Source organism: Arthrobacter sp. ISL-5 (assembly GCF_018613835.1).
In the GTDB taxonomy this organism is placed as follows: domain Bacteria; phylum Actinomycetota; class Actinomycetes; order Actinomycetales; family Micrococcaceae; genus Arthrobacter.
In genome coordinates, this window is the sequence record NZ_JAGGPM010000026.1 from 1 (window position 1) to 57,671 (window position 57,671).

The 57,671-nt window shown below is 61.2% G+C and carries 53 protein-coding genes and 3 pseudogenes (1 of these 56 running past the window's edge); 38 read left to right on the forward strand and 18 right to left on the reverse strand.

What is annotated here, in order from left to right; translation table 11 throughout:
- Nucleotides 1-250: 250 nt before the first annotated feature.
- Entirely contained in the window at nt 251-844 is a 594-nt protein-coding gene (locus J7I89_RS14075; RefSeq protein ID WP_214971432.1) for a recombinase family protein, read from the forward strand.
- 157 nt (nt 845-1,001) lie between these two features.
- Here J7I89_RS14075 and J7I89_RS25940 read toward each other — a convergent pair whose 3' ends face one another.
- Complete coding sequence (locus tag J7I89_RS25940) at nt 1,002-1,499, reverse strand: helix-turn-helix domain-containing protein (RefSeq protein ID WP_214971435.1); 498 nt, start codon at nt 1,497-1,499, stop codon at nt 1,002-1,004.
- Nucleotides 1,500-1,713: 214 nt separating this feature from the next.
- Between J7I89_RS25940 and J7I89_RS14085 the strand changes: the two genes are divergently transcribed.
- The 4 genes from J7I89_RS14085 (at nt 1,714) to J7I89_RS14100 (ending at nt 7,021) form a co-directional block, all read left to right on the forward strand.
- On the forward strand, nt 1,714-3,102 hold the full coding sequence (locus J7I89_RS14085; protein ID WP_214971438.1) for an IS1380 family transposase: 1,389 nt from the start codon (nt 1,714-1,716) through the stop codon (nt 3,100-3,102).
- Between the two features lie 522 nt (nt 3,103-3,624).
- Nucleotides 3,625-5,355, forward strand: coding sequence for a CocE/NonD family hydrolase (locus J7I89_RS14090; protein ID WP_214971441.1), 1,731 nt, complete (start codon nt 3,625-3,627; stop codon nt 5,353-5,355).
- Nucleotides 5,356-5,434: 79 nt separating this feature from the next.
- Entirely contained in the window at nt 5,435-6,850 is a 1,416-nt protein-coding gene (locus tag J7I89_RS14095) for an APC family permease (RefSeq protein ID WP_214971444.1), read from the forward strand.
- A gap of 24 nt (nt 6,851-6,874) precedes the next feature.
- Complete coding sequence (locus J7I89_RS14100; RefSeq protein WP_214971608.1) at nt 6,875-7,021, forward strand: hypothetical protein; 147 nt, start codon at nt 6,875-6,877, stop codon at nt 7,019-7,021.
- Between the two features lie 145 nt (nt 7,022-7,166).
- Here the strand turns inward: J7I89_RS14100 and J7I89_RS14105 are convergent, their stop codons facing one another.
- Both J7I89_RS14105 and J7I89_RS14110 read right to left on the reverse strand, forming a co-directional pair.
- A complete protein-coding gene (locus J7I89_RS14105) occupies nt 7,167-7,763 on the reverse strand; it encodes a recombinase family protein (RefSeq protein WP_214971448.1) in 597 nt (198 codons plus the stop codon).
- Between the two features lie 124 nt (nt 7,764-7,887).
- Nucleotides 7,888-9,000 carry an MFS transporter gene (locus J7I89_RS14110; RefSeq protein ID WP_214971450.1) on the reverse strand — a complete coding sequence of 371 codons (1,113 nt, stop codon included), beginning with the start codon at nt 8,998-9,000 and terminating at the stop codon, nt 7,888-7,890.
- Nucleotides 9,001-9,139: 139 nt separating this feature from the next.
- Between J7I89_RS14110 and J7I89_RS14115 the strand changes: the two genes are divergently transcribed.
- From J7I89_RS14115 to J7I89_RS14125, 3 genes are read left to right on the forward strand one after another with little or no spacing between them, the layout of a single operon-like run.
- Nucleotides 9,140-10,129 (forward strand): LacI family DNA-binding transcriptional regulator, encoded by a 990-nt coding sequence (locus J7I89_RS14115; RefSeq protein WP_214971452.1) that lies wholly within the window; start codon nt 9,140-9,142, stop codon nt 10,127-10,129.
- 35 nt (nt 10,130-10,164) lie between these two features.
- On the forward strand, nt 10,165-10,521 hold the full coding sequence (locus J7I89_RS14120) for a multidrug efflux SMR transporter (protein ID WP_214971455.1): 357 nt from the start codon (nt 10,165-10,167) through the stop codon (nt 10,519-10,521).
- Nucleotides 10,521-10,838: a multidrug efflux SMR transporter gene (locus J7I89_RS14125; RefSeq protein WP_214971458.1), complete on the forward strand. Its 318-nt coding sequence runs from the start codon at nt 10,521-10,523 to the stop codon at nt 10,836-10,838. The genes J7I89_RS14120 and J7I89_RS14125 overlap by 1 nt, the downstream gene beginning before the upstream one ends.
- A 648-nt stretch (nt 10,839-11,486) precedes the next feature.
- Here J7I89_RS14125 and J7I89_RS14130 read toward each other — a convergent pair.
- Nucleotides 11,487-12,077 (reverse strand): TetR family transcriptional regulator, encoded by a 591-nt coding sequence (locus J7I89_RS14130; RefSeq protein ID WP_214971461.1) that lies wholly within the window; start codon nt 12,075-12,077, stop codon nt 11,487-11,489.
- A gap of 83 nt (nt 12,078-12,160) precedes the next feature.
- Between J7I89_RS14130 and J7I89_RS14135 the strand changes: the two genes are divergently transcribed.
- The 3 genes from J7I89_RS14135 (at nt 12,161) to J7I89_RS14145 (ending at nt 14,722) form a co-directional block, all read left to right on the forward strand.
- Complete coding sequence (locus J7I89_RS14135; protein WP_214971464.1) at nt 12,161-13,087, forward strand: aldo/keto reductase; 927 nt, start codon at nt 12,161-12,163, stop codon at nt 13,085-13,087.
- Nucleotides 13,088-13,294: 207 nt separating this feature from the next.
- Entirely contained in the window at nt 13,295-14,257 is a 963-nt protein-coding gene (locus J7I89_RS14140) for an aldo/keto reductase (protein WP_214971467.1), read from the forward strand.
- Between the two features lie 105 nt (nt 14,258-14,362).
- On the forward strand, nt 14,363-14,722 hold the full coding sequence (locus J7I89_RS14145; protein ID WP_214971470.1) for a cyclophilin-like fold protein: 360 nt from the start codon (nt 14,363-14,365) through the stop codon (nt 14,720-14,722).
- A gap of 80 nt (nt 14,723-14,802) precedes the next feature.
- On the opposite strand, the gene J7I89_RS14150 is transcribed toward J7I89_RS14145, so the two are convergent.
- Together J7I89_RS14150 and J7I89_RS14155 are read right to left on the reverse strand one after the other, a co-directional pair.
- Nucleotides 14,803-15,798 (reverse strand): zinc-binding dehydrogenase, encoded by a 996-nt coding sequence (locus J7I89_RS14150; protein WP_214971473.1) that lies wholly within the window; start codon nt 15,796-15,798, stop codon nt 14,803-14,805.
- A complete protein-coding gene (locus tag J7I89_RS14155) occupies nt 15,791-16,417 on the reverse strand; it encodes a TetR/AcrR family transcriptional regulator (protein ID WP_214971476.1) in 627 nt (208 codons plus the stop codon). Before J7I89_RS14155 ends, J7I89_RS14150 begins: the two co-directional genes overlap by 8 nt.
- 66 nt (nt 16,418-16,483) lie before the next feature.
- Between J7I89_RS14155 and J7I89_RS14160 the strand changes: the two genes are divergently transcribed.
- From J7I89_RS14160 to J7I89_RS14175, 4 genes are read left to right on the forward strand one after another with little or no spacing between them, the layout of a single operon-like run.
- A complete protein-coding gene (locus J7I89_RS14160; RefSeq protein WP_214971478.1) occupies nt 16,484-16,870 on the forward strand; it encodes an MmcQ/YjbR family DNA-binding protein in 387 nt (128 codons plus the stop codon).
- Complete coding sequence (locus J7I89_RS14165; RefSeq protein WP_214971481.1) at nt 16,867-17,226, forward strand: MmcQ/YjbR family DNA-binding protein; 360 nt, start codon at nt 16,867-16,869, stop codon at nt 17,224-17,226. Before J7I89_RS14160 ends, J7I89_RS14165 begins: the two co-directional genes overlap by 4 nt.
- A complete protein-coding gene (locus J7I89_RS14170; RefSeq protein WP_308159917.1) occupies nt 17,223-18,551 on the forward strand; it encodes a replication-associated recombination protein A in 1,329 nt (442 codons plus the stop codon). The genes J7I89_RS14165 and J7I89_RS14170 overlap by 4 nt, the downstream gene beginning before the upstream one ends.
- A gap of 29 nt (nt 18,552-18,580) precedes the next feature.
- A complete protein-coding gene (locus J7I89_RS14175) occupies nt 18,581-20,020 on the forward strand; it encodes a carboxylesterase family protein (protein WP_214971484.1) in 1,440 nt (479 codons plus the stop codon).
- A gap of 360 nt (nt 20,021-20,380) precedes the next feature.
- On the opposite strand, the gene J7I89_RS14180 is transcribed toward J7I89_RS14175, so the two are convergent.
- Nucleotides 20,381-22,429, reverse strand: coding sequence for a Tn3 family transposase (locus J7I89_RS14180; RefSeq protein ID WP_214971487.1), 2,049 nt, complete (start codon nt 22,427-22,429; stop codon nt 20,381-20,383).
- Nucleotides 22,430-22,898: 469 nt separating this feature from the next.
- Nucleotides 22,899-24,086: an acetyl-CoA C-acyltransferase gene (locus J7I89_RS14185; RefSeq protein WP_214971490.1), complete on the reverse strand. Its 1,188-nt coding sequence runs from the start codon at nt 24,084-24,086 to the stop codon at nt 22,899-22,901.
- Nucleotides 24,087-24,235: 149 nt separating this feature from the next.
- Between J7I89_RS14185 and J7I89_RS14190 the strand changes: the two genes are divergently transcribed.
- The 6 genes and pseudogenes from J7I89_RS14190 to J7I89_RS25950 form a co-directional block, all read left to right on the forward strand.
- On the forward strand, nt 24,236-25,861 hold the full coding sequence (locus tag J7I89_RS14190) for an AMP-binding protein (protein WP_214971492.1): 1,626 nt from the start codon (nt 24,236-24,238) through the stop codon (nt 25,859-25,861).
- Nucleotides 25,858-26,646, forward strand: a complete 789-nt coding sequence (locus tag J7I89_RS14195) for an enoyl-CoA hydratase/isomerase family protein (RefSeq protein ID WP_214971494.1) — start codon at nt 25,858-25,860, stop codon at nt 26,644-26,646. The genes J7I89_RS14190 and J7I89_RS14195 overlap by 4 nt, the downstream gene beginning before the upstream one ends.
- A complete protein-coding gene (locus J7I89_RS14200; protein ID WP_214971496.1) occupies nt 26,643-27,425 on the forward strand; it encodes an SDR family NAD(P)-dependent oxidoreductase in 783 nt (260 codons plus the stop codon). Before J7I89_RS14195 ends, J7I89_RS14200 begins: the two co-directional genes overlap by 4 nt.
- A gap of 325 nt (nt 27,426-27,750) precedes the next feature.
- A pseudogene (locus J7I89_RS25945) lies at nt 27,751-28,005 on the forward strand (CocE/NonD family hydrolase); the annotation flags it as partial.
- Nucleotides 28,002-28,568: a CocE/NonD family hydrolase gene (locus J7I89_RS14210; RefSeq protein WP_251045336.1), complete on the forward strand. Its 567-nt coding sequence runs from the start codon at nt 28,002-28,004 to the stop codon at nt 28,566-28,568. The pseudogene J7I89_RS25945 and the gene J7I89_RS14210, both read left to right, overlap by 4 nt.
- Before the next feature lie 40 nt (nt 28,569-28,608).
- Nucleotides 28,609-28,770 (forward strand): annotated as a pseudogene (locus J7I89_RS25950) (hypothetical protein); the annotation flags it as partial.
- 63 nt (nt 28,771-28,833) lie between these two features.
- Here J7I89_RS25950 and J7I89_RS14215 read toward each other — a convergent pair.
- The 6 genes and pseudogenes from J7I89_RS14215 to J7I89_RS14240 all read right to left on the reverse strand — a co-directional run bounded on the left by J7I89_RS14215 (nt 28,834) and on the right by J7I89_RS14240 (nt 35,280).
- Nucleotides 28,834-29,463, reverse strand: coding sequence for a TetR/AcrR family transcriptional regulator (locus tag J7I89_RS14215; RefSeq protein ID WP_214971500.1), 630 nt, complete (start codon nt 29,461-29,463; stop codon nt 28,834-28,836).
- A gap of 308 nt (nt 29,464-29,771) precedes the next feature.
- Nucleotides 29,772-30,013: pseudogene (locus J7I89_RS14220) on the reverse strand (tryptophan synthase subunit alpha); the annotation flags it as partial.
- Between the two features lie 637 nt (nt 30,014-30,650).
- Nucleotides 30,651-31,217: a recombinase family protein gene (locus tag J7I89_RS14225; protein WP_214971502.1), complete on the reverse strand. Its 567-nt coding sequence runs from the start codon at nt 31,215-31,217 to the stop codon at nt 30,651-30,653.
- A gap of 286 nt (nt 31,218-31,503) precedes the next feature.
- Nucleotides 31,504-32,340, reverse strand: a complete 837-nt coding sequence (locus J7I89_RS14230) for a hypothetical protein (RefSeq protein WP_214971505.1) — start codon at nt 32,338-32,340, stop codon at nt 31,504-31,506.
- Nucleotides 32,341-33,001: 661 nt separating this feature from the next.
- Entirely contained in the window at nt 33,002-33,475 is a 474-nt protein-coding gene (locus J7I89_RS14235) for a MaoC/PaaZ C-terminal domain-containing protein (protein ID WP_214971508.1), read from the reverse strand.
- 119 nt (nt 33,476-33,594) lie between these two features.
- The gene (locus J7I89_RS14240; RefSeq protein WP_214971511.1) at nt 33,595-35,280 is read right to left on the reverse strand and encodes a CdaR family transcriptional regulator; all 1,686 of its coding nucleotides are present in this window, start codon (nt 35,278-35,280) and stop codon (nt 33,595-33,597) included.
- Nucleotides 35,281-35,453: 173 nt separating this feature from the next.
- Here J7I89_RS14240 and J7I89_RS14245 point away from each other — a divergent pair, with 173 nt between their 5' ends.
- The 9 genes from J7I89_RS14245 (at nt 35,454) to J7I89_RS14285 (ending at nt 45,635) form a co-directional block, all read left to right on the forward strand.
- A complete protein-coding gene (locus J7I89_RS14245) occupies nt 35,454-36,296 on the forward strand; it encodes a citryl-CoA lyase (RefSeq protein WP_214971514.1) in 843 nt (280 codons plus the stop codon).
- Nucleotides 36,297-36,338: 42 nt separating this feature from the next.
- On the forward strand, nt 36,339-37,532 hold the full coding sequence (locus tag J7I89_RS14250; protein ID WP_214971517.1) for an FAD-binding oxidoreductase: 1,194 nt from the start codon (nt 36,339-36,341) through the stop codon (nt 37,530-37,532).
- Between the two features lie 266 nt (nt 37,533-37,798).
- Nucleotides 37,799-38,701 (forward strand): nitrilase-related carbon-nitrogen hydrolase, encoded by a 903-nt coding sequence (locus tag J7I89_RS14255; RefSeq protein WP_214971520.1) that lies wholly within the window; start codon nt 37,799-37,801, stop codon nt 38,699-38,701.
- Entirely contained in the window at nt 38,698-39,117 is a 420-nt protein-coding gene (locus J7I89_RS14260) for a thioesterase family protein (RefSeq protein ID WP_214971523.1), read from the forward strand. The genes J7I89_RS14255 and J7I89_RS14260 overlap by 4 nt, the downstream gene beginning before the upstream one ends.
- A gap of 103 nt (nt 39,118-39,220) precedes the next feature.
- Complete coding sequence (locus tag J7I89_RS14265; RefSeq protein ID WP_214971525.1) at nt 39,221-39,991, forward strand: electron transfer flavoprotein subunit beta/FixA family protein; 771 nt, start codon at nt 39,221-39,223, stop codon at nt 39,989-39,991.
- 35 nt (nt 39,992-40,026) lie between these two features.
- A complete protein-coding gene (locus J7I89_RS14270; RefSeq protein ID WP_214971528.1) occupies nt 40,027-41,007 on the forward strand; it encodes an electron transfer flavoprotein subunit alpha/FixB family protein in 981 nt (326 codons plus the stop codon).
- 17 nt (nt 41,008-41,024) lie between these two features.
- Nucleotides 41,025-42,284 (forward strand): cytochrome b/b6 domain-containing protein, encoded by a 1,260-nt coding sequence (locus J7I89_RS14275; protein WP_251045340.1) that lies wholly within the window; start codon nt 41,025-41,027, stop codon nt 42,282-42,284.
- A 51-nt stretch (nt 42,285-42,335) separates the two neighbouring features.
- Nucleotides 42,336-43,775 carry an aldehyde dehydrogenase family protein gene (locus tag J7I89_RS14280; protein WP_214971531.1) on the forward strand — a complete coding sequence of 480 codons (1,440 nt, stop codon included), beginning with the start codon at nt 42,336-42,338 and terminating at the stop codon, nt 43,773-43,775.
- Between the two features lie 624 nt (nt 43,776-44,399).
- Nucleotides 44,400-45,635: an MFS transporter gene (locus J7I89_RS14285; RefSeq protein WP_285290222.1), complete on the forward strand. Its 1,236-nt coding sequence runs from the start codon at nt 44,400-44,402 to the stop codon at nt 45,633-45,635.
- A gap of 44 nt (nt 45,636-45,679) precedes the next feature.
- On the opposite strand, the gene J7I89_RS14290 is transcribed toward J7I89_RS14285, so the two are convergent.
- Nucleotides 45,680-45,991 (reverse strand): hypothetical protein, encoded by a 312-nt coding sequence (locus J7I89_RS14290; protein WP_214971537.1) that lies wholly within the window; start codon nt 45,989-45,991, stop codon nt 45,680-45,682.
- On the opposite strand from J7I89_RS14290, the gene J7I89_RS14295 reads away from it, so the two are divergent.
- From J7I89_RS14295 to J7I89_RS14305, 3 genes are all read left to right on the forward strand, one after another.
- Nucleotides 45,984-46,322 (forward strand): hypothetical protein, encoded by a 339-nt coding sequence (locus tag J7I89_RS14295; RefSeq protein ID WP_214971541.1) that lies wholly within the window; start codon nt 45,984-45,986, stop codon nt 46,320-46,322. The genes J7I89_RS14290 and J7I89_RS14295 overlap by 8 nt on opposite strands.
- Nucleotides 46,323-46,538: 216 nt before the next feature.
- Nucleotides 46,539-46,757, forward strand: coding sequence for a hypothetical protein (locus J7I89_RS14300; RefSeq protein ID WP_214971543.1), 219 nt, complete (start codon nt 46,539-46,541; stop codon nt 46,755-46,757).
- A 50-nt stretch (nt 46,758-46,807) separates the two neighbouring features.
- Nucleotides 46,808-47,161 carry a hypothetical protein gene (locus J7I89_RS14305; RefSeq protein ID WP_214971545.1) on the forward strand — a complete coding sequence of 118 codons (354 nt, stop codon included), beginning with the start codon at nt 46,808-46,810 and terminating at the stop codon, nt 47,159-47,161.
- 48 nt (nt 47,162-47,209) lie between these two features.
- On the opposite strand, the gene J7I89_RS14310 is transcribed toward J7I89_RS14305, so the two are convergent.
- Both J7I89_RS14310 and J7I89_RS14315 read right to left on the reverse strand, forming a co-directional pair.
- Entirely contained in the window at nt 47,210-48,280 is a 1,071-nt protein-coding gene (locus tag J7I89_RS14310; RefSeq protein ID WP_214971546.1) for an IS110 family transposase, read from the reverse strand.
- A 435-nt stretch (nt 48,281-48,715) separates the two neighbouring features.
- Entirely contained in the window at nt 48,716-50,038 is a 1,323-nt protein-coding gene (locus J7I89_RS14315) for an ISL3 family transposase (protein ID WP_214971548.1), read from the reverse strand.
- Between the two features lie 544 nt (nt 50,039-50,582).
- Here J7I89_RS14315 and J7I89_RS14320 point away from each other — a divergent pair.
- From J7I89_RS14320 to J7I89_RS14335, 4 genes are all read left to right on the forward strand, one after another.
- Nucleotides 50,583-51,374, forward strand: coding sequence for an SDR family NAD(P)-dependent oxidoreductase (locus J7I89_RS14320; protein ID WP_214971549.1), 792 nt, complete (start codon nt 50,583-50,585; stop codon nt 51,372-51,374).
- A gap of 58 nt (nt 51,375-51,432) precedes the next feature.
- Entirely contained in the window at nt 51,433-52,188 is a 756-nt protein-coding gene (locus J7I89_RS14325; RefSeq protein ID WP_214971551.1) for an enoyl-CoA hydratase-related protein, read from the forward strand.
- A gap of 168 nt (nt 52,189-52,356) precedes the next feature.
- Nucleotides 52,357-53,895: a class I adenylate-forming enzyme family protein gene (locus tag J7I89_RS14330; RefSeq protein WP_214971554.1), complete on the forward strand. Its 1,539-nt coding sequence runs from the start codon at nt 52,357-52,359 to the stop codon at nt 53,893-53,895.
- Between the two features lie 139 nt (nt 53,896-54,034).
- Complete coding sequence (locus tag J7I89_RS14335; protein WP_214971556.1) at nt 54,035-54,199, forward strand: hypothetical protein; 165 nt, start codon at nt 54,035-54,037, stop codon at nt 54,197-54,199.
- Nucleotides 54,200-54,208: 9 nt separating this feature from the next.
- Here the strand turns inward: J7I89_RS14335 and J7I89_RS14340 are convergent, their stop codons facing one another.
- Complete coding sequence (locus tag J7I89_RS14340; RefSeq protein ID WP_214971603.1) at nt 54,209-55,609, reverse strand: IS1380 family transposase; 1,401 nt, start codon at nt 55,607-55,609, stop codon at nt 54,209-54,211.
- Nucleotides 55,610-56,491: 882 nt separating this feature from the next.
- On the opposite strand from J7I89_RS14340, the gene J7I89_RS14345 reads away from it, so the two are divergent.
- Nucleotides 56,492-57,671, forward strand: partial view of an APC family permease gene (locus J7I89_RS14345; RefSeq protein WP_214971559.1) — the 5' portion only. It continues 269 nt past the right edge of the window; 1,180 of the gene's 1,449 nt are visible here — the first part of the coding sequence; its start codon is at nt 56,492-56,494; its stop codon lies beyond the right edge, outside the window.

Consider the following 57,671-nt stretch of genomic DNA (forward strand, 5'->3'; position numbering starts at 1 on the left):
TAGGCACGCGGATCCGTGTTGGCCCGTCACGAACATTGGAACAGGATCCGGCGCTAACGGCCCTGGCTCATGTTCGAGGTTCAGGACCAATGCTCGGAAAACGCACGCTTAGACCCCGCTTAGACCGGTGTCGGGAAAGGATCATCTACCGACACCCCGACCCTGCCGGCGACACGCCGCGAAATCCATGTCGAAAACCCGCGCCGGAAATCAATGTCGGCAAACCCTGCGGTACGGGTATTATCGACACATGTTGATCGGATACACACGCGTCTCCACCGCCGACCAAAACCCCGACCACCAAACGGACGCCCTCGCACGCGCCGGCGTCGACCCGGCCAACATTTACCTCGACCACGCCAGCGGCGCCAAAGCCAGCAGGCCCGAGCTCGACAAGGCCCTCGCCTCCGCCAACCGGGCCGGTGACCAGCTCGTCATCACCCGCCTCGACAGACTCGGCCGGTCGGTACTCCACCTCGTCACCCTCGGCGCAGATCTCCGGGAACGTGGTGTGGGATTACGTGTCCTCGAGCAAGGCATCGACACCACGACCGCGGAAGGGCGGGCAATGTTCGGGATGCTCTCCGTCCTCGCCGAACTCCAACGAGAACTCATCATCGCCAACACCCGCGACGGCCTCGCGGCCGCCCGCGCCCGGGGACGAACTGGAGGAAGACGCCCCAAACTCACCCCCGACCAGGCCAACCACGCCCAACAGCTCTACGACGCCGGGGACCACACCGTTCAGCGCATCGCCGATCTGCTTCAGGTCCCGCGCTCCACGATCTACGGCCACCTCAACAAAACAAGCATCGGACGACGCCCCACCGCCGGCACCTCCTGACCAGGCAGAACAGCAGCTCCGACCAGCCTTAGCAGCTTCCTTATTGCACGATTTCGTCCCACTACTGCCCAGGCCCCGTTATCCGGCCCCAACAGGCTTAGCGTGACTTTTCCGAGCATTGGTCCTCAAGCCCCAATCTAGTCCGGCTGCCCCTGACTCACCGCTGAAGCTGACTGCGGCACTGGCGGCGTCGCTTTCCACCGCCGCATGGCCTGGTCAACGGTGATGGGCTGCGCGCTCCGGACCGAATCCCGCCCCTGTAGGAGGGTGTTTCCTGCCAAAGTGCACACTGCAAACGTCTAACGCGTTTCCAAGCAAAAACATCCAGGCCGGCGGCAGGCTTGGTCATCCAAGGTCGGTAGCGTTTCGAGGCCTTAGTGGCCGGATCGCGCAAAAACCGTACGGATCGGTAGGGGTGTTCATCGAAGCCGGGCATCCGCGGTGCCAGGGCATCTACATCGGGCAGTGTCAGTGCCGCGGAGTCCAAAGCTCGCTGCACCAGCCACCACGAAACGCCGAACGAGGAGGCGGCCTCGGCTGCGGCTCTTCCGGATCCGATTACGGCAGTCACCAGGGCGTCACGGAGCCGGCGGGTGGACCGTGCCCGGGGCGGTGCCTTGGCGGTTTCCTGGGGGTGAATGTTCGGCGCGGGCACAGATACTCATCGCAGATGTACCGCGCGTTCAGTGCGGCGGGCACGAACGGTGAACGCGGCTGGACAGGCATAGAAGACCCAGTTGACTCTAAGCCTTGATCCACCGGTGCTGATCGGGGCGCTGTCGGCGGTTTAAACCGAGAATGCCTGTCTTTTCGCGGAAAATGGGGTTTGTCTAGAACACCTTTTCACCGAAAAGAGAGGCATCTCGTAGATGGAACTTTCCCATACCGGGGCCTCCTTGTCAGTTTCCTTCGACGAGCCCAACCTTGTGTCGGCCGCAGGCCTGGTCCCGGTCATGGGACTGGCCCTCGCGGCCGGACTCGGTGACCTCGCCGATGAATGGCTGAGCGTGCCGACCGACAAGGGCGCGAACGCCGGCCGTAAAGTGGCGTCGCTGGTTGCCGGGATGGTTGCCGGCGCGGATTCCATCGATGACATGGCCCTGCTGCGTCACGGTGGCATGGGCAGGCTCTTCAAGGCCTGCTACGCACCGTCGACGTTGGGCTCGTTCCTGCGTTCCTTCACCTTCGGGCACGTCCGCCAGTTGGACGCTGTCGCGTCCCGGTTCCTGAGGAACCTGGCGGCAAAGACCCCGCTGATCGGCGGCAGGGCCGGGGAATACACGCTCGTTGACGTGGACGACACGATCATCGAGGTCCACGGGTACAAAAAGCAGGGCTCGGGTTACGGCTACTCCGGGGTGCGGGGCCTGAACGCGTTGCTGGCCACCGTCAGCACGAAGGACACCGCCCCGGTCATCCTCGCCCAGCGGCTGCGGAAGGGCTCGGCCGGTTCGCCCCGAGGCGCGGCACGGCTGGTCGCCGATACCCTGGCCACCCTCAAACGGATCCATGGCGGGGCCGCCGGGGAGGTGCTGCTGCGCGCGGACTCCGCGTTCTACGGATACGCCACCGTCAATGCAGCTGCCAAGGCCGGCGCCGCGGTTTCCATCACGGCCCGCATGGACCCGGCCATCAGGAAAGCGATCGCGGGAATCGGGGAAGACACATGGCAGCCGATCCAGTACACCGACGCGGTCTTCGACGAAGCGTCGGACCGGTGGATCTCCGCCGCCGAAGTCGCCGAAACACCGTTCTCCGCGTTCAGCTCCCGCAAACAAGGCGAACGCGTCCCCGGGCGCCTGGTCGTCCGCAGGATCCCGGACCTGAACCCGCACGCCGGTGCCGGACAACCGACCATCTTCACTACCTACCGGTTCCACGCGTTCTTCACCACCGGAACCCTGGACACCGTGTCCGCCGACAAAACCCACCGCGGGCACGCGATCATCGAGCAGATCAACGCAGACCTGAAAAGCAGTGCTCTGGCTCATCTACCCTCAGGTGTCTTCACGGCCAACGCGGCCTGGCTGGCCCTGGCCGCCATGGCATTCAACCTCACCCGCGCCGCCCCAACAGCGGCAGGGAACGGGCTGGCGAAGGCCAGAACCGCAACGGTCCGCAGGAAACTGATCAGCGTCCCGGCCCGGATCGCCTCCTCCGCCCGGAAACTGCGCCTCCACCTGCCCGCGGACTGGCCCTGGGAAAACGCATGGACGGACCTGTCCAACCGGATCTTCACTCAACCGGCAAAGACCTGACCAGCCGCCCCTGACCGAAACAACCAAGGACCACAGTGGAACATCACCGGCAGCGGGGCCGGGCAACTGGGCATGCCCCGAACCCGACCCACCCGAACAAACCCAATCCCGGAGTCCTCAACGAGCCCGTCGGTGGATCAAGGCTAAGAGACTGCCTTCACTCCGGCGGCCCCTTAAGCCGTTGAGACGACCGCAGAGACAGCCGCCGCTCCCGTGGCTCGCTTTTTCGACAGTCTCCGGATATCAAGTCTTCAGCCTGCAGCGGGGATCCGTTGGTAGCTGGCAGAACCAGATCTAAGTCGCCCTAGTCAAATCAGTAACCCTCCCATATGATACTGAGACAGACACGATCGTACTCTGAAAAGTACTAAAGGGCGCACCTGCCCATCCCGCGACCGCTTTCATACGCGCCCACCGGCCTAAGCGTAGGCAGATCGCAAGACGAATTCACGCGTAAAGAGACATGGCAAGGCCGCTATCTGGTCGGCTCAGTGACTTTTGCAGATAACGAGGAGAGGCCAAATGAAGCATGTTTATGAACAGAACGTGAGCCTTGATATGCGGGACGGGGTGTCGCTGGTGGCTGACATTTGGCGCCCCTTAGAGGGCAAGGCGCCTGCGCTCCTTGTCCGGACACCCTATGGCAAACGAGCGGGATGGAGTTACGGCGGCCCTGGTTTGACACATCCGAGCCTCCTGGCCCTGGTGAACGCTGGCTACGCCATCGTGCTTCAGGATGTGCGTGGCACATACGCCTCTGAGGGCAAGTTTGAGCCCAAGGTGAACGAGATCTCCGACGGCCAAGACACCGTGGCATGGATCATAAGGCAGCAATGGTCGGACGGCAACGTGGGTATGTATGGTGCGTCCTACCTTGGTATGACTCAGTGGGCTTTGGCAATCAAGGAGACACCGGGCCTTAAAGCCATTGCTCCGATTACGGCAGCTGCAGATTGGTACTCGGAGCTTTGGTACTCAACGGGAGGCGCATTGTCGTTGAGCTTGGTCACCTCGTGGAACGCGGAAATGTACGCTGCCGAGGAGCGACGTGAGCTGGTCAGCGGAAAACCTGCGGATTCCAGTACCCTGCTGCGGCTAGAAAAGGCGCTATTGGACCCGCTCTCACTCAACCATGACACGCCAATAGCCGATTTACCGGTGATCGGCACGGGACGGTGGGTTGACGACTGGTTGGCTCACCCCGATCTCGACGATTACTGGGCGGCTCAGGACTGGTCGCCCCTGCTCGGCTCGGTGGCTGTTCCGGTCTTAGCCACTGGCGGCTGGTACGATCTCAAGATTCACGGGACGGTTGCTGACTTCGTGCGGGTCCGCACGCAAGGTTCGACGGAGATTGCACGCGAGGGCTCCCGTCTAATAATCGGACCATGGGAGCACGACAGTTTCACGGGGCAGTTCGCAGATCGGCACTTTGGGGTCTTTGGTTTCGGTGATCTGACCGAAGCGCACATCGCTTTCTTCGACCAGACTCTCCGTAACCTGGCACCTGGCACCCCCGCCCCCCGGGTTCGGATCTTCGTTATGGGGATTGACCAGTGGCGAGACGAACAGGACTGGCCTCTACCTGACACGTGCTACACCGACTATCACCTGCACAGCGGCGGGTCGGCCAACACCCGGACCGGCGATGGCACGCTCAGCGCTGAGCCGTCCTCGACGAAGGCCTACGACGAATTCCGATACGACCCCCGCGATCCGGTGCCCACCGCCGGAGGCGCCCTTCTACCGAGCGTGGGGGGAATGATTGGGCCTGTGGATCAGCGAGTGGTAGACAGCCGCGGCGACGTTCTCTGCTACACAGGTCCCGTCCTCGACGAGCCGATTGAGGTCACAGGGCATGTCGAGCTCAAGATCTTCGTCTCCTCCAGTGCGGTGGACACCGACATCACGGCCAAGCTCGTGGACGTCTTCCCGGACGGACGTGCCATTAACCTTTGCGATGGGATCCTTAGACTGCGCTATCGCAACGACCTATCTCGTCCAAAAACACTGTCCCCTGGTGAAATTTACGAGGTGACCGTACCGATGTCGGTGACCTCCAATGTGTTCCTGCCCGGTCACCGCATCCGACTGGACATCTCCAGCAGCAATTTTCCTCGCTACGACCGCAACACGAACACCGGCGGCTTCATCGGGCAGGAATCCGTCGATGAAGCGGTAGTTGCCACTAACCGAATCCTGCATGGACCAGAGCACCCCAGCCGGCTCGTCCTGCCCGTCATCCGACGCTAAGCAGACGCGGATACTCAATCAATTCAGTTACCAGGGAACACCCCTGAGGCACCATCCTGAAACTACAGTCTGGAACATAATGTCTAATCTTGAACTGCCCTCATCCGGAACGACTGACCGCCCAGCGCTGGCGGAATCTGTCCTTAGCTTTCGGAAGGCTCTCGGCCTGGGCGTTGCCTACCTAGCCGTTGGGCCGAACCTGATTTTCGCACCCACAGTATTCGGGTTGGCAGCCGGGTCAGGATCTTCGCTGGCCCTTTTGCTGACAGTGCCGCTAATCGGTTGCCTTGTCTTCGCCATCAGCTATTTTGCACGGCGCTTCGTCGTGACCGGCTCCTTAATGTCCTACATGGGCGATGCGATCGGAATCAAGTCCAGGGATCTGACCGGCATCAGTCTGCTTCTAGGGTATGTGCTCGCTATCCCAGCGACGGCAATAATTCTGCTGACCTTCGTCCAGGGCTTGATCGCTGACCTCGGACTCGGGTTGCTAACTGATACCACTTCCCAGCTACTTGTATGTCTTGGCTTGGTAGCCGTCGCCGCAGCTGTTTCCGCAGTAGGGGTCAACTTCTCGGTCAAATTTGCCGTTGCTTTGTCTTTTATAGGCGTGCCATTAGCGGCACTTCTAATCGCCGGGGTCATTGCCAATGGAGGGTTGAACATCAACGACCAAATAGCCATGAACGGAGTTGACCTCACGGGGATTATCAACGGTGTCGTCCTAGTTGTTGTGGCGTTCGCGGGATTCGAAGGAATCACTGCTCTAGCGAAAGAAACACGCGATCCGGAGCGCAACGTGCCACGACTACTCATCGTAATGATGGCGATCGCGCTGGGTGCCATGTTTGTCTCGCTGGTTACACTCACGCCTGTATTTATGAGCCATCTTGATGATTTCAACTCGGGTAAGTCATTTGTGTCCATTCTGTGCGACGCTGCCGGGATGCAGTGGCTAGCCTTGCCGCTTGATCTAACGATGACCGCCGCATACATGGCTTCGCTCGTGGCCGTGTGCAATGACTCTTCCCGCGTGGTTGCCACTGCAGGAGTTGATGGCATCTTGCCCCGCGCCTTGAGCAAGATCAATGCGCGAACGAAGACCCCCCTCCGGGCTCTCGTGGCTGTCGTGCTTGTTGGCGCACTGGTTCTCATCCTTGCAGAAGCAGCGCTCGGGGCAGGCCCCATCGATCTGCTGGTGAACATTCTCCCGTCCATCGGCTACCTATGGCTTCTCCCATACGCCGCCATTTGCATTGCCCTCGTCATTTATGCGATCCGTAGCACGAACCTCGGAGGCGCAACAGTCGGAATTATTGGCGCTGCATCAATTGTTTTCGTGACCATCTGGAGCGCCACACATGCTCAAGGAATCGTCGCTCAAGTCAGTCCGTACGTCGTTTACGGCGCCGTCTTCATTCTTTTCTTTTTGAAGATGATTCGCGATCGGACTTTACGAGTAGGCTCTTCTCCCAAGACAAAAGTCGCTGCCTGACGCTTACTCGGCGAAAACGGCTGGGTGTCCGGGGTCGCTGTGATCGGGGTGGATCAGCATGTCTGGCGGCACACCCGGCGCGGGGACAAGTACATCACCGTGATCATTGACCCCGGCCCGGTCCGTGACAGGACCGGGCCGGGGTCATTGCTGGACATGGGGGTTGAGTAGTATCCGTGCAGCCATTGGCGCTAAGCGCTTTGTGAGTGTCAGGCCCGTACAATGCTGGTGTCTCGTGCGAGAGCGGCGAGTGGTATCTGGACTTCGACGTGAAGTCGGAGACTCCGCCACCGTTCGTCGCCGTCCATGACACTTGCTACAGGGCGGCGCTCTCGCGACCGGCGAGGGCTTGTTGGTGACGGTAAAGAGTGGCACGACTCCATCCGACGAGCCGCGCTGCGTCTTCGGCTGTGCGGCCCTTCGGGCGGGCGTCGGCGGCGATGGCGAGCTTGTCGGTGATCACCGCCGGATCGGACAGCGGACGGCCAAAGCGAGTGCCGTTCTGCCGAGCGGTCGCGATGCCGGCGTTCACGCGCTCTACGATCAGTTCGCGTTCGTACTCGGCGAGGGTGGCGAGCATGTTCAGCATCAGCCGGCCCGTCGATGTGGTCGGATCGATGCCATCAGAGATGGAGCGGACATGAATGCCCCGCTCGCGCAGCAGGTTCACCGTGTTCAGCACATCGATTAGAGAGCGGCCGAGGCGGTCGACCCGCCAGACGACGACGGTGTCACCGGGTTCTGCGTGCTCGAGTAACTTCCTCATACCTCGACGCTCAACCGCAGTCTTACTCCCGGATGTGACATCGGCGAACACGTCGCGTTTTTGAACGCCGGCTGAAACGAGCGCATCGAGCTGCAGTTGCGCATTTTGACTCGATGTGCTCACGCGGGTGTATCCAAGAAGTCTCACTCGCCCATTGTGACTCACAAACCCCTCACCGTCACCAATCTGAGACAGTATCTGGGGAGACGCATTTCCGAGACACTAGTGCCCTCAGAACCACGCGGACCGAAGACAGCGACGGCGCCAGCAATCAGCCGTCTCGAAAAGCTACTGCGAAGGCGATATAGATGCCGAAAAGGATGCCGGCGGCAAGACCAGCTCCCAGCGTCTGCCCAATGATGAACATCGTGGCGTCCTGTGCGAGAACGATCACGCCCATCCCGGTGGCCATAAGGACAGCAGCAAGGACAAAGAGTGGTTTGCGCCGCCCGGTCTTGTCGCTGACCCAGCCTGCCAAGGGGGCAACGAATAGCGCGACGAGGCCGCTGAGCAGGAAGGTGACGAAGAGAGTCCCTGGCAGGTCAGCCTCGGCAATCTTGATCTGGTCCTGCAGGTAGTACACCGCGTATGTTGCCATGACCCCCAGGCCAAGATTGATCAGGAAGAACGCGAGCAGGAACCAGGCAAAGTCCGGGGATTTGCGCGGGTTGATGTAGAAGCTGCCTGCGAACTCCTTGAGGGTGAAGGGGGCGCGTTCGCCTGCGGCTGGCTTGTCGTCCTTCATCAGGGCAACCAGGGCGAGCCCGAAGACGATGGCGATGGCTACCGGGAGCCCGATTTGCGCGAGGATGCTCGTGGGAAACGCCTGGATGAAAAAGATTCCCACCACGGTGGACGCGGCGGAGGCCGTGCCGGAGAGTGCCCCGACGAGGCCGTGCTGGGATTCGGGGATCCGGTCCGCAACGATGGCGAGCGTCGCTGCGATTGCGGCGTTGATAAAGGCCTGCATGAGAACCCATCCGAGGATCAACATCGGTATTGAGTCGCTCAGGCCGATAACCGCCGCGCCGACGGTCGTACCGGCGAGGCCGACTACGATCCACGGGCGGCGGCGGCCGAACCTGCTCCTGGTGCGGTCACTGAGCCGGCCGAAGAAGGGATTGGCGAGTACCGCAACCAGCGTCCCAATGCCGGCGACCAGGGAGTACGTCGTGGTCTTGTTTACGGGATCGAGCTCGGCGATGCGTAGTGCCACCGTAATAGTAGCCGGGAGGTTGATCGCCATCCAGATGCCGAACATCGCCAGCGCATATACGCCGATGAACAGTGCCCCGACGCGGGGAAGTGCTTCGGGAGCGGCGGATGCCGCGCCCTCAAAGGTTGTGGCGAGCGGGGATTCCGACTCGGGAGGGGTTGCAGTCACAGGGAAGACGTCCTTGGCTTGTCTAACTAAAACGTTACCGGTAGCGTTACCGGTACTGGTGTTGCTAAGGTAAACCCGCAGTCCCCTGAATGTCAACGCTCGCTGTAGGAGGTGCAGGATGACACGTCGAGTAACGCTCATGGATGTCTCAAAACAGGCTGGAGTCGGCGTGGCAACTGTGTCACGGGCCCTGGCGGCGGAACCGCACCGGGATGTCAGCCCCGCGACCCGCGAACGAATCCGCAGGATCGCCGACGATCTTGGCTATCGGCCCTCACTCGCGGCCAGGGCGTTACGGACCGGCGAATACCGGGCTCTGAGTGTCATCGTTCCGGACTTCGAATGGGGCTGGTGGGAGCCGGTAGTCCGTAGCGCGTACAACGCCGCCGAAGAGCATGGCTACCACCTCCTCGTGCATCCGGTTGGCGAACGCAGGGGCGGAGCTGCCGGTACTATCTCGGCTCTTAGCAACGTGCCCACTGATGGAGTGATAGTTCTCGGATTCAGCGCGAGCCGGGAAGTGCAAAACGCCGCTGCTGCGCTTCGTCTACCGGTCGTATCCGTAGACGACACGGAGGCTAATCCGATACTCCCGACCGTATCGGTAGACAATCGAGCAGGTGGTCGGATGGCAACCGAACACCTGCTCTCCCAAGGCCGGCAAAGGCTCGCATATGTCGGAAACACGTGGGCGGGTAACTTCGTTGATCAGCGAATTCAAGGATTTAGAGACGCTCACGACTCCGCGGGTATCGAAGTCAATGACCGGCTAATCCTCAGGTGTGAGAACCCGTGGGACGATCCACCGTTCACCTTCAAGGAGCTCGACGAACTCCTCGCAGACGGCGTGCGCATCGACGGGATGTTCTGCGAGTACGACCGGATGGCAGGTCCTGCATTACGGTCACTGCGCAGGGCAGGATTGACCGTGCCGGGCGATGTTGCCGTGGTCGGCTACGACGACGAGGAATGGGCTAAGCTAACAGATCCTCCGCTGACCACCATCCGGCAGCCCTACGAAGAACTCGGTGCTCTCGCGGTATCACTCGCGATTCAAGCCCAGACCCGGCCCGTGGCCGCAGAGCGGCGAACGGTCGTCCCCACTCTTCGTAAACGTCAGTCTGCATAGATCTCCCAGCACCTCTTCACCGAAGGAACCATCCAATGAACAAGACCACCAAAGGGTGGCTGCTTCTGGCTGCCGCCATCCTGGCAGAAGTGACTGGATCACTGTCCCTCAAGGGTGCGCTCGAACACCCTACCCTGTACGTCGTAGTAGCCGCTGGCTACCTCGGCGCATTCGCCCTGCTCGCCGTCGTGCTCCGTGCCGGCATTGGGCTCGGTGTCGCCTACGGCATCTGGGGAGCAAGCGGCGTAGCGCTTACCGCGATCGGCTCGCTCGCCATCTTCGGTGAGCCGCTCACCTTCCTCATGGGTATCGGCATCGTCGTCATCATCGCCGGGGTCCTATGCGTCGAACTCGGAGCTCAAGCCGCACACAAAAAAGCCGAGTCCGCGTAATGGCCTACCTGTTCCTCACCGGCGCAATCATCTTCGAAGTCGCCGGCACCGTTAGCCTTCGCCTCGCTGTCGACAAAAAACGCTGGTATGGCGGCGTAGCCGTCGGCTACCTCGTCGCCTTCATGATGCTCACCCTCACCCTCGCCAACGGTCTTCCCCTGGGCGTTTCCTACGGTATCTGGGCAGCAGCAGGCGTTGCCCTCACAGCCATCATCTCCAAATTCCTGTTCGAAGAACCCCTCACCTGGCTAATGGGCCTTGGAATAATCCTCGTAATCGGCGGCGTCCTGCTCGTCGAACTCGGCACAGCTCATTAACAAGACCCCCGCAGAAGCCAGCCGGTAGCAGCCAGACCGGGACAGATCACTGATGAACCTACGCCCGATGAAGGATTGCTAGCGGGGCACCACGGGTGACATATAACGCTGCGAAAACGCCGCCACTTATCGCTGTTATCCACACCCCCGGCCGCCGTGCGGTGCTGCTGAGGACGGGTCGTGCCTTGCCCGGTCCGGTGTCTCGAAAAGCTGTTGTATTTCAAGACGTGGTCGAGGTCGACGGCGATGACCACGCTGTGGGGCATTTTTATTCTGGATTGTGGCCTCAAGGAGGTGTTTTGTCCACCAGCGCTGCGGGTCTGAGTAGCCGGAAGGCGCCTTCGGGCAGTTCCCCGTTCAAGACAGCGTCGCCACGGTGGACCAGTTCGGCGGAGGGGACGTCGAGGCAGGTCAGAGCGCACAAAGGTGATTGCTCGCGCGGCCCTTCCTAGTCCATCCATTCAAAGGGCTGACAGGGCAGCCCAGGCGCCCCTCTTCGAGCGGAGTGCCTGATACGGGGAGTCGAGAATCCCCGCGACAAGGCGCCCAGCAGCTTCCCTCGGCTATTTCAGTGCATCGGAGGCGGTCAGGTCGTGTCGGCATGGCGTCGAAGCGGCATACCCCTACCGGGAGTTGCAGGGTTGGAGATTAGGGCCCGAGCGCCCCAAAGGTGGCGCTGAGGATCTCCTGCAGGCCCTGCATCTCGTCGGTCTCGGCCCAGGTTGCCAGGGCGACATCGAAGGCGCAGAGGCTGGCCTGGACGATTACCTTCGCTCGTAGGAGAGCGTGGTTACCGTGGAGCCGCTGGGCGACAATAGGGGTCAGGATTTCAGCCCACTGCAGGTGCTTCTCGAAGTTGCGCGCGCGGAGTGAGGGTGTGCTCGAGAGTAGCCGGATCGCGATCTTGTCACGGTCGGTCTGCTCGCGGGTGCTGAGCATCGTGGCGTACGCGGCATACAGCGACTCGATGGCGCGCTCGTCAGTCGTTCGGGCTGCGAACGCTTCGGCCACGCGCTCCCCGTAGTCGGCGAGGGTACCGATGACCATGTCCTCTTTCGCGGGGAAGTACCGGTGCACACTCCTCGCGGACACACCGGCAGCTGCTGCGACCTGCTCGACGGTCACGCCCTCGAAACCGCGTTCGGCGAAAAGGTCGACCGCCACATCGGAAAGTCGTTGCCTGACCACGTCGCGAGTGACGGCGCGGAGTCCTCCACGTGGGGTGTCTTGATGGCTCATGGAGACATTCTACATCTGACAGATATGTCGGACTCTGACAGATGTGGCATAATATGACTATCTGCCTCGGGAAAGGTTTTCACATGAAGAGACGCACCCTCGGCCAGCAAGGGCTGGCCACCTCTGCCATCGGCTACGGCGCGATGGATACTGCCCTCGGGAACGGCGCGGACTACGACGCCGCGTCGATCTCTGCGATACGCAGCGCTCACGAAGCCGGCGTCACACATTTCGATACCGCCGAGCTCTACGGTTGGGGCAAGAGTGAGCGGGTGCTCGGCGAAGCCCTCGCCCCGATCCGCGACGAGGTGACGATCGCAACGAAATTCGGATTCACGCCGGCATTCACCCCGAACTCGCGCCTGGACCACGTGCGGGACGTGGTGGACAACAGCCTCCGACGCCTCGGCGTCGATACCATCGACGTGCTCTACCAGCACATCCACGACCCGGCAGTTCCCATCGAGGACGTCGTGGGACTGATGGCGGAGTTCGTGGACGCCGGGAAGGTGAAGTACCTGGGCCTGTCCAACACCAGTGCCGAGAACATCCGGAAGGCCCACGCCGTCCACCCGATCAGCGTCGTGCAGACCTCTTACTCGATCTTCGACCGCCAGTCCGAGACGCTGTTCGAAGTGCTTGAGGAGCTCGGGATCGGCCTGATCGCCTACCGCCCCCTGGCTAGAGGATTTCTCACCGGCGCCGTAAAGCCCCTCGAGGGCTACCCGGCCGGTGACTTCCGCCGCAACAACCCCTGGTGGGCACCCGGCAACTTCGAAGCGAACCTCGCGATCGCCGAGGAGCTGCAGGTTCTCGCGGACAGGCGGGGAGTGACGTTGTCGCAACTGTCCCTCGCTTGGCTGCTCGCCCGCAAGCCCTACATTGTCCCCATCCCCGGCTCCCGAGGCCCGGTGCGAGTGACCGAAAACTCGGCGGCCTCCGAGTTCATCCTGACACCCGACGACCTCGCCCAGATCGAGCGGATCGCACCCCGCGGAGCCCACGTCTAACGCTGAACCTCATGGGTCACGACAGCAGAACCCGGCGCCACGAACACCCGCCTGGCACGGCTTTTCCCAAACAGCTTCCCACTATCTGCCGGACCCGAGCACCGGGAATATTCTGTCAGACTCTGACGTTCCAGACTTAGACTGCCAATACGGCGCCCCAATGACCTGATCGCGCTACGCATCACTACAGAGAAGAAAAGACACACCATGAAGACACGCACACTCGGCCAGCAAGGCCTCACGACCTCCGCCCTCGGCTACGGATCGATGGGAATCTCCTCGTTCTACGGACCAGGGGAGGAGCACGAGGGCATCGCTGCGATCCAGAAAGCGTACGAGCTCGGCGTCACGTTCTTCGACACAGCCGAGATGTATGGCTGGGGCGAGAACGAGAAGATCGTCGGCCGAGCCGTCAAGAGCTTCCGCGACGACGTGGTCATCGCCACCAAGTTCGGATTCACGCCCGAATTCGGTCTCGACAGCCGCCCCGAGCACATCCGTGAGGTCGTCGAGAATAGCCTCCGCTACCTCGGCATGGATCACATCGATGTCCTCTACCAGCACCGTCCCGACCCCAACGTCCCCATCGAGGAGGTCGCCGGGACCGTGAAGGAACTTATCGACGCCGGCAAGGTGAAGTATTTCGGCCTCAGCGAAGCCGGCCCCGACACGATGCGCCGCGCGCACGCGGTGCAGCCGGTCTCGGTCCTGCAGACCGAGTACTCCCTCTTCGATCGCGAAGTCGAGGTCCTGTTCCCGGTCCTTGACGAGCTCGGTATCGGCTTCGTGCCCTACTCCCCTTTGGGGCGCGGGTTCCTCACCGGCACGGCGAAGCCGGGAGCCGAGTACGACCAGAGCGATATGCGCCATAGTGCAGCCCGTTGGCAGCCCGGCAACTTCGAGAAGAACCTCGACGCCACCCGCCAGCTGAGCGAACTGGCCGCCTCCAAGGGCGCGACAGTCGCGCAGCTCGCGCTTGCCTGGCTGCTTGCGCAGGGCGAGCACATCGTCCCGATCCCGGGCACCCGCAGCGCCACTCGCGTCCGGGAGAACGTCGGCGCCGCCGACCTTATTCTCACTTCGGCGGATCTCGACCGCGTGAAGGAGATCCTCCCCACCGGTGGTTTCGGCTCCCGGTTCCCCGCCGGTATGAGCGCCGAATGGCAGTAACCATCTGACGAGGCGCAGAAGGCACAGGCACGCTCCGTTCGCCGCGAATCCTCAGCTGAGAATAATTGGCCGACATCAACGAACACCTGACAAAGGAGTGCCACCGTGAACATCCGCATCACTCTTCCCAACGGCGAAGCGACGGGCGAGATCATTGATTCGCCCGCTGGTCGAGAACTCTCCAGCGCGCTCCCGCTCACGCTCACTATGGGAGACCTCTTCGAGCGCGAGAAGATGGGCCCCTTGCCCAGGGCCCTCGCGAACGTCGCCGGCACCGTCGAGGCGTACACCGTCGGCCAGATCGCCTACTGGGCCCCGAGCCAGGACATCGTCTTCTTCTACGCCGACACCGGGGATCTCTCAATCCCCGGGCCGGGCATCGTTCACCTGGGCACCATCACCACTGGCCTGGACCTGATCGCCGCCGCCGGTGATCCCTTCACCATGACCATCGAGAAGGCCTGACCAGAACCTGCTCCGGGACGAAAGCGATCCCGTACCCTTCCGCCATTTGATGGAAGAGTGCGGGATCGGTGTTCATCTACTCAGGTGGCGGCGAGAACGACGACATTCTTCCCAGGTCGCCGTTCGCCCTCGAAGGCGCGATGGGCGGTTGCCACCTCGTCGAGTCCCGAATACACGCCCGCGATGACGATCTTCAAGGTCCCGGCCTCGATCGCCGCGAGGTAGCGGGCGAGTGCGTCTGTGGGGAGGTCCGAGGCGCGGCCTGCGTAGCTGGTGAGGTGGACACCGTTGGGAATCTCGAACGGGGAGAACTGCGCAATAGTCCACTCGTCGGCGAGAGAGCCGATAAAACACACTGTCCCGCCGGCGCGGATGAGGGCGAGCATTGCAGGCAGAGAGTGTGCGCTGACGAACTCGAGAACCCCATCGACTCCCGTCGGAGCAATTTCGGCCACCGTTTCCGAAAGTCGCTCGTCGTCGATCAGGGCGTAGTCGGCGCCGACGCGTTTCAACAAATCGATGCTAGCCGGAGCGCGGGTGGTCGCGATGACCGTTGCACCGAGCTGGTGGGCGATCGCGATCGCGGTGAGCCCTACGGTGGAGGTGCCACCGTGGATGAGGATGCGCTGTCCGGCCGCCAGCCGCAGCCCGGTGGTGATCGCCCCGTGCGCGGTTTGCAGCATCTCTGGGAGCGCGCCGACGACATCCCATCCCAGGTCCGTGTCGAACGGGATCACGTTCGCTGCGTCGACGACGGTGTACTCGGCGTAGCTGCCGTCGATGGTTCGGCCGAGACCACCCATTAGGGAGGCGACTTTCTGCCCGGGAGCGAGGTGGACGCCGTCGCCGACGGCGTCCACGACACCGACGGCTTCGATGCCCAAGATCCGGGGCAAGGAGAAGTCGGGACCGGATTCACCCTTGCGGCTCGTCACCTCGGACTCGTTGACCCCGAACGCCATCACGTGAATACGCACCCATCCCGGGCGCACTTCGGGGATCGGTACGTCACTGACGATGAGGCCGTCGATGTCGACGGGGCCCGTGAGCCGGATTGCGCGCATCGTCTCAGGCATGGTTCTGCTCCTTTTCGTGGAATGGGTGACCCGGTGCGGGGAGGTTGACGAGGGCTTCGAAGGCTTGGCGCACGGTGAGTTCATCGAGTGCAGTGTCCGGATGCGCCAGGCGGTGGCTCCACCAGCCCCAGAGCAGGGCATTGATGGCAAGCGCCGTGCTATTCGGGAGGACGCGGTGGAGCATCACAAGGGAGTCGTCTTCAACTGCTTGAAGGACGTCGGCGACCTTCGGGTTTCGTGCGCCGTAGTGGCGTATCTCCGCATACAGGCGGATATCGTCGAGAGTCGGGCTCGTCGCACCGATCGTCGCGTCGACAAGCGCGTCAACGACGTCGTCCCGGGTTTGTGCCTCACGGAGTGGGTCCGCGTAGCGGGGTTCGAGATCGCTGCGGGTCGTGTCGAGCGCACTAAGGATGAGCCCCTCGAGGGTGGGGAAGTAGTACGTCATGGATCCCAGCGGCACTCCGGCGTGCGCGGCGATTCCCCGATACGAGGCCGCCTCCATGCCACCGGCCCTGATCACGTCCAGCGTCGCTTGCAGGATCCGGGCGCGACGTCCGGGGTCGTTCGGTTTCCCTCGGCGCATGTTCTTCTCCCATGTCTGAGCTAGTGCGTACACTTGTACCTAGCTTAGTGCGTACGCAAGTACATACCGGTTTTCAATCTAGTCCAGGAGGGGCGCCGTATGGATGGCGAAAAACTGCAGGAGCATGCTCGGGCACGATCCCAGGAGCTCCCCGGCGCGAATCTGGAGCACCCGTTCGGGCCCGACTGGGAGGTCTTCAAGGTGCGGGACAAGGTTTTCATGCTGCTCACCGAGGTGACCGGGGAGCCGATCGTCATCTTGAAAACGGACCCAGCGGACGGGATGGCGCTTCGCGAGCAGCACGCCGATATCACCCCCGGATACCACATGAACAAGAAGCACTGGATCACACTGCACCCCTCCGGCGACCTGCAGAAACAGATGATCGACGACCTGGTCACAGAGTCGTACCTGCTCGTCGTTGAGAATCTGCCGCTCGCGAAGCGGCCGGTCGACCCTGCCACGTTCGGACGGGATACGCGGTGACGCTCTCCGGTGACATGCTGCAACAGATCGCCCGTCGTGCCGCGGCCGCCCTGGAGGACGTCAGCAATGGCCGGCCGTTCACTCCGCACTTGGATGTGTGGAAGGTGCGTGACAAGGTGTTCCTCATTATCACCGAGGACGAGCCGGATCAGCAGATCATCACGGTCAAGATCGACCCGCATCACGGTGACGCGCTCCGCCGGGACCACGACTCGATCACCGTCGGGCATTACCTGCACAAACAGCACTGGATCTCCGTCGGACCCGGACCCGGCGTCACAAGGCGGTTCGTTGAGAACCTGGTGCAGGACTCCTACGACCTCGCCTCGAGCCGCCAAACCGGGGAGCGATCGTGAGCGAGCAACCGCCGTCGCTGTTCGAGATGGACGATTCCTCACGGCCCCTCGCCGATCGACTGCGCCCGCGCACCCTGGCCGACGTCGTGGGCCAGGACCATCTCCTTGCCGCAGATGCGCCAATCGGGCGCATGGTCGGCGCGCAACGACTCGTGTCGATGATCCTGTGGGGCCCTCCCGGCTGCGGGAAGACGACCATCGCGCGACTCCTCGCAGAGCAAACCAACCTGGCGTTCGAACCGCTCTCGGCCACGTTCTCCGGTGTCGCGGACCTCAGGAAGGTGTTCCAGACAGCCCAGCGCCGGCGGGAGATCGGGCAGGGAACACTGCTCTTCGTCGACGAGATTCACCGCTTCAACCGCGCCCAACAGGACTCGTTCCTGCCCTACGTCGAAGACGGCACGATTGTCCTCGTCGGCGCAACCACCGAGAACCCAAGCTTCGAACTCAACGGCGCACTGCTGTCCCGATGCCAGGTATTCGTCCTCAAACGCCTCGACGATGTAGCGCTCAGCACCCTCATGAATCGCGCCGAAGACATCCTCGGCGCACCGTTGCCACTGGACGAGAATGCCCGGCAGGCACTCATCGCGATGGCAGACGGAGACGGAAGGTACCTGCTGAACATGATCGAGCAGGTACAGCACCTAGCCGAACCCGTTGACTCAGCCACACTCGCTGCCGCGGTGCAGAAACGCGCACCGTTATACGACAAATCGCAAGAGGGCCACTACAACCTCATCTCCGCGCTCCACAAATCGATGCGCGGCTCTGACCCGGACGCAGCCCTGTACTGGCTGGCGCGCATGCTCGACGGCGGAGAGGACCCGCTGTTCATCGCCCGCCGGATCACCCGATTCGCCACCGAGGACATCGGCATGGCCGATCCGAACGCCATCCAGCAAGCCCTCGCGGCCTGGGACGTGTACGAACGACTCGGCTCCCCGGAAGGGGAACTCGCGATCGCGCAAGCCGTGCTCTATCTCGCGACGGCCCCGAAGTCCATCGGCGTGTACCGAGGCTTCAACAAAGCCCACGCTGCGGCGAAACGCACCGGGTCGCTGATGCCGCCTGCGCACATCCTCAATGCCCCCACCCGGTTAATGAAGGACCTCGGCTACGGCAAGGGCTATCAGTACGACCCCGACACAGACACCGGGTTCTCCGGCGCCGACTACTTCCCCGACGGCATGCCCCGGCAGACCTTCTACGAACCCACCGCCAACGGGTATGAACGCGCCATCACCGAACGCCTCCAGCTCTGGGCGCAACAACGCTCCGCCAGCCCAGGCGCTTCTACCGGCAACAACTCCACAACCCCCTAAACCGACTGAGCTCTGGAAAGGACTCACCCATGACCGACACCACCGGCACCTTTACAAATGAACACGCAGTTCGCTCGTGGCTTGGCATTCCCTACGCCACCGCCGAACGCTTCCGCCGCCCCAGCCTGCTTCCCTTCAACCCCGACCTGCCCTACGACCAGAAAGGGCCTGCACCGCTTCAAGCCGGGGACACCAGTTGGCTCGAAGCCGACAACGGCTTCAGCGAGGACTGCCTGAACCTCAACGTCTGGGCGCCCGAAGACTCAGGCGACAAGCCGCTTCCCGTGATCGTCTACATCTTCGGCGGCGGATGGATGCTTGGCGCGAACACGCAGACCACCTCGAACGCGTCCGGCCTCGCCGCAACGGGACGAGCGGTCGGAGTTTCCATCAACTATCGGCTCGGAGCGTTCGGATGGCTGTCCCTTTCCCACTACGGCGGCGCACTCGCAGAGGCCACCAACCTCGGCCTGCAGGACATCATCGCCGCGCTGCAGTGGGTCCGCGAGAACATCGCCCGATTCGGCGGCGACCCCGACAACGTCACCGTCACCGGCCACAGCGCCGGCGCATACTCCACCCTCAGCCTCCTCGCCGCACCCTCCGCCGACGGCCTCTACCACCACCTCGCCGCATTCTCCGGCATGCCAGCACGCCAGGTGCCGGCATGGGGAGCAGAAGAACGCGCCCAGGCGGTCCTCACCGGACTCGGATTGCAGGACGACCCCGAGCAGCTGCTGAACGTCGACGCGAAGCTGCTGGCCGAGGCGATGGCTGCGACGCAGTCCGCAGACCCTGGGGCCGCGCACGGCGTGGACAACGATCTCGTCGCCATCGTCGACGATCGGACCCAGCCCAACGGCGTCCTCGCCGACCTTCCCATGCGAGTTCTCCAGTCCGGTCAGCACCGTGACGTGGACATCCTCTTCAGCAGCACCACCCATGAGCTCGACTGGTGGGTACTTCACAAGACCGAGGACTTCGACCCCGGCAGCATCGACGCCCTGGTCGCCGAGTTCGCCAACAGCAACCGCATCCCACGCAGCCGCGCCCGAAAGATCATCGCCGCCTACGACGTCGACGGGCGCACCCCCGTCCAGGTCCGTGGAGCCTTGCTCACCGACTTCTCCTTCACCCTGCCCCAGGCCCGCGGAGCACTCGCCCACGCCGCGGCCGGCGGAAACGCACACCTGATCGCCGTCGGCCCCGTCGAGGGAGCCCCCGCCGTCCATGGCACGGAGATGTACGGGATCGTCGGTCAGGCCCGACTTGGCGCCAGTGACGAGCAAATCGTCCGTGATACTTTCGTTCGCGACGCCCTCCTCGCCCTCGCATCAGGCAACAACGATGAATTGTGGGAACCCGTAACTACGTACCCCACCACGAAGGGCATCGGCAATATGCCCTACGACGCCACCACCCACGCCACCAACGTGCTCGAGACCTTCAGAGGAATCGACCGCCCGTAGCCGACCTGTACCTGCGCCGCGGATGCTTCTGGGATCCGCGCCAGAGGATCGATGCTGCCGAACTGGCCGACAGCGCGCGACACCGGTTCAGGGCATCTGCTCCGAAGCCCCTTTATAGCACCGGGAGAACACCGCCACCGAGCGCTGTCATCCACAACGAGGGGCGTTTCGGGAACCATTTGGGGATGCGGCGCCGGGGTCTATCGCAGACGTTCGTTTATGTTAGACACCATTTCCTTCTAATGAGCAGAACAGAAGGAAACGGTCGTTAGAAGGTCTCGGCATCTGCCGTCGGGTCCCTGAACGGTCGGAGTGTTTTGGGAGTGTTGGTGGTTGAGAAACTGTATCGGCCCAGTTCGTTCACATGGGCGTGCCCGAGGGGAGAAAGCCTGGAGTGTCTTCATCGCGGACCAACCGCCCCTGCGCCCGGAGCTCGGTGACGGCGGCGTCGAGGTACCGGGTGTTCCAAAGGGTGATCGCATTCACGACAAGCCCGAGGGCACCGAGTTGGTCTTCTTGGCCTTCCCGGTATTTTTGGTAGATCTGGCCACGCCTGCCATGGAAGACCTTGCGGGCCAGCCGATGCCTGGATTCCTGGACGGTGGTTTGCGCGTTGATGGTACGGCGGTGGGTGTCGTCCACCGGGTCGATCATGGCCAGCAGGTGCAGGGTCTTTGCGATCCGCCCGTATTCTGTGAAGGCCTGGCCCAGCGGCGTGGGCCTTCCGTCACGGCCGAGCATTTTGAGCACGTCATAGGCCCGTACCTGATGGGTGACCAAAGATCCGATGACGCGCAGCATGTCCGGCCAATGAGTTTCGATCTTGGCCAGATTGACCTTGTGCCGAGCGATAGCGTTCAGGGGTCCATAGTCCGTGGCCGGCTCGTTTGGCCAGTGAGCCCTCCAGTACCTCGTATCCCCGATGTCGGAGATGCGCGGCGAGAATCGGTAGCCGAGCATCCTGAACAAGCCAAAGACCATGTCTGAGTAGGACGCTTCGTCGGTAGCAATGATTTCGGGTTTGGGGCCGCCGTCCAGGTTCAGCAACACATCAAGGATGTGAAGGCTGTCCCGCGGGGTGCCTGTGACGATTTGCGCCCCGATCCCTGCGACCTGGTTGTTGACGGCGTTCAGCCAGGTGATGCCGCGCTTATAGCCGAAGTATTTCGGCGACGGGCCTGAGCTTATCGTCCTGACCGGGACAACGAAACGAAGCCCGTCGACGGAGGCCAAAAGCCCGCCACCCCAATGCTGGGCGATCGGCACTTTGCTTTGCGCCTCTATGAGGGCAGCGTTCGCCGCCGCGTGCGTTTCGGCCCGGACATAGTTTTGATCGACGTGGGAAAGCCTGCCACGAGTCAAGGCCTCCTGAGTCGGGTCCGTGACCGGAACCAGGCCCACGTTGCATCCTTCAGCGATCAAAAGCGCCGCTATCGAGGTGGCCAGATCCTTCACTCGTGTCCCGGCGCCGGAGACGTGGACGTAAGCGTCCAGGAAGCCTGTCCAGGAATGAACTTCCAAGAGAAGATCCGGCAAGTCGACATGAGGGATCATCGCGGAGGTAACCGATCGCAGCTCGGCCAGGCTTGCCGGGATGTCCGCGGAGTCAAGCCGTTCAACGGAAAGACGCATCCTGCCCTCGGTGCCGGGGACAATTCTGATCGATGATTCCGGCCCGGCTTCTTCCAGCCGATCTGCTGTTTGACGCCAGGATGAATCGAGGACGTCGACGAGTGCACGAAGATGGATCCTTACCTGGGTGTCCAGGCCCAGGCTGCCCAGAATCTTCGGTCGGGCATCCTCCCACGCGGCGCCTTCAAGCAGTCTCGCCCTCGGATCACCCCAACGATGGGAACAGGTAGCGAACACGTCCCGCACCCTCAAGGCTTTGTACAGCTGTTCCAGCACGCACAGCACGTAAGCGTCACGATCAACCGTGCCGACCGGCAGGTCCGGGTTGGCGTAGATGGCTCTGCGCCATACCGGCGGAATAAGAGATTCATCTACCTCCGTGGGAAGCAGCGGTTTGATTCGTGTTCTGCGGCCCGCCAACTCTGGTAGCTGGTTGACCGCGGCCAAAACGGCGGAACCTGCTGGTGATGCGCCAAGAGATCTCGTTCCGGCCAGCAAGGCCAAGAACGGTCGCACCGTGCGGTATTTCTCAGCTAGGGCGACACGCATCGCCGTCTCGGCGCTGCCATCATCGTCAGGGACCAGCTCGGTTACGGTCTCCAGGGCGCCAAGAATCTGTTCCTTTGACGCAAGCCTTTCCAACGACCCCCATATGGCAGTCACGTCCAACCCGATCCCGCCAGAGATTGCAGCATCGAGGGCAGCTAGTAATTCCTGATTGACTAAGGCCAGAATCCGGGAGGCTCGTTCCAAGCGAGGAAGCGAGGCCAGCCGCATGGTCTGGTGAACCTGGCAACCCAGAACACCCCTCTACCACCAGGCGGACCCCGCCCGTATCGGGTCATCGTTCGGACTGCTCCGAACCTTCATGTATCTCGGCGCCATGCTCGCCCCCTCCGTCAGTGGCATGTTCTACGGAAACAGGGCACCCACGCCCGGCCTGCACGAACTCGCCGTGTTCGTGCTCGTCGCGGCCGCCATACTGCTCCTCATCACCGCCTTGGACCGGACACTCGCAAAGCAGTCTCATGAACGGTCGTTTGCGAGCAGAAGGATTCGACACGTTGTAAGGCATCTTGCCGATGGCCGTCGCTGTGTGTGTGACGGTCACTGGGTGCAAGTCCGTGCGCCGGGCGGCAGGTCAGTCATTTTGGCTTGGGAGGTTTTCCCAAATTCAAGGCTCTTGCAAACTTGTTCCGGCAGCCGTAAGTTTGCCCGCCGGCAGAGCTTCTTGTGGGGTTGACGGTCAGGGTGCTGCGAGGATGATGGCTTCTCCTTGCGCCCCGCCGCCGCACAATGCGATGCCTGCGGTTCCGGTTCCGCGCCGGAAGAGTTCGTGTGCTACGTGCACGGTGAGTCTGTTTCCTGAGGCCCCGAGCGGATGGCCGAGTGCGATGCCGCCGCCGTGGATGTTTACTACTTCGTCATGAACGTTTATTCGTCTCTGCGACTGTACGATGACAGCGCCGAAGGCCTCATTGATCTCGATGAGATCGAGATCGGCCGGGCTGATCCCCTGCTTCCGGCAGGCTAGTTCGAGCGCCCGTGCAGGCTGCGCGTGGAGTGAATTGTCAGGACCAGCGACTTGCCCTGACTGACCCACCACGGCCATTATCACCCAGTTTTCCGCTTCCGCGCGGGCGCGGGTGGTCAGAATTACAGCGGCCGCGCCGTCGGAGATAGGGGAAGAGTTACCTGCGGTGATGGTGCCATCGTTGGCGAACGCGGGCCGCAGACCCGCCAGAGTCGCCATGGTCGAATCGGCTCTCACGCCTTCGTCCTGGGTGAGCACGAGGGGCGCGCCTTGGCGAGCGGGCACACTGACGGGCACTATCTCACTGTCGAAGAGGCCGGCGGCCTGTGCTGCAGCGGCGCGTAGGTGGGAGCGGAGCGCGACGGCGTCCTGCTGTTCCCGCGTCACGTCAAAGCGGGGGTTGGCCTTTTCTGTGGAGAGGCCCATGCTCGATCCGTCGTAGGCATCGCGCAGGCCGTCGAATTCGAGGTGGTCGAGCGCGTGGGCAGTCCCGTATTTCCACCCCCCGCGGGTACCCGGCAGGAGATGCGGCGCCCGCGTCATCGACTCCATGCCGGCGGCGACGACGACGTCGGCATCCCCTGCCATGATCATCCTTTTGGCATCGATCACGGCCGTCAGGCCGGACAGGCACACCTTGTTCACCGAGGTAGCGGGCACATCCCAGGAGATCCCCGCGCCGAGCGCCGCCTGCTTCGCCGGGTTCTGGCCTGTCCCCGCCTGCAGTACGTGCCCGATGATCACGGCGCCGATTGCCGCGGCGGGGATGCCGCCGCGGTCGAGTGCGCCCCGGATGGCCGCGGACCCGAGTTCCGCCGCGGACAGGGCGGCGAGCTGCCCGCCCAGACGGCCCTGCGGCGTTCGCGCGGCTGCAACGATGACAACTTCTTCATTTTTCATGGATGCATCCAGACTGCGTGCTTCCTCGCACGCTGCTCAATTCTGAGTATCGGCCAGGCGGGAAATTGCCTGTCGACTTTTGATTGCGTTCGACATACGATACGAACGTACCTCCAATAGTACTCACAGGATCAAGGAAGATCACCACCGTGGACTCAACGCTCTTTACCGACATACAAAGGCTCTACTTGGCAGAGGACGCGACCGCCGCCTGGCTTTTGTGCGATCGTCACGATCCCTCGGCCACGGCGTACACGCTGGTCGACGGCGACTCGGCGCGGCCTGTGAGTTATGGAGAGCTGCGGGCCGATTCCATTCGCCTGGCCAACGCTTTCCGCCAGCTCGGTGTGGAGCCAGGGACCCGCGTGGCCACACTTGTGCACAAGGGACCAGAGCTCGTCGCGACGATGCTCGCGGTCTGGCGGCTGGGGGCCGTTTACGTGCCACTGTTCACCGCGTTCGCCGGGAAGGCAATCGACTACAGGATCCGCACCGCGGGCGTCCGCCTCGTCCTCACCGACACCGCCCAGCGCTCCAAGCTCCCCGACTTCGCGGGGAGCGAGGCGCAGGTCGTAGTCGTAGACGGCAAGGGGCAGCCTGGGGACATCGACTACGGCCAACTGGTCGCCGCGGCGTCGGATGAGCAGTTCGACAGCTACGTGCAGGGCCCCGACGGGCCGCTGGTGCACATTTTCACCTCGGGTACCACCGGATCCCCGAAGGGTGTCATCCACCCGCTCCGGCAGGCGACGGGCTGGCACAGCTACCTCGTCTATGGGCTCGGTGTCACCGACGAGGACGTCTATTGGTGCGCGGCGGACCCCGGTTGGGCTTACGGCCTTTATGCCGGAATAGTGAGCCCGCTCGCCCTGGGAAGCGGCGTGATCCTCCAGAGCGGCTCCTTTAACCCGGCCACCGCATGGAAACTGATCGAGGAACAGGGCGTTACCAACCTGACGGCCGCACCGACCGTTTACCGGGCGCTGCGGAATGTCTTCCCGACCGTTCCCTCCAAGGGCAAGCTGCGCCGGCTCTCCAGCGCAGGAGAACCGCTCACCCCCGAGGTCAACGTCTGGGCCACCGCCGAGCTGGGGCTTCAGGTTCATGACCATTTCGGGCAAACCGAGGTGGGCATGGTCTTCGGCAACGCGCACCACCCCGACATCGCCCGGGACATCGTGCCAGGCTCCATGGGCTACCCGCTCCCCGGCTGGGCGGCCACCGTAATCGGCGAGAACGACGCGACAGAACTGGCTACAGGAGAGCTCGGCCGCGTGGCAATCGACGTCATGAACAGCCCCGCAATGACATTCCGCAGCTACCAGGACCCGTCCAAAACCGCGTCCCGCTTCGACGGCGACGGACGTTACTACCTCCTGGGGGACCTCGGCCACCGTGACGCCCACGGCGCCTTCCACTTCGCGTCCCGCGATGACGACGTCATCATCATGGCCGGCTACCGCATCGGCCCGTTCGAGATCGAGTCCATGCTCAGCGAGCACCCCGCCGTTGCCGAGAGCGCGGCGATCGCAGCACCCGACGCCGACCGAGGCGAAGTACTCGAGGCGTTCGTCGTGCTCAGCGACGGATGGGAGGCAACCGAGGCCCTGGAGAAGGAACTCCAAACCTTCGTGAAGACGAACTACGCCGCGCACGCCTACCCCCGCGCCATCCACTTCGTCACCGACCTCCCCAAAACACCCAGCGGAAAAATCCAGCGGTACGTGCTCCGCGAGCAGCGCCGCTCGGAGCCGGAGAAAGCAGGACAGCAATGAATTCCAAGCCCCTACGGGTCGAGCAGCGAGGACCGGCCCGGTGGTTGTTCCTGAACAGACCAGCACAACGGAACGCCCTCAACAGCGAGCTGACGGATGCCCTCGACTCCCAGATCGACGACATCGCATACGACCAGGAGACTGCCGTCGTCGTCCTTACCGGAGAAGGACCCGGCTTCAGCGCCGGCGGCGACTTCCGCCACTTCCTCGAGTTGGACGAAGAAGATGGTGTACTTGCCTTCCTGACCCGCCTGTCTTCTGTCGTGACCCGCATCGAGCAGAGCCCCAAGCCTTGGATCGCGGCACTCCACGGCCATGCGATCGCCGGCGGCCTCGAGATCGCCCTCGCCTGCGATCTAGTGATTGCGGCAGAGGGAACCTTGGTCGGCGACGGGCACGTGAACAACAAGCTCATGCCGGGGGCGGGGTCAAGCGTCCGTCTGGAGAGGGCCGTCGGTAAAAGCGCGGCGCGCTGGATGCACCTCAGCGGTCAACCGATGACGGCCGAGGAGCTCCGAAGAACCGGGTGGCTGCACGATGTCGTCCCCCGCGAGAGGCTGCGCGAACGGGCTGGTGAGGTCGCGGCCGAGCTCGCCTCGCGCGACACCGTCGCGCAGCAGAACATGAAGAACCTGCTCAAATCGATCGCCGGGCTCGACGCACCGGCCGCCCTGAAGGCAGAGCTCGACGCCTTCGATTCGAACTGGCGGCAAAACGACGTCCCAGGAGCACTACGAACATTCCTCGCTGCACGCGGCACAACCAAGCAAGAGGCACGCGCATGAAGACACAAAAGACGCCGGTGACCGGCCGGTTCGACGGCAGGACCGTGGCCATCACCGGCTCCGCCCAAGGACTCGGGCTGGCAATGGCCGACCGCTTCGCGGCCGAAGGCGCCTCCCTCGCGCTTGTCGATGTCAATGAGACAGCACTTCAGAAAGCAGCCGATGAGCTCCGGGACGCATACGGCATCCCCGTGTCCGGAACCGTCGTCGACGTCACTGACTCCTCGCAAGTGAACGCCTGGATCGCCGGTATCGAGGAGTCCGACAGTGCCGTGGACGTGCTCGTGAACAACGCCGGCATCATCCGTGACAACCGCATCGAAAGGATCACCGACGCCGACTGGGACGCCGTGATCGACGTCAGCCTCAAAGGCGCCTTCTACTGCTCCCGCGCCGTGTTCGCCGGAATGCGGGCCCGCGGCTACGGACGCATCGTCTCGTTCTCCTCGATGTCATGGCGCGGCAACTTCGGACAGTCCAACTACGTCGCAGCAAAGGCAGGCATCGTCGGACTCACCCGCACCCTCGCGCTGGAAGGTGCCCGCGAGGGCATCACCGCCAACGCCATTGCCCCCGGCCTCATCGAAACCCCGATGCTCGCATCCATGAACGACGCCGCCCGCGACCTGCTCATCGGCAAAGTACCGATGAAGCACACGGGCGACCCATCCGACATCGCCGAAGCCGCCGCCTTCCTCGCATCCGAAGCCGCCGCGTTCATCACCGGCGTCGTTCTCGACGTCGACGGCGGCATCTCCATCGGATCCTCAATCCGCTAAGCCCCTTCGACGGCAACCCGCCGCAGAACTGTCAAAGGAGACACATGATCGACATTGAGATCACCTACGGCGTCGATACCCCGAAGCGCGACGGGACCACACTGCGCTCGGACATTTATCACCCGAAAGGAGACGGCCCTTTCCCGTGATTCTCGTCCGGACGCCATACGACTAACTGACCCTTCTTGAAACGGATACTCGCCCTTCTTGAAACGGATACTCGCGAATTGCACGCGGCCGCCACATCGTCACTCAGGATGCGCGAGGAAGTTTCGTATCGGACGGTGAATGGCTTCCGTGGAAGTACTAGCGGGACGACGGTTACGCCTCCGTCGAGTGGGACGCCGCCGTCCCGAAAAGCAATGGTCGGGTGGGGACGATGGGGCAAAGCTATAACGGCAGCACCCAGTGGAGCGCCGCCATCTCTCGGCCACCCCACTCGACCGCCATTGAGCCTTTGAACACGTGGAGAGACCCTGAAGACGGGCTGATGTTCCGAGGCGGCGCCATCGAGCTTCGTCTTAACGGCTTCTGGTCGTTGTTCACCGCGTTCCTTTACCCTGGGACGTACTCCAGATGAGGGTACGGCTTCGTGGCTCGAGACCTTCCAAAGCTTCGATACGATCGCCGAAGAAGGATACGGGGGCTGCCCTCGGACGCACTGCCGATGCTGGAGCGCACTGGTCTACCCATATCGACCCTAGGCGGGCCTTCGAAAATCGGTCGACCCCGGACGAGTGCCGGGTGGCGAACCGGCACGACGAGATCGAAGTGCCGGCGCTAGTTATCTCCGGCTGGTTCGGCAATTTCCAGCAGGGCGCCCTCGATAATTACGTCGCAATGCGCTCCAGAGGAAAGACGGCTCGCCTGGCGGGCCCTTGGACTCACAGCGGCAACTTAGTAGCGTCCCTCCCCGGCGGATCCGTTGATGTCCACGTCGGAATGGGGTCGATGACTCCGGGCGGTCAATCCGTGACTGATCTGGAGCTCCAGTGGTGCGACTACTGGCTCATCGGCGAACCCGCCACCGCTGCCCACGACGCCGGTGTCTTGCTCTTCGTGATGGGCATCAATCAGTGGCGGCCCGAAACAGATTGGCCTTTTGTCCGGGAGCGGAACCTCGCTGCCGGATCACTCGCGTGACTACCAAGCGACACCGGGTCGCTGGGGTTGAGATCCATCTGTGGTCGACGTCGATCGTAGTCCGCGCGGACACCTACTCCGCGTTCAGATCACCTCGGGCAACTTCCCTCGCTTGGACCGGAATCTCAACACCGGGGAACCGGAGACCGAGGGGACCACGATCGGTGTAGCGCGCCAGCGGATCCTCCGCGACCGCGAGCAGCCCTCCCGAATCACCCTTGCCAATCCACCCCCCTTTCTTCTCACACACTGCGAATGCGGGCTTTCAGTGTGGGCGAACGGCGAGTCCGTGGATCAAGAGTTCGCCCAGTTCGGTGAACGCCTCCCCGGCAGCAAGCCCGGTTGCTTCGAGCAGTTCACCGGACTGCACACCGTCGATCAGAAGTGAGATCGCCTGGCCGGCCAGAGCCGCATCAGCAGGACGAAACACGTTTGAACGGACACCTTCCTCTATCATTTCCTGAACCTTGCGTGCCGCTGCCCGGGAGTTCAACCGGTAGATGTCAGCCGTCGGCTCGTACGAGACCATATCAAGGTAGAAGGCGTGCGAGTTCCGGCTCATGGCGGTGCCTACGCCAGCGAGGTAGCGGACGATGCGCTCGGCCGGATCTGGTGTATCCGCGACCTCCACCTCGATGGCAGCCGTGGACCGTTCGAAGAAGTGTCGGGTGACCTTCTGGATGATCTGCTCACGACTGCTCGCCACCGAGTACAACGTCGTCTTCGAGCAGTGAAGCCGTTTGCAAAGATCCTCGATCGTGAGGGCATTGAAGCCCTCCGCTAGGAAGATGCCCTCGAGTTCATCAATCAGTTCGGCACGCCGGCCGCCATCATTCGTTTTACGCGGACGCCTGTCCCGCGTCGCAGCTACGGTCCTGCCATTGGTCGATGTCACGACAGTTTCTCCGCCACGAAGCGGATCCCAAGGGCCCTCGCCTCTCTATCAAAGTACGCTTGGTTGAGAGCGCCCACCCCTAGAAGTCGGCGCTGCTCGTAGACAACGTCCGCCATGATCCGCCTGCCTAAGTTGGGTTAGTGAGAAGTTCCCTGAATAGTCCAACTATGCCACAAGCAGTACGGGCGCATCCTACTTCGTACAGGCTGCCCTTCTGACGTCATTTCCGGAATGCCAGTTCTGGACTCGCGCCTCCCTTCCCCGCGAACACAGCGCCCGAGACCTAAGGGCATGCGCGCTGCTCATCCGTGCGCTGCGATTTCGCGGACCTGCTCAGCGTTGGAGACCCCCAGTCCTACGCAGACGCGCTCTGCGCCGGCGGCGTGGGCGCGGCCACCACGTCCTTGGCTGCCGTGCTGACGGAGGTGCGGGCGCCGGTGACTCCCATGATGGATACGGCGTAGACGAAGCCGCGGCTGGCGTCCACGCTGCGCTGCATGCGTTCGGCGGTGGTGGAGGGTGCCACAAGGAACACCCGGTCCAGGCCGTACAGGTAATGGACAAAGACCGCAAGCCGCAGTGGCGGCCAGCTGCCCTGTCGGAGGTGCAGGCGCACGACGTCGAGCAGTACTTTGCATCGCTGGGCGAGAGGGAACTCGTTTTGGTGGAAAGGGAGGCTGACCATGTCTAAGCATGCGGAACAGCCAGCCAAAAGACAGCACGGCTCTCTCGGAGCTCCAGCTTACGTACCGCCGTCGTTGGCTTGTTGGAAAGCGCCCGACGGCATCGGACCGCTCTGAGCCTCACTGAGAGCCAGTGCTTGCCTCCATGGATCCTGCAGCACGCGATGTTCTCAGCGGCAAGGTTCCTATGAAGCACATCGCCTAGCCTTTCCAAGAAGACGCAGCCTTCCTGGGTGCGGGAGGTAGGGTGCGTTCAACACTAGCGTCGTTCGCGATACCGGCAGAGATATCTTGGTCGGATGTTCCATCCGCTGAGGTACCGACAGGGATCCGCAATTCCTGCGATTGCAGCTTCTACTGCCTCGGTTGAACGCTCGAAAAAGTGCCTCGTCACCTTTTGTGGAGAAGGTGCACCGGCGCAAGTAATCGAACCCAAATCCGACGATAATGAAGATTCTGTAAGCTGGCGCAGCCCGCACCGGCCGGTCCGGCAGGGGAGCGGACTCACTCCAACCTGGCGTGGCGCAGGTATTGGTAGACCGTCTCCCTGCTGATTCCGTAGTCATGGGCAAGCACGACCTTTGGAACGCCGGTGCCGGCGCGTTGGACCAGCTCGGCCGCGCGTTCCGGTGAGAGGGTCTTTTTCCGCCCTTTGTAGGCGCCGCGCTGCTTCGCCAGGGCAATGCCTTCCTTTTGGCGTTCCCTGATGAGGGAACGCTCGAATTCGGCGAAGGCACCCATGACGGAGAGCATGAGGTTGGCCATGGGGGAGTCCTCCCCGGTGAAGACGAGGCTCTCCTTAACGAACTCCACTCGCACGCCCTTTCGGGTCAGGCCCTGGACAAGAGCACGCAGGTCATCGAGGTTGCGGGCGAGCGGGTCCATACTGTGCACCACGACGGTATCCCCGTCGCGGGCGAACCGCAGCAATTCCGTGAGCTGTGGCCTAGCCGTATCCCGGCCCGAGGCCTTGTCCGTGAAGACCCGGTCCAGAATCTGGCCTTCGAGCTGGCGTTTCTCGTTCTGGTCCAGCGTGCTCACGCGCACATACCCAATCCGCTGTCCAGCCACTGCTGCCTCCAAACCTTCCTGTGAGGTCGAGTTCTAGGCTTGTCCTACAAGGAAGTCAAGATCTGCATCGGGTTTGTCAGATTAGGGTGTAGGGCAACCTGCTTATTCAACTTGGCGACCCTATACTGCGCATCTGAGTTGCCCAGAAGTCAGCAAGCCTGCGTCGTGAAGCTTCAGCAATGGGCGGAAGGTGTGTCTTATTTGCCTATCGTGGCTTCCGCGATCCGGCGTGCGGCCCGAACCACCACATCGCCATAGTCCTTTCCGGGGGAAGTGGAGACCCGGGCTAGGGGCATGGCGAGGCAGACCGCGGCAATGATCGCCCCGTCGGCCCAGACGGGAGCACTGACCGAGCCCAGTCCGGGAGTGCGAACCCCAACAGATTCGATCCAGCCCGCCGCGGCCAATTCAGCCATACCCACAGCTGCGCTGACTCACCGGTACGGTCGCGCAGGTCGTGGATTGTCCCGAGCTGGACTGTGACGAGTTCCTCGGTGACGGTCACGTCGTCCCAGGTAAGCCGTGCGATGTTTTCGGCCTGCTGTCCGAAGACGAGAATGAGGATCGCGGCGGCGCGGTCTCGTGCCTCAAGTCCGTCGGTGTGAACCACGCAATTGAGTGCTTCATTCTGTCCCGTCTTGGCGAGCCTGGCGCTGGTGCCGCGGCGGTGCGGGACGATGGCCAGCCCTGCCGGAGCGGCTTTGGTCTTGATGGCCCATTTCAGGAAGCCTTCGGCGATGCGCCGGGCGCTGCGTCCTCCGGCCTGCCAGACGTCAAGATGTGCCTGCGTTAGGTCCATCAAGGTGATTCCGTGGTCGGTGAGCCAGTTCAGGAGGTCGATGGCGACGGTCACTTGCTGCTTGGCGCGAAGGAAGGTTCCGCGGGTGACCTCTTCCATGTGGTTCATGCGGCGTTGATGGTGCCAGCGGACGTAGCGGCGGATGAGCTCACGGTTTTGGGGGTCGGTTGTCCGTTCGATGGCTTTCGTGGCCCAGTTCTCGTAGCGCTTTCGAAGTTCGTCCCGTCGGGGGAGCACGCCATGTTCCGTGAGCAGGCCGCGGACGTATTCGCGGGTGCGTGAGATGGTCGAGGAGTACCGCGACTTGGCCGTATTTTTCATCATCTCCCGATGCGAGGGCGACGGCATTTGAAGCCGGTGTATGTGCTGATCAACAGCACCGAGAAGATCGTGAGACAGATCCGTTCGTGCCAACCCGCGGACATCGTTGAGAGCGCTAAGGTACCCGTTCAGGTCTATTTCTAAATACTGGAAGGCATGTGGGTGTGCCTGCTGGCCGCCGAGAACGGCTCGTGTAATTGCCTTTCCACGGAATGATGCGTCGCGAGGCTGTGTCCATGTACTAGCTGCAAAGTTTTTTTCCGGCGCAGTGCAGCGCGGCCAGTACTCGCTCGGTCATGCCCGCTTCTCGTCCAGTTCGAGCCATCGCTGTCTGTTTTGCTGGACTTTCCTTGCCCGGTCGCTGGCAGTTGCTGGGTTTACGGCCTTGCCTCCCGTAAGCGAGGTTGCTAACGGAGGGGTGCGGCGAATTGAGCTTTGCGATTCGCCAGCACCCCTCCTACGCGGTTCACACCCCGCTTCTCAAGAGGGGATTCATCGCTGGTCCCATTCATGCTTCTGCCGTTATAACCGATGCCCGTGCAACGTCGTCTCTTTGGAAATGGGCATCAAGAGCACCCCGCTCTTAGTCGGCGTCAATGGACGTGTGGAGACAGGGAACGCGACCTTTTTATGAATAAGGACCTGGTCTCCCTCGCGTCACACCCTACTTACGCTTGAACATCACGTTCCACTGGCCTTCCTGACAGACCTGACCTCGCTGATTAAGTACTTTGACGTCGAAAACGATAATGCCTCGGTCGTGCTTGGAACGGGATGGCCGCAATTCGGCGACGGTCTGCTCGACATGAATTGTATCGCCGATGAGCACCGGTGCGCGCATGTTCCAGGTCATGCCGAGGAAGGCGATGGCGGTCTCCGCTTTGAGACCCAATGTTGATTCGAGGCCTGTGGCGATAGCGAACACGCCGGGACCGTGGAAGATTCTGCCGCCGAATTGGGTGGTCTTGGCGTACTCCTCATCGATGTGCAGGGGATTGAAGTCACCGGAGATGCCGGCAAAAAGTGTTACCTCGGCGTTCGTGATCGTGCGCTTAGGTGTTATCCAGTTTTGTCCGACCTGGAAATCATCGAAGTACATCCCTGTGCTAGTGGGAGTCGTCACAGCTAGTTCGGTCATGGAAGAGCATCCTTTCAAAGTTGTCCTTAATCAATTGTTCTTGGGATGGCCAAGGTAAGGGATTGTGAGCAGACCGAAAGCTCTGGAGATGTCCTGTTACTCTTACTAAGCGCTCCCGCTTAGTAACTCCTCTGCCCGGGCGGCTTCGTAGCGGTGAACTCTGATGCATGTCGAATATCGCTAGTAGAGATGCCCGTTCTGGTGATGCCTTCGTCGTTCCCGAGCGTTCCCTGCCGCACGGTGTTGAGCTTGTCCTGCCTTGTGGAGAGTTCTACTAGTTCCAGCGAGGTGAGTGCCAGGAACAACGATGCTATCGAGGCAGGATCACTGAGTTTCAGCTCCAGTAATTCTTCGACCTTGCCCAAACGGTAGCGAAGCGTGTTGTGGTGGATACCCAGAGCGTCGGCTGTCGAGTTGATGTTCTGGGAGTTCTCGAAGTACTGACGCAGCGCGTGCAGCATCGGTTCTCTTTCCAGCAGTGGCGCAAGAAATGAACGAGAGGCCTGCACAATAGTTTCTAGGCCCGCTGAAGCAAAGACTCGGGTAGCGAAATCGAATTGTTCGAACGCCATCTGTGATTCACCGTGCCGACCCGCCTGGATTGTCCGTATGGCAATGAGGGCATCGGCGTACGAGTCTGAAATATCTCCGATGGTGTGGATTTCCCGGCCAATGCCGAAGATAAGCGGACCCAGTGCCTCGCGACTGATGCGGATCAACCGTGTGATAGTTTCAGCATTAGCTTGAACCAAGTAAACACCTGCGGAGTCCCGTGAAGTTACGAGATACGCGGTGTCAGACTCTGTCAGAGCAAGCTTGAAGGACTGTTGACGCTGCTGATGCAGTGGGCTCGGTGAGGCATGATCACGTGTTCTTCCCGAGGAAACTACAACTCTCAACGGGTTCTGGATGTCAATGCCTAATGCCCCGAGCCTACTGGTGAGCTCGGGCGATTGGGGTTTAGACCTCAAAGCCAGCGCTTCGTCGAATATCGAGGCGCGGATGGCAGTTTCCTGCTGTTCAGCGGAGGCTTGCATACGCCTGGCCGCCTCAACGAGCGTCGCAACGATATGTGCTGCCGCTGCTTCTTGAGTGTTCGGGAAGGCAGTACGACGTGCTGCAACAATTAACCAACCGCTAAGATTCCGCTGCCCGATGTCACTGTCCTTGAGCCGGATTGCCAGGCCTTCCCAGCCTTCGACTGATACATGTTGGGAGGAAGCTTCCGTCTTCCTTACCTGCTCCAGGAAAAGGCTGAGGGGAAGGCTTCCAGTACTTTCTCTCACCCGGCCGTGATTATCCAAAACTAGACAGACGGCATTAGTGACCTTTTGGAGTCGCCGAAGCAACTCTTCGATTGCGTCTGCGTGTTCAAGAGCTTGGCTAAAACTTCGTTGAAGAGCGGTGAGCCGACGCAGCTCTGCCACGCTCGCCGGTTGAGTGAGCCGCGAGAGTACGGAAACAATCGTGACGGCGTCGTTGACATGCTCTGCGCGCAGGATAGCATGGCGACTCTCTGCGAAAGGAATCTCCTGCAAGATCTCGCTGGGCCATCCGCACAGCGCCAAAGTCTGCGGCTCGGCGGTTGTAAGGAACCGACGGAGCGATTCTACCGCGTTGGGGTCCTGGGCATAGGGCAAAACTAGGAGGGTTTCGCTGCCCACCCGCCTTACGTCTTTCTGCCAAAAAGAAGCGGTTCGCACTGAGATCAGGGCGGTATCCGCCCCCGTTGGCACAATGCGCACAGTATCGCCCAAAGCCGAGATGAGACCATCCAGGCTCACCAGGTCCTGAAGATCTTCCATGGGTAGTCCTTCGCGACGTTCAGGTCCACGAGTAGCGACAAACCATTGCGGTCTGCGCTGAGCCAAACTATCACAGAGCGGGGGGAAAAAATTTGGAAAATTTCCAAGTGCCTTCTACTCACAGCACAAATACGTTTGAAACATAATGCACTTCTGGAAGGGAACGGGCAGGGATGACTGAAAACACCTCAAAGTACTGGCAGACGTCGGTGAGTGAGATTGAACCTGAACATATTTATGTGAGGGGTTACGACCTGGAGAAGCTGATAGGCCTGCCCTTCGCAGCGGCAACGTACTTGCTCATCAGGGGTGAGATGCCCTCGCCTCAGCAGGCCCGCGTGGTGGATGCGGTACTCAGCGGGGTGCTCGATTACGGCCTGGAGAAAGCTGGAACAGTAGCGGCCCGCGCAGTGGTTTCGAGCAATCCGAATATGCAGGCAGGTCTGGCAGCGGCCGTTCTTGCAGCTGGTGAGCATAGTCTTGCTACCGAGAATGCTGCGCGTTTCATTTTGGACCATTTCAAGGCGTTTGAAGTCTCAGGCCTAGATATGAGCTCCTATGCCAAGCAAGTGGTCGCCGAGGCGCGCGATAAGCGCTCTCGGATCCCTGGCTTCGGTCACCAGGTGTTCCGCGGTGAAGATCCACGTGGTCAAAAGTTGAAGTCGATCACTCAGCGGGAGGGACTCTGGGGCGGTCCTGCGGTCCTGTATGAAGCGATTCATCAGGAGTTTGTAAAGAACCCTAAGGTCGCACATTTTCCAATTAACGATGTAGGGATCATGGCCGCAGTATCTGTAGCCTTAGGGTTCACTCCGGAGGAGTCGACCGCTCTTGCAGTGATTGGCACTCTTCCAGGTGTGGCGGCGCACATCACAGAGGAGCTTCACTCGGGACGCCTTGTACGAGCCATTCCAGCCGGCGACGTTGACTACACAGTTTCCCGGCGTGATTTCGACGAGGATGCCTCCCGACTAGGGTGGCCGGTGCCTGATACTTTAACCAGTAGCCAGTTGTAGCTCGTAATCCGTTTCACCTGGCTTGTAAGGATGTGGACAAACGTGAATCCCGTACTTGATTCTGCTGACGTCGTGGTGATTGGCGCCGGCATCGCCGGGATAACTACGGCCTTTGAACTGCGAGAACGCGGATACGACGTAGTGGTCGTTGAGCAACGTTTTCCAGCCTACGGTGCATCGGGACGGAGTACCGGGGCGGTTTGGCTCCAAACATGTCAGGCCGGTCCTGAACTCGATTTGGCGCGGGCTGGCAGGGACAAGTACCAGTGGTATGTTGACAGGCTTGGCAACACCTTCGACTACAGGCAAAAGGGCGGACTGTTCTTCTTCGAAACCGAGGCCCAAGGCCTCATTCTCGAAGACTACGTCAAGGACCGGTCCAATGCGGGTCTTCAGGTTGAACTCCTCAGCGCCAAAGATGCGAAGGCCCAAAGCTCGCTGCTTCCTCAAACCGCTATTGGTGCTGTCTTCTGTGCTGACGACGCTCAGGTTGATGCCCCTCGCTTTGTGAATGCCGTAGCTGGGGCGTGCGCCAGGAAGGGCGTGCGGATCTACGAGAACACCTCGGTAATGTCGAGTATCCGGCAGGGAGATTCTGTGGCCGGCGTTAGAACAACTAGGGGTGACATCCTCACCCCGGGCATTGTTTGGGCCACCGGGGCATGGGCTGTGAACCTGTCGACCGAAGGTATCGATATACCTATTGCCACGGCGCGGCAGGGACAGATTCTGACACAGACACTTCCACCGGTTCCAGCGCCCATTATGCGCGGCCCCCGCGGGGTGACCTGGGCCAGCGCGCTCACTGCCCTGCAGGCGTATGAGGAAAGTGTGTTCGCTCCTCCTCAGGCCGGAGCTCAGGGCGGAGGATCTTTGCAATACGATGACACGATTGCTCAAAACAGCGAAGGCGGTCTTTTCATCGGTTCAAGTGTCGATGAGCCCGGCGCCCTCAACCCGCATATTGGCATGTTGGCAACCAACGCCATGTTGACGGCCGCGTTGGACCGGTACCCCGAGCAGGCGGCGCTCGGGGTCGTCGGGCTCTGGGCCGGGATAACGAGCTGGACGGAGGACCACCTTCCAGTGATAGACCGGGTCGATGGGCTTTATCTAAATGTTGGCCACTCGCGTGGCATTACCACCGGACCGATCGGCGGCGAGTTGATGGCAGCGGTAGTCTCAGGTGAGTCACCCTCGCTGGCGGACACGTTGTCTTACCGGCGATTGACCTGACGTCCGGCTTCGACGAACTCCACGGCTCGACAGTCGCCTTGCCGTATCTCCGCTCACCCCGGGTCTTGGACTTTTAACCATCAGGTCCGCCTTCCATACAAAAATTAACAAAGGGCCGGGTCGCGGAAGGCGAATAGTGTGTTAGAACGCACATGCGCAATTGCACTCTGTACGACGGAGGAGCAAAGGTTTCCGCGAGCACCAACGCTTGCTCCCAAAGGACCGCGCAGTCGTCCAAAGGAAACGCTGAAAGAAGGGATTCTGCCGTGACGAATCTACGCGTGGCTTGTGTGCAGTTCGGCCTGCAGAGCGAGTCGTCGCTTGCACGTCACCTGTCCAAGATGGAAAGGCTGGTCGAAGAAGCCGTCGCAGGGGGTGCAGACCTGGTCATTTTCCCTGAATTTTCAAGCGTTGGCCTGTTGGGTGCGATCGAGGACCACCGCGTTGTCGGTGACACCGTAGCTGATGACTACCGGGAATTCCTTGCCCCGCTCTTCCCCGACATTGCTGCCGGAGTGCAGGCTATGGCAAGTCGCCATCGCGTGACTCTCCTAGGCGGAACTCACAATCGTGTAGCCCCTGACGGGTCGCTGCGCAACACCGCTATTCTCGCTCACCCTGACGGCTCCCTTGAGTTCCAGGACAAAATTCACCTCACGCCGCAGGAACACGCGATGGGCTCAGTTGGCGGCGATCAATTGCTGGTGACGACCGTCGGACCTTTCACCGCAGGCATCCTGATATGCGCCGATGTGCAGTACCCGGAGCTTTCTCGACAGCTTGTTGCACAGGGCGTAGAGCTCATCATTTGCCCTTCACTGACGTGGAACCGTCGTGGTGTGTACCGGGTAAAAACAGGCTGCGCTGCTCGAGCAATCGAAAACCAGTGCTACGTCGCAATGAGTCCGCTGGTTGGCACTAGCGGGCTGCCGGCGGACGCGCCTATGTATGCGGTGGGCAGGGCATTGGTGACAACACCGGTTGACAAGACGTTCGGGCTTAACGACGGGTGTCTGGCGGTGGCCGACGCGGACGGTGAACACATCATCTATGCGGACCTGGATCGCGCACAGCTGTTGGCATCACGCGAACGCCCAGAAGCGCCCGGCCTAAAATTGCAGCGACCTGAGCTGTATGCCCAGCTCCGTGCGGAAGGGGTTCCGCGATGACGACCTTCCGACACCGAGTCCGGTACCACGAGGTCGACCAGCAAGGGTACCTTTTCAACGCACGCTACTTTGAGATCGCTGACGTCGCTATGACGGAATACTTCCGCGATCTGGGTTGGCGTTATGACGAGCTCAATGCCTTGGGAGTGGATCCTTCTGTGGTTCACGTAAGTGCCGAGTTTACGGGGCCTGCGCGCTTCGATGACCAGCTCGACGTCAAGACGTTCTGTCACCGGGTCGGTACCTCCAGTTTTCAGCTGACAACCCAGATCGAACTCGGGGAAGCACCCGTGGCATCCCTGAATATCGTTTACGTCAATGTCGACGCGAGCCTCGCCCGGTCCCTGCCCCTGCCGGAGCCAGTGAGCTCAGCGCTACGTAATTCGATGGAGCCGCAGCAGGTTGTCCGGGAATGACCGGGAAATCTTCATCCTCACAGACAGCCAATGGCGGAGTTTCGCCGACATTTTACTCGAGCTGACTCAGCTCACCTGAACACTCTCGAATTTAAGGAAAGTCATGAAAATCCTAGTGCTCAGCAAGGAAGTACCCGATACAGGGACGGAACGCGTACTCGACCCCGTCACCGGCATCCTGGACCGGTCAGCTTCCGACCCCGTGGCTGACGAAATCAACGAACGTACCCTCGAGCATGCTCTGCGATACCGTGACGCCGGTGGAACTGCAGAAATCGTGATACTGACTGTCGGGCCCGAAACCGCTGCACCTTCGGTGCGAAAATTCCTCGCCATGGGCGCTGATTCTGCGGTGATCGTCTCCGACCCGGAAATTGCTGGTGCCGATGCCGCACGTACTGCACAGATCATCGCGGCAGCAGTGCAAAAGGTCGGTCCGGACCTGGTACTTGCCGGCAACGAGTCCACGGACGGCTGGAGCGGTCTCGTTCCTTCAATGGTCGCAGAGTTTCTTGGCTGGCCGGTACTGCCTGCACTGTTCGAAATCGAGATCGCAACCGACAAGGTATCCGGGTCGACTGTAGTCGAGGCGGAGACCCTGGGTCTGAGTGCTTCACTTCCGGCAGTGGCCGCCGTAACCGAGCGTTCAGCCGACGCCCGCTTCCCGAACTTCAAGGGCCTTATGCAGGCTAAAAAGAAGCCTCTCGAAGTGTGGAACCTGGCAGACATTGGAGCAACCGAAGCGCGGGCGGCAACGTCAGTTATGGTCTCAGCGACGCGGCGGCCTGCACGCGCAGCTGGTGTGAAAATTAGCGACGACGGAACGGCAGCAAACCAGCTCGTCGATTTCCTTGCCTCGAACCGGCTGATCTGACGGCCATCGAAACAAACCTCCGGATAGGAATTAACATGGTAAACGTTCTGGTATACGTAGAGACGAATGGTGAGGGAGCAGTCAAGGCGAACGCTTCTGGTGTGCTTGCCGCAGCCGCGTCAATCGGCACTCCTCTGGCAGTTGTGGTATCGCCTTCAGGCTCCGATAACGAATCCCTCACAGCACGGTTGGGTGAACTCGGCGCTGAAACCATCTATATTGCTGACCGCCATGGTGGGCTCGGTCTCAGCGAGGTTGCAGCAATGGCTGCGGCCTATGAGGCCGCAGTGCCAGATGCCGTGCTGCTTCCCAACACCAATGACTCCCGGTCAATTGCGGCTCGTCTTGCTGTCCGTATAGGCGGAGCTGTTGCCGCCGATGCAGTGGGGCTCCGCTATGACTCTGACGCAGGCGAAGTTATCGTCAGGCACTCAGTTTTCGGCGGCGACTATTTGACCGAATCCACCGTAGATGGGGGACCACTGATCGTGACGGTCCGGCAAGGCGCCGTCGACGGTAAGGCAGAGGCGGTCAGCTTTCCGAAAATAATTTCGCTGTCCCTTGCCCCTACCGAGGCCCGGGGCGCAGAACTAACGAGCGTGGAAAGTCTCCAGCTCGAATCTGACCGTCCGGCTCTGCGAGAAGCCAAGATTGTGGTTTCAGGTGGCCGCGGGCTGGGGTCTCGCGAAGACTTTTCGCTTGTGGAACAACTCGCTGACGTGCTGGGCGCTGCGGTCGGCGCCTCCCGCGCCGCCGTCGACGCCGGCTACGTGCCGCAGTCTTACCAGGTGGGGCAAACAGGGGTCACGGTCACACCACAGGTCTACATTGCCCTGGGCATCTCCGGGGCAATCCAGCACCGTGCCGGCATGCAGACCTCTAAATTCATCATCGCCATTAACAATGACGCCGACGCTCCAATTTTCGACGTTGCAGATTTCGGTGTCGTCGGGGACCTCTTCACCCTCGTTCCGCAACTCGTCGAGAACATCAACCTGCGCCGCGCCGCCGCCTAAATACCTTGGGAAGCACCATGACAGAGGAAGCTCAAAACGGCCCACGTAAACAACGGATGGGTAATGCGGCAGCCACCAATCCTTCGGCATCAGCACCTGCCCAAATTCAAGAGCCAGCCAAGCCTTCAGCCGCACCCGTCGCCAAGAAGACCCGCATGAGTGCCACACCCGTACAGTCGGAGCCGCGCGAAACTGCGGCACCTTCACGAACCCGAATGGGCGGCAACCCGACTGCGCCGACAGCCTCCCCGGACTCACAGAGTGAACCGGCGGCCCGGCTGCGCAGCTCGGCAGAGATCTCACAGACGCAGGCCCCCCGAGCAGCACCCCGGACATCCAATCGCATGCCAAACGCCATTCTCGTCCGGCTGTCCAACATCCAATGGAAGCGCATACTTCCCTTCCTGGGAGGGCTGATCGTAGCCGCAGTGACCTTGGTGCTCCTTTCACGATGGCTGCGCAGCTTGCCGGAGGTGCAGTCGTTTCTCCTCACGTTTCCGGGAAACCCCACCCTTCCCGAAAGCGCACCCACAGGGCTTCCTGCTTGGATGGGTTGGCAGCACTTCCTCAACATGTTCTTCCTGGTCCTGATAGTGCGCACGGGTTTGCAAGTACGGCATGAGAAAAAAGCACCCGCCTCCTTCACACCCAAAGAGGGCTCTTTCTTTTCGCCCAAGGGCAGCACACCCAAAAAGGTCAGCCTCACACAATGGCTGCACCAGTCGCTCGACGTGCTCTGGGTACTCAACGGCCTTATCTTCATTGTGCTGCTTTTCGTCACATCACAATGGATGAAAATTGTTCCTACCAACCTCGACGTGATACCGAACGCCCTGTCCGCCGCGCTTCAATATGCCTCGCTGGACTGGCCCCATGAAAACGGTTGGCTGTATTACAACGCGCTGCAGATGCTCGCTTACTTCACAACCGTATTCCTAGCCGCCCCCCTGGCAATCCTTTCCGGAATGCGTTTCTCAACCTGGTGGCCCGACAAGAACGGGCGCCTCTCGAAAATCTACCCTGTAGAGATCGCCCGAAAAGTGCACTATCCGGTGATGCTGTACTTCGTTGCATTCACCGTTGTGCACGTTTTCCTGGTCTTCTTCACCGGTGCCTTACGGAACCTCAATCACATGTATACCTCGCGTGACGTCGTCGACTGGGTCGGCCTCGGGGTCTTCATCCTTTCTCTCGTGGTGACCGCCGCCGCTTGGATACTTACCAAGCCACTATTTACGCGTCCCCTGGCAGAGAGATTCGGGACGCTGTCGAAGTAGTCCGGCGTCCGCGCTGCGGTCGGTGGACGCATCAAAACGAAAGGCAAGATTTTGACGATTGTAGAAATGCCGGCCCTGCCACTCCTGCATCACCTCATAGGTGATGCACGTGTAGCAGGATCAGAGGTATTGCCAGTATTCAACCCCAGCACCGGAAAGGAAGTCGCTGCGCAAGCCGTCGCCTCCGAGCAGGACGTTGACGCTGCTGTCCGAGCAGCAACAACGGCCTTCAAGACATGGCGCTCCACGACCTCAGCACAACGTGCAGAGCTGCTCTACAAATTGGCCGATGCCATCGCAGCTGAGAGCGAAAACTTTGCCAGGCTGGAATCGCTCGACGTTGGCAGGCCAATCACGGCATCGAGAATGGAAATGCCCTTCAACTACGATCCTCTGCGCTATTTCGCCGGTGCAGCACGCGTATCGCACGGAACCTCGATAGGAAATGTGGGACCCGGGCTACATGCACGGGTGGAGCGTGAGCCAATCGGTGTAGTGGGTCTTATCATTCCCTGGAACTTCCCACTCCTTGAGGCAGTCTGGAAGATCGCCCCGGCGCTGGCCGCGGGGAACACGCTTGTAATGAAGGTCACCGGTGTGACGCCGCTCAGTACAACGCGGATTTTCGAACTCGCCTCCAAAATATTTCCCCCGGGGGTCCTGAACCTCATCCTCGGTAACTCCGTTGGCGGAAAGGCGCTGGCAGCTCACCCGGGCGTTTCCATGGTGTCGCTGACTGGAGCCACGACCACCGGCAAACAGGTGGCCGCGTCCGGTGCGCAGACACTGAAACGCGTGCACCTCGAGCTGGGAGGCAAGGCGCCCGTGCTCGTGCACCCCGGAATTGACCTCGCGGCAGCGGCAGAATATCTCGCAGGAACCGGCTTCGCGAATTCGGGACAGGATTGCACAGCTCCGAGTCGTGTCATCGTCCACGAGGCTGCCTACGACGAATTTGTCAGCTATTACCTAAAGCATGCCGGCGACATCAAGGTCGGGGCAGGGCTGGATGAGACAACCACAATGGGTCCCCTCGTTTCAAAGACTCATCGGGATTCAGTTCAGGGTTTCGTGGACCGGGCGAAGGCGTACGCCGAAATTGCGCTGGGGGGCGAAGGTGTTGAAGACAACGGCTACTATGTGCAGCCGACCGTCATCCTCGCCCCGGCACAGGACTCGGAAGTCGTCCAAGAAGAGGTCTTTGGCCCGGTCGTTTCAATTCAGAAGGCTCGTAACGAGGACGAGATGCTCACCTGGGCAAACGACGTGCAGTACGGCCTCTCTGCAAGCGTTTGGAGCAATGACATAAACGTCACTCAGCGGGCGGCCCGTGAGCTGGAATTCGGCACTGTATGGATCAACACCCACATGGAGGTGGTCCCCGAAGCACCGTTCGGGGGCTTCGGGAACTCAGGATACGGCAAAGAGCTCTCCATGATGGCACTGGAGGAATACTCGCGCTACAAAACCGTGATGACGCGGACAAGCTAACCAACGGCCTAAGAAAACGCATCCACATGGAGCCCCGGCAGTACGCCGGGGCTCCATTTTGCTGCTTAGGAGCCCGTATCACCGTACTCACGCGCAAGATCAGGCTCGAGAGTACGTTGCTGCTTTGGATGAAATGCCCCCGCTTACCGTGTTTTTCAGCGACGCACTCTTCCGGGCTAGCGGTATGCGCGCGCAATAACGTTAGCCGCATTTAGGAGAGAAAGGAGGAACTAGCAGTCATACACCTTGCCTACCATTTACAACTTGCTGTCAGTGATGGTCGAAAACTGAGCCGTTTCGTGGGCACACCATGGCTCAGTTCTCGACCGTCACCGACACTTGCCCGCCGTGCATGACTGCATCCGAGGTATCAATCAACGGCCCGTCCTCGGCGGTCGTTCCCGCCATAACCAACCAGATTGGTTCTTTACCAAGAAATGCAGTCTAAGTCCTCAACTGTTCCAATTTAAAGATTATGCGGGCTCGGCTAAAATCGCGGAATCGGGCCAAAAACTATGCCCTCTTCCGAAGCAGTGATACTCCAAAATTTATCCCCAAGGAGCTAAGATTTTGTCTACTAGTACCGCTGTCTCTACGAAAAAGTCCACACCAGCCAGAGCAGCATTGGCAGGGTTTCTGGGTAGTACCGTGGAATTCTATGATTTGGTTGCCTACGGCACGGCAGCAGCGTTCGTTTTCGGGCCCCTTTTCTTCAGTCAAGCCAGCCCTGCGGCAGCCACCGCCCTTTCCTTCGCGACGTTCGCAAGCGGTTATCTCGTACGCCCTCTCGGCGGTCTCCTATTCGGGCATATAGCAGACACCAGAGGACGCCGATTGTCCATGATATTAACCCTACTCCTCATGGGAGGAGCAACCGTACTCGTCGGTTTACTACCCACCCATGCAATGATCGGCGACTGGGCCCCCGTCCTCCTCGTCTTCTTCCGTTTACTTCAGGGCCTCGCCGTCGGCGGAGAACAGGGCGGGGCAATGACGCTTGTAGTCGAACACGCCCCGGCGGGGCGTAGTGGATTTTTCGGTTCTTTTGCAACCGCGGGAACGCAGGCGGGAACCGTACTCGCCACCGGTGTCTTTGCCTTGGCTTCCTTGTTGCCAACGGATCAGTTCATGGCCTGGGGCTGGCGCATACCTTTTCTCGCCAGCGTTGTGATTATTGTCGTCGCCTACTTCGTTAGAAACTCCTTGCACGAGGCGGAGGAGTTCCTCGCGATTAAGGAAAAAGTTCCGACAAACCCGATAATGAATGCACTCCGGCACGATCTCCGACAGGTTCTGGGAGTAACGCTGGTCTATTCATCCGTCCACGTGGGATGGTACGTTCTTACGGTTTTCAGTCTCAGCTATGCAGTTTCCGCCGGTGTCGACCGGACGTCTATGTTGTGGATCGTCGCCGCCTCGGCCGGCGCCGTTATCTTTATGAACCCCGTTTGGGGCGCGCTTTCAGACCGATACGGCCGGCGCCGCCTGCTCGTCACGGGACTGATCTGTTACGGAATCATGATGTTTCTTTACTTTGGTGCTGTCGCACTGGGGAGTCCTTGGCTAATCCTTCTTACCATGGTGCTTGCAACGGCAACCGGACACGCAGCGCTCAATGGCATTACCCCGGCGTTCTTCATCGAACACCTTCCGGTCGAAACGCGAGCTACGGCCAGCGGCATGGGTATACAGGTTTCGGCTGTTCTCGGGGGTTTTGTGCCTTTGATCGCAACAGGGCTCGCCGGGACCTCATGGGGAACTTCCGCGGTCAGCGCGGCTGCTGCAATCGTCTTCTCAGTCAGTATCATCAGCATTCTCACGCTGTTCCCGACCCGCGTCCTGCGAGGGGACGCCACCTAGCAAATGGTGTCTACCTGGCTCTGGGCACCCGTGTTTTTAACACCCTAGTATCCGTATTGTGGCCCTTCGCAGATGAGCATGGTTGTCTGTTGCCGGTAGGGCGGGCTGGCGGACGGTGTTGTTGAAACCAAAGAACGGGCCAGCGGGGAGGTGGAGAACGTGGCCTGGAAGCCGCTGCCGCGTATTTGGTTGCGCTGATCGGGAAGCCGCAGGCTTACCCCGATGGCGGACAGCGCCGCCTGCACCCCGCACGCTTGCAGAGGGAGGAATCCGCCCTGACTCCCCTTTGGGTGTACCGAGAGCACTTCCCAAAGGGCCAAGACCCTGAACAACCCGAAGGAAAGATCGATGACCACCAGTTCCTCCGCCGTGGCCCTCACGGTCCCCGCCACCAACCGTGGTGCTGGGAAAGAAGCTTTCGCCCACGGATGGGGGGACGGATCCCAGGCCATGATCCAGCCGTTGATCCTGGAACTTTCCGTCCGGATCAGCCGCAGGGCCGCGCTCCTGAAGGCGTCATCCAATAACCCGGCTCCGTACTCCGAGGACATAGCCGCTCTCGCATGGATTCAGCAATCCCTGGAAGACGTTGAAGCCACCATCATTGGGCTGTCGGAGGCAAAGCGCCGCCGTTCTGCGGCGTTCCAGGGTCCGGACCCTTCTTCTGCTGGAAACCTCGTTCCCTAAGTTCCGCCGGGCCAACCGCCGCCGTTCTGCGGCGTTCCAGGGTCCGGACCCTTCTTCTGCTGGAAACCTCGTTCCCTAAGTTCCGCCGGGCCAACCGCCGCCTCGATCAAGGCTCCTGTTGACCATGCCGGCGGGCCGCCGTTCTTCCCCTCGACGCCAAGGGCATCTGGCGTGCCAAAGTACGTATCACCGCCCTCAGAGTAAGGACTCATCACCATGCACACAACAAACTGTTGTCTCGAGGTAGCCGTTAAAACCCGAAGGGAACTGGACGCCGCCCTGGAGGAGGCGGTGGATCTGCTGAAGCCGGCGGCGATGACCGGACAGGTCGGCATCTCCGTGACGCGGCTGGCCCCGGGGCGCTATGCGGCGCGTCTGAACGCCGACGTTCCCGCGGGCCTGACCATCGAAATATGGGGCAGTGAGCCGCGGTGAGCCAGGGGCCGCAAGGTGTCTCCGCTGCGACGGCCAGCAGCGATTTTAATATGGTCTGCCCTGCTTCCCGCGAGGCCGGCTGCTCGCTGCGTGCGGCGGCCGTCGAGGCAGTGCCGGGGAGAAACGGGTTGAAGGAGTCGCTGACAGCATGCGAAATCGACATCTTCCTGTCCCTGGCCCGCGGCCACCGCATCGTGGTGAGAGACCACGAAACGGGGGCATTGTGGCGCGGATCGGTTGACATGACGTTTCCCGAACACGGATTCGTCTGGGTTATCACGGACTTCGGCGAACGGAAGTTGCTCGATATTGGCGTGCACACGCTCTGGCGGCCAGATGAGTCGCGAGCTTGCGCCAGCGTCCGCCGGGAAGCTGGCAACGGCACCGGCCAGCTGGAATCATGACCCTCCCAATGACGCGTTTAAGCATGGTTGGTGACCCTTCTATAGTTGTCAAGCGCTGCAGAGGTACGGATTTGTCGCGTTGAGTGTTCGGTAGATCCGCCGGGCGAGATAGCGTTTCACGCACCGGCGGATTTCCCTTGTGGTCCGCCCTTCGGCTTGTCGTTTCTCGACGTATTCGATGGTTTTGGCGTCGAATGTCATCCTGCTGCGGGCGACCACGTGCAGTGCTTTGTTCAGGGTTCTGTCTCCGCCGCGGTTGAGTCTGTGCCGGATGGTGTTGCCGGAAGAGGCCGGAATCGGGTTCACCCCGGCCAGGGAGGCGAAGGCGGCCTCGGAACGTACCCTGCCTTGGTGGGACCACGCGGTAAGGCAGATGGCGGCCGTGACGGGACCGAAGCCGGTTTCCTGCAGTAATGGTGCGGCTTCGCTGATTTCGACCAGTTCGGTGATCCGGGCATTGTTGGTCTTGATGTCCGCGTCGAGCTCGCAGATGCGTTTGGCCAGCCGGACTGCTTCGGAGCGGGCAACGGACAGGGCGAGCGGTTCTTCACGGGCACGCCAGCGGGACACCTCGACGATCTGGGTTCCGGTCAAGGATTTACGGGTGTCAAGACCAAGGTCGTTCACCCGGAGCAGCGCGGTCAACGCGTTCACCGCCCGGGTGCGGTCGGTGGTCATGGACTCACGCGCGCAGACCAGAACCCGCAAGGCTGCGCGAACCCCTTCATTCAGCCGCGGCCGGCGCAACTGCTGCTCCTCCAAGGGCAGGACGGCGGCGGCGATCCGGTGCGCGTCCAATGGATCAGACTTACCAATTCCGTGATGGGCCCGGGCATCCATGCGCGCGGCTTCGGCAACCTCGTAACCGACAGCGCTGACAGCACCGGCCAGCAGCGCCCCGTAGGAAGCAGCGCCCTCGATCACCCATAGGGTAGCAAGGTCAGCGCCGGTGCGGCGCGCCACCCCGGTGATGGCCCGGTTGATGCCGGCGCTGGTGGTTGGAAAATCCCGCGTCTCGAGCAGTTCGCCGGTCGCGGTGGCGATGATGGCGTAGACATGGTTTTTGGCGTGAGTGTCAACGCCCACGACAAATGGGTGGGAATGAGCAACGATAGACATGGCGGTTCTGGCACCTTCCTCTTTTCGCGGATATGGTCAGGCCCGTGCACGGCCGCTACCAGTCCGGGTAGAGGTCACTTCGGAACAGCACTGTGACGAGCCACGCCCCTTGGGGCGGGCAACCTTCTGATCAAGTTACCGAGGTGGGCCGGGAAGGTACCGGCCGCCCACCCCGCGGACGGACAAGTCACCACAAGGGCACCCAACGGGGGGGGCCAAGTGTTTGATGAGTCACGGCCACAGGGCGGAACGGCCAGCACCTACTCTGCCAGCCAGTCCCAGACCAGCCACCCCAATCCTCACAGTGTTTGATCCGGTAGGGGCGGTGGCCCCCTGCGGCGAGCAGGCATCGGAGCCGGTAGTTGGTGAAGTTTCCGGAAGCCCCGGGCGATTCGGCGGGTTTCTTGAGACGTCCGTTGTTGGGGCCCTTCGCATTTAGACACGGTTTGTCTTTTTGATTCGGTAGGGGCGGTGGCCGCCGGCGGCGAGCAGGCATCTGAGTCTGTAGTTGGTGAAGTTGCGGAAGCCGCGGGCGATTCGGCGGGTGGTTTCGATGACGCCATTGATCGCCTCGGTGGGCCCGTTGGAGGCTCCCTGGGTGTCGAAGTAGGCCAGAATGGCCGCCTTCCATTGTTTGAGTGTCCGGCCGAGGCGTGCGACTTCCGGGATCGGGCAGGTAGGGAACGACGCAATCACCTCTTTGACGAGTTCACGGCCACGTTCCGGCCTGGCGTGGTAGATGTTGCGGAGCTTCTGATAGCACTGCCATGCCAACGTGACTTCGTGGTCCGGGTCCCCGCTGGTAAGTTTCGCGTCCAGCCGTGCAGACTGTTTCTCGCTGAGGCGTTCGGCACCGATCTGCAGGGTCCGCCGGATCCCGTAGAGCGGGTCGCCTTTGCGGCCGCGGTGCCCCAGGGTGTCCTGCTGGACGCGGCGGCGGACTTCGTCGACCATGGCTGAGCCGAGCTTCACGACATGGAACGCGTCTAGGACGGTGATGGCTTCGGGCAGCTCGTCGCGGATCGCGTTGGCGTAGCCGCGGAACGGGTCCAGCGCCGCTGTCTTGATCCCGGCGGTAAATTCAACGCCGCGGTCTTTGAGCCAGTCAGCGTACGCCTTACCCGACCGGCCCGGAACCAGGTCCAGTAACCGGGCATGCACCAAACCGTGTGCATCGCGGGTGTGGTCCACGATCCCGGTAACCATGCCGGACCCTGGCGGGCCGGTATGGGCCCAGACATGCTCGTCGACGCCGAGCGCATCCACCCCGGATAGCCGGTCCGCCGCTGCAACCCGGCGGGAGGCCTCCACCCGCACCGCATCCCAGACGGTGTGCCAGGAAACGTCGAGCTGATGAGCCAGCGCCGAAACGGAGGTATCGAAACGCTGCAGCGCGTCAGTCGCCCAACCCACCGCGCGGGCGGTCAGTTTCGCCCGCGGTCCTGTCAGCGGGTGCTCCTCGGTGAACGTTGTCCTGGGGCAGTCCGGGTCCGGGCACCGCCAGACACGCTTGTCCCACAGCAGCCGCACCGGCCGGCCGAAACACGGGGTGTCATGGAGCCGGACCTGGCGGCGTCCGTGGCCAACCGCGACGACGCCGCAGTCAGGACAACCGGCGAGGTCATCCCCGGTTTCGGTGCGCAGAAGCAGGCCGGCCGCAGTTGCCGTGACGGAGCTGACGTGGATGCCCTCGACACCGAGCAGCGCGTCAGCGCGTGTGCACCAGCGGCCATGGGAACAAGACATAGAGTTAGTCATGTCAGGGTCTCTTTTGGGTATTGGTTTGCTTGGTCGCAACCAATTCAAAGAGCCCTGACCTCTTTTCCGCCGCACCACGCCGCACCACAAACAGCCAACCCCGCGGCGGCACTTTCAGACCGCCCTAACCACGCTCATCTGTGAAGGGCCCGTATTGTCAACCCAGCTCTCCCATACCCTCGGCAGGGTAACCGGCCCCAGTATTTCCGCTCAGGTCAGACAGCCGGGCGATGCCGACCCTATTGAAATCCCAACAGTCCACGAGCTGACGCTAGGCGGACGTCCAGCCCTTCCAACCTTCAGGCGCGGGCCCTCTTGGGGCAGGTGCAGTGATCGAACGCAGCCTACGTGTGGCCCTTCACTCCCCTCCAGCCATAACTCCAGGAGCTGCTGATCCATGAGGTGAAGAAACGCACCATCTGGATCCTTCCCAACAAGTGGAGACTTTGTCTGTTAAATCAACCAGTTTCTTCCGCTTAGAGGCAGCGTAGCGTCGTATCAAAGGTGCCGCTCCATCATGTTGGACGGCGGAAAGGAAATAACTATGTCTCCAGCACGAATTCATAAGCCTCTATCGGAAACGTCGGTGCTGATCGCCGGAGGAAGCTCAGGCATCGGCTTCGCAAGTGCCCTGGCTTTCGTCGACGCCGGTGTGCCACAGATAGTGCTGTTGTCCAAAAATGAGGAACGCGGAGAATTTGCACGTGACCAGGTTCAGCGGCGAAGCAACCGTACTAAGGTGACGTTCATCCCGTGCGATGCGACAAACCCGGAAGAAGTCAGTCGGGCCGTCGCGAAAGCACATAGCGAAATGGGCGCTATCGATGCCCTTGTAACATCCGTTTCCGCCCCCAGCGTTCCCGAGCTGTTGCACCGCACCAAGCTTGCAGACATACCTGACATGTTGGCCCTGCAAGCTCTTCCGCCGATGTTGCTAACCCGGGCGGTGTTTCCCATCATGGAGGCTTCCGGAGGCGGCTCCATTGTGAACGTGGCGTCGGACGCCGCTAAGCTCGCAACCCCCGGCGAAAGTGTACTCGGCGGAGCGATGGCGGCAATTGTGATGTTCTCGAGAGTAGCGGCGATCGAAGGTAAACGCCACGGGATTCGGGTCAACACGCTTACGCCGTCCCTTCTCACGGACACTGCCACAACCGCACGGGCCACTGAGAGCGGTTTCAGCAAAAAGCTTTTTGAAAAGGCAGCCTTGCTCGCGGACCTAGGGGTGCCCGAGTCAGCCGACCAAGCCGAACTCGTGGTGTTCCTTTCGAGTCCGGCAGCGGCTCGCCTCACAGGCCAGGCCATCAGCGTTAACGGCGGGATTTCAGCGGCGTGACCCCAAGGATAGAGTCGAAAACACCACGATCTTGGGCTAGTAGAGATGGATATCAACCATGACCGTTGTGACCGAAGTTCGGGATCGTGTACTAATCATCCGCATCGAGCGTGAGAACAAGCGCAACGCTATCGATCGTGAAACTTCTCTTGAGCTAGATGCGGCACTGAACCACCTCGAAGATGAACCAGAACTTTGGGCGGGAGTACTGACCGGAACGCCCAACATATTCTCGGCAGGCAGCGACCTCCGAAACGCGCCAGGGGAAACGGTGACACCGCGGGGTGGTGAGTACGGCTTGATTCGCCGCCAGCGGACCAAGCCGTTGGTGGCGGCGGTTGAGGGCGTAGCCTTCGGAGGCGGGTTTGAGATTGCCCTGGCGTGTGACCTCATCGTTGCTTCCACAACTGCCCAGTTCTCGTTTCCGGAGGTCAACCGCGGAGTCCTCGCGGCTTCTGGTGGGCTCTTCCGCGCGGTCCGCGCCCTCCCACTACATATCGCCAAGGAGTTGCTCCTGACTGGCGCGGTGCTCGAGCCGGTTCGAGCTCAGCAATTCGGCCTTATTAACCGAGTGACTTCGGCCGGCGGGGCAGAAGAAGAAGCAGTAGCCCTCGCCAAGGAAATCTGCTGCGCCTCACCCATATCTGTGCGAGCCACGCTAGCAGCTGTGGCAGAAGTCGTTGAGCAGGACAACGAACTTGGCTGGTCAGCTACATCCCGTGCATTTTCGATCGTGCGCGAGGGACCCGACGAAAAAGAAGGCATCAACGCCTTCTTTGAAAAGCGACCTCCACGATGGTCCGTCCCTCGATAGGTAGACGGAGAAGCCCTAAGGCCCACGTGCCACCGGCTGAGTGATCAGACCCTAGCCCATGTCCCGAAGCTTAACCGCCCACGTGAACGGGACCCGGATGAACTGGTCTCTGCCATGACCCCTTAACAGAACCGCACACACCAACCTAACCAACAAGCAGGGAACAAAATGAGTGAACGCAAGGAGAAAACCAAGGAGTTCGTCGATGAGCTCGCAAAAGTAGCCACCGTCTCCCCAAAGGCACTGGCTATCATCGACGGCCCTCTTCGTGTTACCTATGAAGAGTTGATGAACCAGGTCAATGAGCTGGCCGTGGCTCTTCAGCAGGCAGGTCTACGCTCGGGCGATCGTGTCGCCCTAGTTGCCGAGAATTCTGCCGAGTACTTGGTCACTGCATTCGCCGTCTGGCGCGCCCATGCCGTTCTGGTCACGATCTATCCGTCTTCAACAGTTTCAACACTTGGTCACTGCTTGAACAGTAGCGACCCTGTGTTGGTTTTCGTCAACGAATCCAGTTTTGATTCGGTCCGCCAGGCAGTTCCCGACTGGCCTGTCGCATTGATCTCCGACCCCTCTGTTCCGCCGGTTCGGAAGGCTGCAAAGGAAACACCCGCAGACGTCCGCGATTCCTTGGCCTTGATCTGCTACACATCGGGAACAACTAGTTATCCGAAGGCTGTCATGGTCTCGACTAAGACGCTATATCACGGCGCATCCGCCTACTCCGAGTCTTGGCACTTGGGTCCCTCCGACCGCACAGTTGTTAGCTTGCCCATGGCTTGGCTCTACGGGCTGAACACAACCTCAATGGCCACCCTGCTCAGAGGCGGAACGGTAATTCCACTGCGTCGCTCGCGGCCCTCCATGCTCATCGACGCGATCGTGGAACATAAGGCCACCTTCCTTCCAGGAGTAACGACAATGTTCGCAAAACTCGTGCAGCATCTGGACGGACTCGATTCTCGGCCTGACCTCTCGTCCTTGCGGTTCTGTCTGTCGGCCGGGGAACCCCGCAACGAGCACGCATTCGATCGATGGACCGCGTACACAGGAGTGCCCGTCTTCGATAACTACAGCGCCTCTGAATGTTATCCGCTGGTCACCTACGATCCGCAGGCTGACCCTGCTCCCGTGCCTGGGTCGGCGGGAAAGGTGGTCCCCGGTTCGGAACTACGTGTAGTGGATCGGAACGGAAATGACGTCGAGCCTGGTGAAGTAGGAGAGGGCCTGTCACGCAGTCCGGGCCTCATGCTCGGATATTGGGAGGATGCGGAGCAAACCCGGGCCGCAATGACAAATGATGGCTGGTATCGCACCAAAGATCTCGTTCGTGTAGATGAATCCGGCTTTGTCTACGTGGTCGGGCGTCTTTCGGACATGATCATCCGTGGTGGGAGCAACGTTTCTCCGGCTGAGGTTGAGCGGGTGGTGCGCGAGCATCCGGGCGTCCGAGATGTCTCGGTAGTGGGGTTGCCGGACGACACCTACGGGCAGCGCGTAGTTGCAGCCGTGGTTCCGGACAGCTCCGTAACGTTCGATAGCACCTCGATCGCGGAGTTCTGCAGTAAGCACTTGCCTTCGTACATGGTTCCAAACGATTACATTCCCGTTCAAGAACTTCCTCAAAGCAAAACGACAGGCAAGGTCGATCGACGTCAGGTTACCGCCATCCTCGAGGCGAACCGAACTACTGCTACCTCTTCCTGATCCCCGCTACATGCGGCCTGCTGCCTTCGGCTGAGTGTGGACACCTGGGTAGGACCTGCTTGCCCTCCGTGGCCTGGATTAGATGATCCCGGCCACGGAGGAGGACAGGACATTACTGCTCTGGTGGAACAGGGCAGTAATGAGCCTCGATTTTTCATGGTGCTCGTTGCTGGCCTTTGATTTGCGGCCGCGGCTGAGTGGCGGTTGTTTTCTGTTTTCGGGCAGTCTGGTGTGCCTGTTGGTTCGCCTGGGTTGGCGCCGGTTCCACTTCCGGGTGATCGTGCTGTTCATTGGGACAGGATGAGGTCCACGATCAGCCTGTGGAAGGAAAGAGCCCTTTGTTGAGCCGGGTGTTGTTCTCCAGGAGAAGTTTCAGGAGCCCCTTTTCCGGGGCTGATTCGGAGAGCAGGAGCTGGTGGCGGCGGGCGCGGGTGATGATTTTCCCGGCGGTCGCGAAGAGCCGGTAGCGCCAGCGTTTGATGTCCCAGGCCTTGGCGTGGTGGCCGTCCGGGAGGGCAGCGAGCTGGAGCCAGGAGACCAGGTTGAGGGCCAGTGCGGCGATGTTTGCCCAGGCCTGGTTCGCGGCGAAGTCGAAGAACGGCAGCTTGCCCAGGCCGGTGTTTTTCAGGGTTTTGATCCTGTTCTCGCACCGGCCGCGGGCGCGGTGCCGGGCGTCCAGGAACGGGCCGTGCCAGCGTGGGGAGTTGGTCAGGAACGCGGTGATCCGGTGTCCGTGGGCATCGAGCAGGGTCGGCTGCGCGCCGGGGTGCAGCGGCTCGGCGCGGAGGAACAGGTTCGTGCCGGGCGGGTAATCGGTGAGCGGGATGACGTCGGTGGCGTTGATGACCCACGCGTCGGTCCGGTCGGTCCCGGACTGGTCCAGGGCCGGCTGCCAGTGCTCTTTGTCGGTGATCCAGTCGATCATGTGCGCTTTGCCGAACGGCAGGGTGTAACTGGTGGAGAATTGCACGCCGAGGCTGTGCAGGTGCCAGAGGAATTTCCGTGAGGCCCCTGCGCTGTCGGTGCGGACCAACACCTTCTCCCCGGCCAGGGTCCCGGCCTCGTTGAAGAAGCTCTCGGGAAGTTGGGCTGCGGCCGTGTGGAAGACCCGGATGTGGTCCTCGGCGCTGTTCGCTCCCGCGTTGCCCGGCCGCAGTACGGCGGCGAGGATCTCCCCGGAACCGTTGCCGCCACCGTAATCGGCGCTGGCGATGAACGGGGCGAACCCGTAGCCACCCTTGTAGGTGCCGGCCACGTTTTCCTTATCCGAATGCGAGGTCACGAGCGTCGCGTCGAGGTCGATGATCAGCGGGTCCGCGGCCGTAGCGGCCAGTGCCGGGTCCCGGTCCCCGGCGGCGTCCCAGGCCCGGGTACGCAGTTCCCGGGTAAGGGTTTCAAATCCGTAACCGAACAGCTCCGGGTTGGCCACGGTGCGTTCGAAGAACCGGGACACGGTCGCGTTCGAGGGCAGCTGGCCGAAGACCCCCGGTGAGGAACGCAGGATGTCCAGATCGGAGGCGTGTTCGCCTCCGGCGGCGAGCATGGCGGCCAACGAACCAACCAGCCGGCCCGGCCGGTGTTTCGCGCCAGAGGGAACAAACTGGCCCAGCCTGTCCTCACACAGCCTGCCGAAACCCAGCGCGTCCATGAAGCCGGTGAGCACCGAAACCCCGGCGTGGGAGATCAGCGACTGGCCGGTGAAACTGACCGGCAGGGACGGAAAACAGCGGTAGACTTCTGCATCGAAAGGGTGCTCCCTCGCTCGGCAAATAACGGTCTCGACAACCACTATTTTCCCAGTTCGGAGCACCCTTTCCCTGATTAACACGCCATCCCGACGGACCCGCCATGAAAACCTGGGGTGAGAGCTGCTCCGAGTGGATCACACCTACTTCTGCGCAATGGAGCATCCTCACCTTACAAGCAGGCGACGACGCATTAGGGCGGCATTCACCTAAGTCGCACGGCCAAGCCCTGCGACTTGCTGCACAGGCATTGCCTTCTGCGCTATCCCTCGTCAGTGACACCGTAAGTTACCCTTTTTGGGGCTGATTCCAGCCACTCCGCCCGACAGCGGCTCATCCGCACCGGGCGCGGCAACCAGCGCTGCTCAATGCGCGTCCCCCGGACATGGAGCCGGTCTGCGAGGCGAGGCGGAACCGGTTTTGGGTGGGTTGACGCCGGCATGACCGCCACACCGCAGCATCAGTGAAGACCTCCGGTTCCTTCCCTGCTGGTTCGGATATTGTCCGGCACGCCGCCCTGAAGAATTTATTGCAGTGCCTGTCAAGGACGACAGGGAGGCTCGGGCGGTCCATTTGGACCCTCGTGTTCTTGGACCCGTGAGGCAACTATGACTGTCTGCTCGAGCGTCACTTAACCATTGCGTACTCACAACTTTCCAGGGCTTCGGCCACCCGAAACTGCTAGGGCCTCTGACCATGAGAAATGGAAGAATGACGAAGGTCACATCTTCGCTTTGTCATTATTCTGACGGAAAATCTCTTGCTCTCGGCTCAGACTTCAACTGTTGGGGGAGCCGGCCAACCAAGATCTGTAGCCGGTGCTTCCCGTTTACCCTTGAAGGAGTAACAGTATGAATGTGGGATCAACCTCACTCGGCGAGGAGTCCAGACGGCTTGCGGCGGGTGATACCGGGCTTCACGGGAACATGAATGTTCTTGAAGTCATGTTCACCGTGATCGCATACAACGGCCCTGCCGTCGTGTTCATGGGATTCATCCCCGTAGCAATCCTAATGGGCAACGGCCTCGGGACTCCGGCGCTGTTCCTCGCCGCTGGACTTTTGGTGATGCTTGTTGCCTCGGGCCTCATGAAGGTTTCCAGCGCCCTGAAGCGGCCGGGCGGATTCTACGCAATCATCACGGCAGGTCTGGGCAGGGGACCAGGACTTGCAGCCGGTTTCGCCGCCATCGTTACCTACTTTGCAGCGCTGATCAGTGTTTATGCTCTTTCTGGCATCGCGCTCAGTGACATTGTGACGACGCTCTTCCATGGCCCCGAGCTTCCGTGGCCGATCGGCGGTCTCACTATACTGACCGTGGTTACAGTGCTTGGGCACTACAACATCGCGTTCTCCGCGAAGGCTCTGGTCATCTTCCTTGGCCTCGAAATGCTGCTTATTGCAACTTACGTCGCTGCCGTACTTATCCGGGGTGGTGCCGACGGCATCGGCTTTGAGTCATTTGACTCCGCCAATATCTTCTCGGGCTCTTTGGCTATTGGCGCACTCTTCGCCGTCGGTCTTTTCGGCGGATTCGAAGCAACGGTGATTTTCCGAGATGAAGTAAAAGACCCTGATCGGACCATTCCCCGAGCCACCTATGGGGTTGTGGCAACTATCGCCCTGATGTACGCGGTGACAGCTTTCGCTTTTATCAATGCCTACGGGGCCAATACCGTCATGGATGTTGTGACAAATGACGGTGTGACCGCTGCAGGGCAAAGTGTCCGTGAGTACGTTGGTGACTTCGCCTACGCAGCTGCCACAGTGCTGCTGTTTACCAGTGGTTTTGCACTGTGCCTTGCCTCGCACAACATCCTTGCACGGTACGTGTTCAACCTTGGCGCTGACGGCGTTCTCCCCTCAAAATTGGGAGTAAGTCACCCTCGCCACGTTTCACCACACCGGGCCTCACTCCTTGTCGGCATCGCGGCGCTGATCGTCGTGGTAATTCTCTTCGTGACTCAGGTGCCCAGGGCCGGCTTGTACGGCTACTTAGCAGGCATCTATTCGTATGGCATGCTCATCATGA

Excerpts from the sequence above, each read along its gene's own strand:
- J7I89_RS14075 (WP_214971432.1), top strand. The coding sequence starts at position 251 with ATGTTGATCGGATACACACGCGTCTCCACCGCCGACCAAAACCCCGAC.
- J7I89_RS14085 (WP_214971438.1), top strand. The coding sequence starts at position 1,714 with ATGGAACTTTCCCATACCGGGGCCTCCTTGTCAGTTTCCTTCGACGAG.
- J7I89_RS14090 (WP_214971441.1), top strand. The coding sequence starts at position 3,625 with ATGAAGCATGTTTATGAACAGAACGTGAGCCTTGATATGCGGGACGGG.
- J7I89_RS14095 (WP_214971444.1), top strand. The coding sequence starts at position 5,435 with ATGTCTAATCTTGAACTGCCCTCATCCGGAACGACTGACCGCCCAGCG.
- J7I89_RS14115 (WP_214971452.1), top strand. The coding sequence starts at position 9,140 with ATGGATGTCTCAAAACAGGCTGGAGTCGGCGTGGCAACTGTGTCACGG.
- J7I89_RS14120 (WP_214971455.1), top strand. The coding sequence starts at position 10,165 with ATGAACAAGACCACCAAAGGGTGGCTGCTTCTGGCTGCCGCCATCCTG.
- J7I89_RS14125 (WP_214971458.1), top strand. The coding sequence starts at position 10,521 with ATGGCCTACCTGTTCCTCACCGGCGCAATCATCTTCGAAGTCGCCGGC.
- J7I89_RS14130 (WP_214971461.1), bottom strand. The coding sequence starts at position 12,077 with ATGAGCCATCAAGACACCCCACGTGGAGGACTCCGCGCCGTCACTCGC.
- J7I89_RS14135 (WP_214971464.1), top strand. The coding sequence starts at position 12,161 with ATGAAGAGACGCACCCTCGGCCAGCAAGGGCTGGCCACCTCTGCCATC.
- J7I89_RS14140 (WP_214971467.1), top strand. The coding sequence starts at position 13,295 with ATGAAGACACGCACACTCGGCCAGCAAGGCCTCACGACCTCCGCCCTC.
- J7I89_RS14150 (WP_214971473.1), bottom strand. The coding sequence starts at position 15,798 with ATGCCTGAGACGATGCGCGCAATCCGGCTCACGGGCCCCGTCGACATC.
- J7I89_RS14160 (WP_214971478.1), top strand. The coding sequence starts at position 16,484 with ATGGATGGCGAAAAACTGCAGGAGCATGCTCGGGCACGATCCCAGGAG.
- J7I89_RS14175 (WP_214971484.1), top strand. The coding sequence starts at position 18,581 with ATGACCGACACCACCGGCACCTTTACAAATGAACACGCAGTTCGCTCG.
- J7I89_RS14180 (WP_214971487.1), bottom strand. The coding sequence starts at position 22,429 with ATGCGGCTGGCCTCGCTTCCTCGCTTGGAACGAGCCTCCCGGATTCTG.
- J7I89_RS14185 (WP_214971490.1), bottom strand. The coding sequence starts at position 24,086 with ATGAAAAATGAAGAAGTTGTCATCGTTGCAGCCGCGCGAACGCCGCAG.
- J7I89_RS14195 (WP_214971494.1), top strand. The coding sequence starts at position 25,858 with ATGAATTCCAAGCCCCTACGGGTCGAGCAGCGAGGACCGGCCCGGTGG.
- J7I89_RS14200 (WP_214971496.1), top strand. The coding sequence starts at position 26,643 with ATGAAGACACAAAAGACGCCGGTGACCGGCCGGTTCGACGGCAGGACC.
- J7I89_RS14210 (WP_251045336.1), top strand. The coding sequence starts at position 28,002 with ATGAGGGTACGGCTTCGTGGCTCGAGACCTTCCAAAGCTTCGATACGA.
- J7I89_RS14230 (WP_214971505.1), bottom strand. The coding sequence starts at position 32,340 with ATGATGAAAAATACGGCCAAGTCGCGGTACTCCTCGACCATCTCACGC.
- J7I89_RS14235 (WP_214971508.1), bottom strand. The coding sequence starts at position 33,475 with ATGACCGAACTAGCTGTGACGACTCCCACTAGCACAGGGATGTACTTC.
- J7I89_RS14240 (WP_214971511.1), bottom strand. The coding sequence starts at position 35,280 with ATGGAAGATCTTCAGGACCTGGTGAGCCTGGATGGTCTCATCTCGGCT.
- J7I89_RS14245 (WP_214971514.1), top strand. The coding sequence starts at position 35,454 with ATGACTGAAAACACCTCAAAGTACTGGCAGACGTCGGTGAGTGAGATT.
- J7I89_RS14260 (WP_214971523.1), top strand. The coding sequence starts at position 38,698 with ATGACGACCTTCCGACACCGAGTCCGGTACCACGAGGTCGACCAGCAA.
- J7I89_RS14265 (WP_214971525.1), top strand. The coding sequence starts at position 39,221 with ATGAAAATCCTAGTGCTCAGCAAGGAAGTACCCGATACAGGGACGGAA.
- J7I89_RS14270 (WP_214971528.1), top strand. The coding sequence starts at position 40,027 with ATGGTAAACGTTCTGGTATACGTAGAGACGAATGGTGAGGGAGCAGTC.
- J7I89_RS14275 (WP_251045340.1), top strand. The coding sequence starts at position 41,025 with ATGACAGAGGAAGCTCAAAACGGCCCACGTAAACAACGGATGGGTAAT.
- J7I89_RS14295 (WP_214971541.1), top strand. The coding sequence starts at position 45,984 with ATGACCACCAGTTCCTCCGCCGTGGCCCTCACGGTCCCCGCCACCAAC.
- J7I89_RS14300 (WP_214971543.1), top strand. The coding sequence starts at position 46,539 with ATGCACACAACAAACTGTTGTCTCGAGGTAGCCGTTAAAACCCGAAGG.
- J7I89_RS14305 (WP_214971545.1), top strand. The coding sequence starts at position 46,808 with ATGGTCTGCCCTGCTTCCCGCGAGGCCGGCTGCTCGCTGCGTGCGGCG.
- J7I89_RS14310 (WP_214971546.1), bottom strand. The coding sequence starts at position 48,280 with ATGTCTATCGTTGCTCATTCCCACCCATTTGTCGTGGGCGTTGACACT.
- J7I89_RS14315 (WP_214971548.1), bottom strand. The coding sequence starts at position 50,038 with ATGACTAACTCTATGTCTTGTTCCCATGGCCGCTGGTGCACACGCGCT.
- J7I89_RS14320 (WP_214971549.1), top strand. The coding sequence starts at position 50,583 with ATGTCTCCAGCACGAATTCATAAGCCTCTATCGGAAACGTCGGTGCTG.
- J7I89_RS14325 (WP_214971551.1), top strand. The coding sequence starts at position 51,433 with ATGACCGTTGTGACCGAAGTTCGGGATCGTGTACTAATCATCCGCATC.
- J7I89_RS14330 (WP_214971554.1), top strand. The coding sequence starts at position 52,357 with ATGAGTGAACGCAAGGAGAAAACCAAGGAGTTCGTCGATGAGCTCGCA.
- J7I89_RS14335 (WP_214971556.1), top strand. The coding sequence starts at position 54,035 with ATGAGCCTCGATTTTTCATGGTGCTCGTTGCTGGCCTTTGATTTGCGG.